At 29.3% G+C, this 57,671-nt stretch carries 37 protein-coding genes (2 of these 37 cut by a window edge); 34 read left to right on the top strand and 3 right to left on the bottom strand.

Annotation, left to right across the window (positions count from 1 at the left end; translation table 11 throughout):
- Positions 1 to 671 carry the 5' portion of a cation diffusion facilitator family transporter gene (locus K5V21_RS00265; RefSeq protein ID WP_221858225.1) on the bottom strand. Its footprint begins 514 nt before the window's first position, so the window shows 671 of its 1,185 coding nt (coding positions 1-671); it begins with the start codon at positions 669 to 671; the stop codon falls past the left edge of the window.
- 352 nt (positions 672 to 1,023) lie between these two features.
- Between K5V21_RS00265 and K5V21_RS00270 the strand changes: the two genes are divergently transcribed.
- The 18 genes from K5V21_RS00270 (at position 1,024) to dltC (K5V21_RS00355) (ending at position 31,388) form a co-directional block, all read left to right on the top strand.
- The gene (locus K5V21_RS00270) at positions 1,024 to 2,322 is read left to right on the top strand and encodes a M18 family aminopeptidase (protein WP_221858227.1); all 1,299 of its coding nucleotides are present in this window, start codon (positions 1,024 to 1,026) and stop codon (positions 2,320 to 2,322) included.
- Positions 2,323 to 2,597: 275 nt separating this feature from the next.
- Complete coding sequence (locus K5V21_RS00275; RefSeq protein ID WP_204593125.1) at positions 2,598 to 3,524, top strand: DMT family transporter; 927 nt, start codon at positions 2,598 to 2,600, stop codon at positions 3,522 to 3,524.
- Positions 3,525 to 3,571: 47 nt separating this feature from the next.
- The gene (locus K5V21_RS00280; RefSeq protein ID WP_221858229.1) at positions 3,572 to 4,849 is read left to right on the top strand and encodes an L-cysteine desulfidase family protein; all 1,278 of its coding nucleotides are present in this window, start codon (positions 3,572 to 3,574) and stop codon (positions 4,847 to 4,849) included.
- A 333-nt stretch (positions 4,850 to 5,182) separates the two neighbouring features.
- On the top strand, positions 5,183 to 13,735 hold the full coding sequence (locus K5V21_RS00285; RefSeq protein ID WP_221858231.1) for a GH36-type glycosyl hydrolase domain-containing protein: 8,553 nt from the start codon (positions 5,183 to 5,185) through the stop codon (positions 13,733 to 13,735).
- Positions 13,736 to 14,201: 466 nt separating this feature from the next.
- The gene (locus K5V21_RS00290) at positions 14,202 to 14,759 is read left to right on the top strand and encodes a glycerol-3-phosphate responsive antiterminator (protein WP_204593128.1); all 558 of its coding nucleotides are present in this window, start codon (positions 14,202 to 14,204) and stop codon (positions 14,757 to 14,759) included.
- 150 nt (positions 14,760 to 14,909) lie between these two features.
- Positions 14,910 to 16,406 (top strand): glycerol kinase GlpK, encoded by a 1,497-nt coding sequence (gene glpK / locus K5V21_RS00295; RefSeq protein WP_221858232.1) that lies wholly within the window; start codon positions 14,910 to 14,912, stop codon positions 16,404 to 16,406.
- Between the two features lie 322 nt (positions 16,407 to 16,728).
- Positions 16,729 to 18,159, top strand: coding sequence for an NAD(P)/FAD-dependent oxidoreductase (locus tag K5V21_RS00300; RefSeq protein ID WP_221858233.1), 1,431 nt, complete (start codon positions 16,729 to 16,731; stop codon positions 18,157 to 18,159).
- A gap of 11 nt (positions 18,160 to 18,170) precedes the next feature.
- Positions 18,171 to 19,412, top strand: coding sequence for an NAD(P)/FAD-dependent oxidoreductase (locus tag K5V21_RS00305; RefSeq protein WP_221858234.1), 1,242 nt, complete (start codon positions 18,171 to 18,173; stop codon positions 19,410 to 19,412).
- A gap of 281 nt (positions 19,413 to 19,693) precedes the next feature.
- Positions 19,694 to 20,047 (top strand): DUF1667 domain-containing protein, encoded by a 354-nt coding sequence (locus K5V21_RS00310; RefSeq protein ID WP_221858235.1) that lies wholly within the window; start codon positions 19,694 to 19,696, stop codon positions 20,045 to 20,047.
- Positions 20,048 to 20,485: 438 nt separating this feature from the next.
- Entirely contained in the window at positions 20,486 to 21,694 is a 1,209-nt protein-coding gene (dltD, locus tag K5V21_RS00315) for a D-alanyl-lipoteichoic acid biosynthesis protein DltD (protein ID WP_221858236.1), read from the top strand.
- 476 nt (positions 21,695 to 22,170) lie between these two features.
- The gene (gene dltD / locus K5V21_RS00320) at positions 22,171 to 23,382 is read left to right on the top strand and encodes a D-alanyl-lipoteichoic acid biosynthesis protein DltD (RefSeq protein ID WP_221858237.1); all 1,212 of its coding nucleotides are present in this window, start codon (positions 22,171 to 22,173) and stop codon (positions 23,380 to 23,382) included.
- 108 nt (positions 23,383 to 23,490) lie between these two features.
- Entirely contained in the window at positions 23,491 to 25,011 is a 1,521-nt protein-coding gene (dltA, locus tag K5V21_RS00325) for a D-alanine--poly(phosphoribitol) ligase subunit DltA (protein ID WP_221858238.1), read from the top strand.
- Entirely contained in the window at positions 25,011 to 26,192 is a 1,182-nt protein-coding gene (gene dltB / locus K5V21_RS00330) for a D-alanyl-lipoteichoic acid biosynthesis protein DltB (RefSeq protein WP_221858239.1), read from the top strand. The genes dltA (K5V21_RS00325) and dltB (K5V21_RS00330) overlap by 1 nt, the downstream gene beginning before the upstream one ends.
- Before the next feature lie 108 nt (positions 26,193 to 26,300).
- Positions 26,301 to 26,528 (top strand): D-alanine--poly(phosphoribitol) ligase subunit DltC, encoded by a 228-nt coding sequence (dltC, locus tag K5V21_RS00335; RefSeq protein WP_204593137.1) that lies wholly within the window; start codon positions 26,301 to 26,303, stop codon positions 26,526 to 26,528.
- A 471-nt stretch (positions 26,529 to 26,999) separates the two neighbouring features.
- The gene (dltD, locus tag K5V21_RS00340; protein ID WP_221858241.1) at positions 27,000 to 28,211 is read left to right on the top strand and encodes a D-alanyl-lipoteichoic acid biosynthesis protein DltD; all 1,212 of its coding nucleotides are present in this window, start codon (positions 27,000 to 27,002) and stop codon (positions 28,209 to 28,211) included.
- Positions 28,212 to 28,319: 108 nt separating this feature from the next.
- Positions 28,320 to 29,840, top strand: coding sequence for a D-alanine--poly(phosphoribitol) ligase subunit DltA (dltA, locus tag K5V21_RS00345; protein ID WP_221858242.1), 1,521 nt, complete (start codon positions 28,320 to 28,322; stop codon positions 29,838 to 29,840).
- Positions 29,840 to 31,021 (top strand): D-alanyl-lipoteichoic acid biosynthesis protein DltB, encoded by a 1,182-nt coding sequence (dltB, locus tag K5V21_RS00350; RefSeq protein WP_221858243.1) that lies wholly within the window; start codon positions 29,840 to 29,842, stop codon positions 31,019 to 31,021. The genes dltA (K5V21_RS00345) and dltB (K5V21_RS00350) overlap by 1 nt, the downstream gene beginning before the upstream one ends.
- Before the next feature lie 139 nt (positions 31,022 to 31,160).
- Positions 31,161 to 31,388: a D-alanine--poly(phosphoribitol) ligase subunit DltC gene (dltC, locus tag K5V21_RS00355; protein WP_204593141.1), complete on the top strand. Its 228-nt coding sequence runs from the start codon at positions 31,161 to 31,163 to the stop codon at positions 31,386 to 31,388.
- 268 nt (positions 31,389 to 31,656) lie between these two features.
- Here the strand turns inward: dltC (K5V21_RS00355) and K5V21_RS00360 are convergent, their stop codons facing one another.
- A complete protein-coding gene (locus K5V21_RS00360) occupies positions 31,657 to 31,953 on the bottom strand; it encodes a hypothetical protein (RefSeq protein ID WP_245000591.1) in 297 nt (98 codons plus the stop codon).
- A gap of 151 nt (positions 31,954 to 32,104) precedes the next feature.
- Here K5V21_RS00360 and K5V21_RS00365 point away from each other — a divergent pair, with 151 nt between their 5' ends.
- The 7 genes from K5V21_RS00365 to K5V21_RS00395 all read left to right on the top strand — a co-directional run bounded on the left by K5V21_RS00365 (position 32,105) and on the right by K5V21_RS00395 (position 41,495).
- A complete protein-coding gene (locus K5V21_RS00365; RefSeq protein ID WP_221858244.1) occupies positions 32,105 to 32,824 on the top strand; it encodes a MurR/RpiR family transcriptional regulator in 720 nt (239 codons plus the stop codon).
- 138 nt (positions 32,825 to 32,962) lie between these two features.
- Positions 32,963 to 34,402 (top strand): glycoside hydrolase family 1 protein, encoded by a 1,440-nt coding sequence (locus tag K5V21_RS00370; RefSeq protein WP_221858245.1) that lies wholly within the window; start codon positions 32,963 to 32,965, stop codon positions 34,400 to 34,402.
- A 169-nt stretch (positions 34,403 to 34,571) separates the two neighbouring features.
- Entirely contained in the window at positions 34,572 to 35,933 is a 1,362-nt protein-coding gene (locus K5V21_RS00375) for a 6-phospho-beta-glucosidase (RefSeq protein ID WP_221858246.1), read from the top strand.
- Positions 35,934 to 36,389: 456 nt separating this feature from the next.
- Entirely contained in the window at positions 36,390 to 37,295 is a 906-nt protein-coding gene (locus tag K5V21_RS00380) for a TetR/AcrR family transcriptional regulator (protein WP_221858247.1), read from the top strand.
- Positions 37,296 to 37,301: 6 nt separating this feature from the next.
- Positions 37,302 to 38,723: an MDR family MFS transporter gene (locus K5V21_RS00385; RefSeq protein WP_221858248.1), complete on the top strand. Its 1,422-nt coding sequence runs from the start codon at positions 37,302 to 37,304 to the stop codon at positions 38,721 to 38,723.
- Between the two features lie 362 nt (positions 38,724 to 39,085).
- Positions 39,086 to 39,673 (top strand): AAA family ATPase, encoded by a 588-nt coding sequence (locus K5V21_RS00390; RefSeq protein WP_221858249.1) that lies wholly within the window; start codon positions 39,086 to 39,088, stop codon positions 39,671 to 39,673.
- A gap of 433 nt (positions 39,674 to 40,106) precedes the next feature.
- Positions 40,107 to 41,495 (top strand): aspartate ammonia-lyase, encoded by a 1,389-nt coding sequence (locus K5V21_RS00395; RefSeq protein WP_221858250.1) that lies wholly within the window; start codon positions 40,107 to 40,109, stop codon positions 41,493 to 41,495.
- Positions 41,496 to 41,731: 236 nt separating this feature from the next.
- Here the strand turns inward: K5V21_RS00395 and K5V21_RS00400 are convergent, their stop codons facing one another.
- A complete protein-coding gene (locus K5V21_RS00400) occupies positions 41,732 to 43,342 on the bottom strand; it encodes a sigma 54-interacting transcriptional regulator (protein WP_221858251.1) in 1,611 nt (536 codons plus the stop codon).
- Positions 43,343 to 43,704: 362 nt separating this feature from the next.
- Here K5V21_RS00400 and K5V21_RS00405 point away from each other — a divergent pair, with 362 nt between their 5' ends.
- The 9 genes from K5V21_RS00405 to K5V21_RS00445 form a co-directional block, all read left to right on the top strand.
- Positions 43,705 to 44,028, top strand: a complete 324-nt coding sequence (locus K5V21_RS00405) for a PTS sugar transporter subunit IIB (RefSeq protein WP_204593150.1) — start codon at positions 43,705 to 43,707, stop codon at positions 44,026 to 44,028.
- Between the two features lie 115 nt (positions 44,029 to 44,143).
- Positions 44,144 to 45,496: a PTS cellobiose transporter subunit IIC gene (gene celB / locus K5V21_RS00410; protein WP_407927681.1), complete on the top strand. Its 1,353-nt coding sequence runs from the start codon at positions 44,144 to 44,146 to the stop codon at positions 45,494 to 45,496.
- Positions 45,497 to 45,561: 65 nt separating this feature from the next.
- Positions 45,562 to 46,083 (top strand): GrdB-related putative oxidoreductase, encoded by a 522-nt coding sequence (locus K5V21_RS00415; protein ID WP_221858252.1) that lies wholly within the window; start codon positions 45,562 to 45,564, stop codon positions 46,081 to 46,083.
- 53 nt (positions 46,084 to 46,136) lie between these two features.
- Positions 46,137 to 47,099 carry a N(4)-(beta-N-acetylglucosaminyl)-L-asparaginase gene (locus K5V21_RS00420; protein WP_221858253.1) on the top strand — a complete coding sequence of 321 codons (963 nt, stop codon included), beginning with the start codon at positions 46,137 to 46,139 and terminating at the stop codon, positions 47,097 to 47,099.
- Positions 47,100 to 47,207: 108 nt separating this feature from the next.
- A complete protein-coding gene (gene pepV / locus K5V21_RS00425) occupies positions 47,208 to 48,581 on the top strand; it encodes a dipeptidase PepV (RefSeq protein WP_221858254.1) in 1,374 nt (457 codons plus the stop codon).
- A 368-nt stretch (positions 48,582 to 48,949) separates the two neighbouring features.
- Positions 48,950 to 50,113, top strand: a complete 1,164-nt coding sequence (locus K5V21_RS00430; RefSeq protein ID WP_221858255.1) for an NAD(P)-dependent malic enzyme — start codon at positions 48,950 to 48,952, stop codon at positions 50,111 to 50,113.
- 250 nt (positions 50,114 to 50,363) lie between these two features.
- Positions 50,364 to 56,201, top strand: a complete 5,838-nt coding sequence (locus tag K5V21_RS00435; RefSeq protein WP_221858256.1) for an alpha-N-acetylglucosaminidase TIM-barrel domain-containing protein — start codon at positions 50,364 to 50,366, stop codon at positions 56,199 to 56,201.
- 225 nt (positions 56,202 to 56,426) lie between these two features.
- Complete coding sequence (locus K5V21_RS00440; RefSeq protein WP_221858257.1) at positions 56,427 to 56,615, top strand: hypothetical protein; 189 nt, start codon at positions 56,427 to 56,429, stop codon at positions 56,613 to 56,615.
- Between the two features lie 238 nt (positions 56,616 to 56,853).
- Positions 56,854 to 57,671: the 5' portion of a peptide chain release factor 3 gene (locus tag K5V21_RS00445; RefSeq protein ID WP_221858258.1), read on the top strand. It continues 781 nt past the right edge of the window; 818 of the gene's 1,599 nt are visible here — the first part of the coding sequence; its start codon is at positions 56,854 to 56,856; its stop codon lies off the right edge, out of view.

Raw genomic sequence — 57,671 nt, forward strand, 5'->3', positions numbered from 1 at the left:
AGAAGTGGATTTATAGTTTCACGAACTAAAGAGAATCCAGAATAAACTATAAATAAAGCTACAACAATACCTATATACCCATCTATAGGGAATGTAGTGAATTTAGCTGCAAGTAAAGATATAGCAACGCATGTTGATGTAAATACATCTCCTAAAGCATCAACAGAAGCTGCTTTTAGTGCAGATGAATCTATTCTATTTCCAATAAATTTATTAAATCTTGAAAGCCAAAACTTAAGAAAAATTGAAATAATAAGTAATATAAATGGAATCCATTCAAACTTTATTAATTCAGGATTTAATATCCTTTCAAAGGATGATCTTACAAATTGAAATCCAACTAGCATAACCATAAATGCTACTACAAGAGCTGATAAATATTCCATTCTTCCATGACCAAATGGATGTTTTTCATCTGCTGGCATATTAGCCATTTTAAAGCCAGCTATAGTTATTACAGACGATCCCGCATCAGATAGGTTATTAAATGCATCGGCCGTTACTGCAATACTAGATACTAACATACCAACAGTAAATTTAATCATAAATAAGATAAGATTAACTATTATCCCGATTATTCCGCCTAAGAAGCCATAATTGTTACGGACATCTTTATCCTTTGTATTTTCATTATTTTTAATGAAGGTTTTTACTAAAAGATTTGAAAGCATTGAAATTTCCCCTCCAGTTTAAATTATATAATTTATTCTAACTTACTAATAAATATTAATCAAATTTATTTGGGTAAAATTACTATTTTACATAATGAGGAATATGATGTGATATAATTACTTTATGTAGAATGTAATAATTTTATATAGTTATTGATAACATAAATTACATAAATTACATAAAATATTCATATAGAAATTTGTAAATAGTAGAATTACAAAGGTAGGCCTTTATTGTAAATTAGTAGAGTTTGAATAAAGTATTAAATGAACTATCATTACATCATATATATAATTAAATATGATAGAATGTATTTAATATAAATAGTGGAAAGTGTTAGGAGGAATTAACATGGAAAAGAAATTAGCACAAGAATTAATAGATTTTTTATATGAAAGTCCAACAGCTTATCATGCTGCATATTCAGTAAAGGATATATTAGATAAAGAAGGTTTTGAAGAAATATTTGAAAAAGATTCATGGAGCCTTAAAAAGGGTGGAAAATACTATTTAGTAAAAAATAACTCAGCAGTAATAGCTTTTAAAGTTGGTAATGGAGAAATCGAAAAAGACGGATTCAGACTTATAGGAGCGCATACAGATGCACCGGGATTTAAGATAAAACCAAACGCAGAAATGAAGACAGAAGACCATTATGTAAGATTAAATACAGAAGTATATGGTGGACCAATACTTTATACTTGGTTTGATAGACCACTTGGAGTAGCTGGAAGAGTAATATTAAAAGGAAAATCACCTTTAAAGCCAGAAGTTAAGTTAGTAAACATAAATAAGCCAGTATTAATAATACCAAGTATAGCTATTCACATGAATAGAACAGTTAATGAAGGATATAACTTCAATAGACAAAAGGATACTTTACCATTAGTAGGATTTGTAAATGAAGAGTTAGAAAAGAAAGGTTACTTAATGAGCCTTTTAACTAAAGAACTTGGAGTTTCAGAAGAGGAGATATTAGATTTTGATTTATTCTTATATGAATATGAAAAAGGATGCGTAATGGGAATAAATGAAGAGTTCATATCTGCTGGAAAATTAGATGATCAATGGATGGTATTTGCAGGAATAAAAGGATTAATAAATAGTACAGATATAGATTCAACAAAAGTAATGATTTGTATTGATAATGAAGAGATAGGAAGTTTAACTGCACAAGGTGCTCAATCAAACCTTATAAGAAGAACACTTGAAAGAATTACAATTGCTTTAGGTAAAAGTACTGAAGAATTCTTTAGAGCAGTTTCAAACTCATTAATGATATCAGCTGATTTAGCTCATGCTGTACATCCAAACTTACCAGACAAACATGATCCAACAAATAGACCATTATTAGGCGAAGGACCAGTTCTTAAGATAGCAGCTTCAGGAAGCTACTCAACAGAAGGTGTTGCAGCTGGAATATTTGAATCAGTATGCGAAGAAGCAAAAGTACCAGTACAAAAATTTGTTAATAGATCAGATGTAAAGGGTGGAACAACAATAGGACCAATGTCAGCAGCTGACCTTTCTATACCAGTTGTAGATATGGGAGCACCACTTATAGGAATGCACTCAGTTAGAGAGCTTGCATCTGTTAAAGATAATTTCTATACAATAGAAGCATTTACAAAGTTCTTTAGCTTAAATTAGAAAGTTCTAATTTAATGTAAAGAGTATTTTAAATTCTCCTTGATATTATTAAGACATAAACTTAATGATTTCAAGGAGAATTTTTTTTGTAAAGACCAAAAGAAAAGTGATGCTTAATATATATAGTAAGTAATTTATTACTCCCTAAATAAAAAATATAATAAAAGTTTAAATAAGTAATTGACAATGAAAATATAGATAATTAGAATGAATACTTGAGTGAGAAACTTAGGATAAAATTTAAATGATTAACAATATTATTAGGGGGTAAATTTATGAAAAATTACAAAGGAATATTATTTGCAATTTTAGCATCAGTAGCATTTGGATTAATGCCTATATTTGCTAAGTTTGCTTATATAAATGGATCAAATCCAAATACAGTACTATTTTTTAGATTTGCAATAGCATCATTAGTATTATTAGTATATTTATTATGTAAAAATGTATCTATTAAAGTGACTAAAAATCAATTTTTATTACTTTTTATTACTGGGCTTATAGGATATACAATAACAACTCAAACATTATTTATGTCATATAATTATTTAGGAGTAGGACTAGCCACTACATTACATTTTATTTATCCAGCATTTGTATGTATATTAGAATATATTTTCTTTAAAAAGAAGATGAGTAGAAACAAATTACTTTCATTAATATTTGCAGGAATAGGAGTTTATGCATTAATAGCATTTGAAAATAATACATTAAGTGCATTAGGATTATTCTTAGCACTATTCTCAGGGATAGCTTATGGAATTAATATAATAATGTTAGCTATGAAGCAAATCAAAGATATTGATAATAGAGTAATAACAATGTATATAACATTTGGTGCAGCTGTTGGAATGTTTATATATAGTCTTATAGATGGTTCATTAATTACAAAGGTTACAATGAATCTAGGAGTAGCATATATTTTAATAGCTGTTGTATCTACAATCCTATCAATGATATTACTATTAAAAGGAATAGAGATGATTGGGGCTTCATCAACATCGATTCTTGGGACTTTTGAGCCAATTGTTAGTATAATAATGGGAATCCTACTATTTAGAGAAGAGCTTACATTTGCCCTTATTATAGGAACAATATTAATACTTATATCAACAATTATTTTAGCTAGAGATAAATCTGGTGATGAAACTATTGAAGAAATAATAGAAGAAAAGAATCATAATATAGGTCTTGAAATATAAAAGTGATATAATTATCTTAAAAACACAGGGGAAGAAGGGAACATATTATGAGAAGAGAATTTTTAGATATATTAAGTAAAGAAATAGTTCCAGCAGAAGGGTGCACTGAGCCTATAGCAGTAGCATATGCAGCTTCAATTGCTGTAGAAAATTTAGGCGAAGAATTAATTAATATGGAATTATTACTTAGTGCTAACATTATAAAAAATGCTTTAGGAGTTGGAATTCCTGGAACAGGAAAAGTAGGTATAGAAATAGCAGCTGCCTTAGGTGCTGTTATAAAAAAATCAGATAAGAAGCTTGAAATATTATCAGATTTTTCTAAAGAACAATTAGAAGAAGCAAATAAGATTGTGGAAGATAAAATAATTAAAGTATTTCAAAAAGATACTTCCGAGAAACTTTATATAGAAGTAATTGCAAAGGGAGAACATGGTATTTCCAAGGTTGTAATTGCAAAAGATCATACTAATGTTGTATTGATACAAAAAAATGAAGATGTTATCTTAGATAATCAAGAAGACTCATTGAAAAAAGGAAGTAAAGATTCAAGTTGTGCAAGTGATCTATCTATTGAAGAAATATATAATTTTGCAACTAATATGCCTTTTGAAGATATAAAGTTTATATTAGAAGGTGCTAATATGAATAGAAGAGTATCAGATGAAGGATTAAAAGGTGGATATGGTTTAGAAGTTGGAAGTAAAATAATAGAAGATAAAGGCTTTAATCTATTTACAAATAATTTGGCAAATAGAGTAATTGCAGCAACAGCAGCAGCTTCAGATGCTAGAATGGATGGATGCTCAATGCCTATAATGACAACTGCTGGATCAGGAAATCAAGGTATTGCTTGTTCAATGCCAGTAGCTGAAACAGGGAAGGTATTAGAAAAGTCAGATGAAGATATTGCAAGGGCATTAATTATAAGTAACTTAATGACTATCCATATAAAAGAATATATAGGAAGACTTTCACCTCTTTGTGGTGCAGGTATTGCAGGGGCAACAGGTGCTTGTTGTGGTATAACATATCTTTTAGGTGGAAATCTTACTAATCTAAAGCATGCAGTAAACAATATGATATCAGATGTTATAGGCATGATATGCGATGGTGCTAAAAGTACATGTGCTTTAAAAATTGCAACAGCAACAAATGCAGCAATTCAATGTGCAACTCTTGCAATGAACAATATATCTCCATCATCAAAGGACGGAATAATTTTTGAAGATGCAGAAGATACAATAAAAAATATTGAAGTACTAGTTAAAGACGGATTAAACAATGCAGATAACACAATACTAAATATAATGCTTAGAAAATAATATGATTTAAAAGTTATTCACTATATAAAGACTCAGAGTATAAAACAATTTTATGTTTTATGCACTGAGTCTTATTTTTTATCCACAGATATGTCAATTATTATTCCTTTAAATGTTAATTTATTTAGATAAATAAGAGTGTATATCAGCGATTTATAACGTAGTTTTATATTTTCAATATTAATTTATGCAGATAAATAAGTTAAGTATAGAGAACTTATTTATAAATAAGAATAAAACTATTTTCATAATTAAATATTTATAGGTAATTATTTTTTTGTTTTTGGTAAAAACTATTGCTACAAGTAAAACTTTGCAAAGGAGAAGATTATAGTGGATAAAAACAATTCATTAAATTGCAGAAAGAACGTCATTAATGAGCTAAAGCTTAGTTTTATGAAAATAAAGGATACTTATAAGTATATTAAAGTTTTATCAAATGAGGGTGAAGAAATAATTGGTTCTGGAGAATGGCTTTTAGATAACATCTATCTTATTGAAAAGGAATATAAGGCTATAAGGACTAATATGCCAAGAGCGTATTTTGAAAATCTTGCTATAGAGGAAGAATCAAGTGGAAGGGTTCCTAGAATATTTATATTAGCTAGAGAAATGATAAGAGAAAATAAAGGAAGGGTTACAGAGGAAGAAGCAATATCTTTTATTCTAGAAAAAAATAAAAGACTTAATATGGGAGAATTATGGGCGTTTCCATTAATGCTTAGGGCAAGTCTTATAATAAATATTTCAAAGGTTACAGATGAATTAAAGAGTATATATAAGGATAGAAAAGAGGGAAGGGAACTAGCTTATAAAGTAATTTCAGTAAAGAATAATGAAAATAGATTGAATATCTTAGAAAAAATTAATGATAGGTCAAAAGTATTTACAGAAGAATTTTATAAAGTTTTAAAAGATAACTCTATTGAAGATGAAGAAGTATATAATATTGCCATTTCTAAATTGGATAAAGATAAGCAAGATAAAAACTTAATAAGAAGTTCTTTTATAGAAGGTTCATTAGAGGATACTATAGGGTCATCTATAACATCACTTAGAGAAATAGACGGGATAAATTGGAGAAGATTTTTTAGTGAGACATCAATAGTAGAAAAAACACTTATGAAGGATCCAGATAGAACTTATGGAAAAATGGATTTTAAGTCTAAGGATTATTATCGTCATAAGATAGAAAAGATATCTAGAAAATATAAAATCAAAGAAGAGCTAGTTGCAGAAAGATTAGTATTTCTTGCAGAAAGAGCAAGGGAGTCAGGAAAGATTGGATGTAAAAGTCATATTGGATATTATCTAATTGATGACGGTATAAGACAATTAAATAAAGAATTAGGTTCAAGAGTAAACATAAAGAACAAATTTAGTCAAAATATGTTTTGGCTTATAAATGCGCTTGGAACACTACTTATAATTTTTATTGTCTTATCTCTAGGATATTTATCAGGTATTGAATATGAAAGACATCAGTATATTTTAGCTGGAATAATACTAATTATTCCGGCAAGTGAAATAGTTGTTAATATAATAAATTGGATTACATGCAAGATGGTCCCTATGAGGCACGTTCCCAAAATAGATTTGAGAAATGGAATAGGAGAGGCTCAAAAGAGTGTAGTTATAATTCCAACCATTATAAATTCTATAAATAGTGCAAAAGAAATGGTAAAAAAGTTAGAGGTAATATATCTTGCAAATAAAGAAGAAAATTTATATTTTGCAATTCTCGCAGATTTTCCAGATAGTGATAAAGAAATCAAAGAGAATGATAAGATAATTAACGAAATTACAATAAGAGAAATTAATAGATTAAATAGAAAGTATTGCATAGATGCAGGGGATAAGTTTTTCTTCCTTAATAGACAAAGAATATATAATTCTCATGAGGGAGTATTTATGGGAAGGGAGAGAAAAAGGGGAAAGATAATGGAGTTTATTGCACTATTAAAGGGAGAAGAAAATGAACATACCTTTAATGTTGTTAGTAGCTCTATAGAAGAACTTAGAAATGCGAAATACATAATAACACTAGATTCCGATACCTTTATGCCAAGAGGAGTTGTTAAAAAGCTTATAGGTGCGATGATGCATCCTCTAAATAGAGCAGTATATAAAGATAATGTTGTAAAAAGAGGATATACAATAATGCAACCTAAAGTTTCTATATCTTTAGAGAGTAAAAATAAAAGTGAATTCTCAAAGATTTTTGGTGGAGAAGGCGGTGTTGATGGATATTCAACAGCTTATTCAGATACGTATCAAGACTTATTTGGTGAAGGATCATTTACAGGTAAGGGAATAATTGATATAGATGTATTCTATAGAGTATTAAAGGATGAAATTCGTGAAAATAAAGTATTAAGTCATGATTTGTTAGAGGGTTGTTATACAAGAAGTGCTTTAGTTACAGATTGTGAGTTAATTGATAACTATCCATCCTCATATCTTGCAAGTGCAAAGAGATTACATAGATGGGTCAGAGGGGATTGGCAACTATTGCCATGGATATTCTCATCCAAATTGTCTATGCTGTCGAAGTGGAAAATATTCGATAATTTAAGGAGAAGTCTACTGGCACCATCACTTATGGTAGGAGTTGGAATTGCACTTCTTTTATTAAATAGAGGAATAGAAGTAACTATTCTTTTATTCTTGGCTTTAATAATGCCATTATTATTTACTATTACAGACTTTGTAGTTACTCCTAAAAATAAATTAATTGGAACTATAAAAACATTAAGGCAGATAGTCTTTATTATAAGTTTTATACCTTATCAGACTTATATTATGATAGGAGCTATTTTAAAAGCGTTATTTAGATTATTTATTTCTAAAAATCATTTATTAGAGTGGCAGACAGCCGAAGATGCCGAAAGGACAGTTAAAAATACAATTGGATATTACTATGAAAAAATGTGGTTTTCAGTAATAGCTGGAGCATTGTTTATAGTTATTAGTTTTAGGTCATCATTAATCCTTGGAGTGATTATAAGCATATTATCTATTGTATGGATTTTATCACCGTTATTAGCGTATAAGATTAGTAAAATTCATAAAGAGGAAAAAGTTAAGCTAAGTGATAAGGAAAGAGATTACTTAAGATGTATAAGTAGAAGAACATGGGCATATTATGAGGATTTTGTAAATAGTGAAAATAATTATTTAGCACCAGATAATTATCAAGAGAAACCTTATAAAGGGGTTGCAAATAGAACATCACCAACTAATATGGGGATGGGACTTATATCGAATATAGTTGCATATGACTTAGGATATATATCTTTTGGAGAAGTTGTAGACAGAATAGAAAATATATTAAGTGGAATGAATAAACTTGAAAAATATGAAGGGCATTATTTAAATTGGTATGATACAAAAACAGCAATGCCTTTGTGGCCTAGATATGTCTCAACAGTAGATAGTGGTAATTTGTTAGGTTATTTATGGGTTTTAAAAGAAACTCTGAAAGAATATAAGAAAAAACCATTAATAAGAAAAGAAGAACTTACTGGGCTAACAGATATTTATAGAATTTTAAAGATAGATAGTGATGCTACACTGGAGAGGCTAGATAGAGAAGACGGAAAAGAATATATTCTAGTACTTGAAGATGAACTTAAAAGAGTTAAAAAAATAAAAGAAGAAAATAAAGATAGAGATGAAGAGTTTAAGTATTGGATAGATAAATTAGAAAATGAAATCAAAACCAAAATAGATTATGCAGATTACTTCTTTGATGGAGTAAACAAAATTCTATCAGAATATTTTAAGAAAAAAAGTCCATCTCTCTTAGAACTTAAAGAAGAGATAAAAGGAATGGCAGAATACTCAGGAGAAGACTTTAAAAATATACTAAATGAAAAGATAATAGACTTAGAAAGTTTTGAGGATAGGGTAGATAATTTAATCTTAAATATAGAAAGTATAATGGATGAAATGAATTTTTCTATATTATATCAAAAGGATAGAGAACTATTCTCTATAGGATATAACTTAGAAGAAGATTCTTTAGGTAATTCTTATTATGATTTATTAGCATCAGAAGCAAGAATTACATCATTCTTAGCAATAGCTAGAAATGAAGTTGATACTAGTCATTGGTTTAAGCTAGGAAGAGCAATGACTAATGCATTTAGAGGGAGAAGTTTAGTTTCATGGAGTGGAACTATGTTTGAATACTTTATGCCAAATCTTTTAATGAAAAGTTATAAGGGAACACTTTTAGACTTAACTTATAGATCAGTTATAAAGGCTCAAATTTCATTTGCTAGGAAGAAAAAGGTACCTTGGGGAATATCTGAATCAGCATATTATCAATTTGATATAGGAGAAAATTATCAATATAAGGCTTTTGGAGTGCCGGGAATAGGTTTAAAGAGAGGTCTTGAAGATGAGATAGTAGTATCACCATATTCAACTTTAATGGTATTACCTTGGGCAAAAGATAGATGTATAGAAAATTTAAAGTTATTAGAGAGCCAGGGGGCATTAGGAAGATATGGCTTTATAGAAGCTATTGATTTTACTCCAAATAGAATAAATAAAATATTAAGTGAAGAAGTAATATTAGATGATCAAACTGATGAAATAGTAGAAGAATTAGAGGATGAGAAAATAAATAAGCAAGTAAAAGTAGTAGATGATTATAAAGACTATGAAGAGAATGATACAGAAGGAAAGAGGCGTAGGATAAGGTCAGGCGGTAAAAAGGTTAAATGCTATATGGTTCATCATTTAGGTATGTCATTATTAAGTTTAGATAATATATTAAATGATAATATACTTCAAAAGAGATTTCATGATATACCAGAAATAAAGGCAACGGAGATATTACTCAAGGAAAAGGTTCCAGAATATATAACGTTTGAAAGAGATATAGAAGTTCAACATGAAAGAAAAAGACTTGAAACAGAGGACTTTGTAAAAAGAGTATATAAAGGTGCACTAAGAGATAATCCAGAAGTTTTATTATTATCAAATGGAACATTTTCAAGTATGATCACTTTAACAGGAAGTGGTTATTCTAAAAGAGGAGAAGATCTTCTTTATAGATGGAAAGGAGATACTACATCAGATAGTAGTGGATTATTTTTCTATATAAAGAATCTAAATTCTAATGATTATTGGAGTGCTACTTATGAGCCTTGTAAGAGCGAAGGAGAAGATTACACTGTAGAATTCTCTATAGACAAAGGTGAATTTAGTAAGAAGGAAGGCTCTATAGAAAGTAAAATGGAGATAGTTGTATCACCCGAAGATAATCTAGATATTAGAAAGATAACATTAAGAAATACTGGTGATAAAGGAAGAAGTATAGAAATAACAAGTTATATGGAGATAACCTTAGCTAGCTTTGAAGGAGATTCTGCTCATCCAAGTTTTTCAAATCTTTTTATAGAAACTGAATATGATGACGAAAGCTCTACATTACTTGGAAAGAGAAGGGCTAGAATACCAAGTGGAAAGGTGCCATACATATTCCATAAGGCAATAACAACAAGTGATTTAAAGGGTTCATTAAGTTATGAAACATCAAGAATTAATTTTATAGGTAGAAATAGAACTTTAAAATCACCGGTAGCACTAGATAATGATAATTCATTAAAAAATACTGTAGGAATAGTTTTAGATCCTATCATGAGTATAAGGAATGGAATTAGATTAGATGCAAATGAAGAGAAGGTAATATACTTTATAACAGGTGTAGCTGATGATAGAGAAGAAGCTATAAGAATAGCTAGTGATTATAGCAATGTTAATAGATTAGAATCAGCAATTAGAATGTATAATAAATCAATGCAGGTACAGCTTAGAAATCTTGGCATTAAGTCATCACAAGCTAATATATATCAAAGCTTAGCTTCCTATATACTCTTCTTAAATGATGGAAGAGCAGATAGAGAAGAATATATAAGAAATATAAATAAGCACCAAAAGGATTTATGGGCTTATGGAATTTCAGGAGATATAAAAATTGCTATGCTTGTTGTTAAAGATGATGATGATATAGATATTATTAGATCAATGATAAAAATGCATAATTACTTTATAAGCAAAGGTCTTAAAGTGGATTTAATAATATATAACCAAGAAGAATTAAGTTATGAACAGCCACTTCAAAAGAGTATATTGCAATTAATAAATACCTTAAGTGATGGTGAAATTTTAAATAAACCAGGTGGAATCTTCATACATAATAAAGCCAGTATGAATGAAGAGATAAGGGATTTTATAATTGGAATTTCATCTATTTATATAAATAGTGAAAAAGGAACAATATTAACTCAAATGAAAGGGTTAGAAGAAGAGAGAGAAACTACAAGAAGACATAAGGAATTATCAGAAAGCAATATAACAAAAGTGGATATAGATGATAATTCCATAGGAGGTACAGGTGATTATAATTATGATTTTGATAATAAAGTATCTGGTAATGATTATGAAGTAAATAATTACAATGAAGAAATAGAAGAGATAAAGAAAAATTTAGATTTCTTTAATGGTTATGGTGGATTTGATAAGAAGGATGGAAGTTATGTAATAATACTTGAAGATTATAATAATACACCAGCTCCGTGGATAAATGTAATTTCTAATGAGAATTTTGGTTTCCATATATCAGAGGTAGGTTCATCTCATACTTGGTGTGGAAATAGTAGAGAGAACAAGATAACACCTTGGAATAATGATTGGGTTCAAGATACTTTAGGTGAAGCTATATATGTTAGAGACAATAATGATGGTAGATATTTCTCAATAACGCCTAAGCCAGTTAGAGATGAAGGCGCATATATAATCCATCATAGTTTTGGATATTCAAGTTTTAAGCATACTTCATGTGGAATTAAAAGTACTATGACAACATTTTGTCCAAAGGAAGAAAAAGTTAAAATTCAAAGGGTTATATTAGAAAATACATCAGATGAAGAAAGAGATATATCAGTATTTTACTATGCACAGTTAGTTCTAGGAGTTTTAAGCTATCAAACAGCTAGATATATAAGTACATATAAGAAGAAAGATTATATATATGGTAAAAATCCTTACTCTGAGTATTTTGGTAAGCTTAAGGCCTATTCAACTATATTAGGAGGAGAAAAGTTAAGTTTCACTTGTGATAGAAGAGAGTTTATTGGAATTTCTGGAAGTTTAGAAGAACCATTAGGATTAAAATATGAAAACTTACAAGAGAGTTTCGGAAGTGTTCTAGATCCATGTTTAGTTACACAATGTAATATAAAGCTAAAGCAGGGTGAGACTAAGGAATTAATTATACTTTTAGGTGAAGAGGAAGATGAAGAGAATATAGAAAAAATAATAGAAAAGTATAATAATATATCTAATGTTGATGAAGAGTTAGATAGAGTTAAGAAATATTGGGGCGATTTCCTAGGAAATATAAGTGTAAAAACTCAAGATAAGTCGATGGATTACTTATTAAATGGTTGGCTACTTTATCAAAATTATAGTTGTAGATATTTAGCTAGAACTGCATTTTATCAATCAGGAGGAGCCTATGGATTTAGAGATCAACTTCAAGATTCAATGTCTATAGGGCTAATAAATCCTAAGATAACTAAAGATCAAATTATAAGAAGTGCATCAAGACAATATCTTGAAGGTGATGTACAACATTGGTGGCATCCTATAATAAATAGTGGAATAAGAACAAGATTCTCAGATGATTTATTATGGTTACCTTTTGTTACAGCTGAATATATAGACTTTACTGGAGACTACAGTATATTAAATGAGAAAGCACCTTATCTAGAGGATGAACCTTTAAGAGAAGGTGAAGATGAAAGATATACTATAGTAAATCAATCAAGTGCGGAAGGAACTATATATGAGCATTGTATAAAAGCCATTGAAAGAGGATTAAGATTTGGTGATCATGGAATTCCATTAATGGGTAGTGGAGACTGGAATGATGGTATGAGTACAGTTGGAAATGAAGGAAAAGGAGAGAGCGTATGGCTTGGGTGGTTCCTTTATAAGATACTAACAAGTTTTGAAGAAATCTGTGATCATATGAATGATAGTGAAAAGAAAGATAGATATATAAAAATGAAAGAATATATTAGAGAAAATCTTGAAAAGAATGCTTGGGATGGTGGCTGGTACAGAAGAGCATATTTTGATAATGGAATGCCACTAGGATCAAGAGAAAATGGAGAATGTAAAATAGATTCACTAGCTCAAAGTTGGTCAATAATATCAGAAGGTGGAAATTTAGATAGAGCAAAGGAAGCTATGGAAGCTGTAGATAGAAATCTAGTTGATGAAAATCTGGCATTAATAAAACTTTTAGCACCGCCTTTTGAAAAGTCAAAAGAAGAGCCAGGGTATATAAAGGGATATGTTGCAGGTGTCAGAGAAAATGGTGGTCAATATACTCATGCAGCAACTTGGGTTATATTAGCACTTACAAAACTTGGTATGGGAGATAAAGCTCTTAGATACTTTGATATGATAAATCCAATAAATCATACAAATACAGAATTAGAGTGTAGAAGATATAAGTTAGAGCCGTATGTTATGGCAGCGGATGTCTACATAAGAGAGCCTCATGGCGGTAGAGGCGGTTGGAGCTGGTATACTGGAACAGCTGGTTGGATGTATAAAGTTGGTCTTGAGAATATACTTGGATTTAAAGTTTATAAAGGGGAAGGCTATAAAATAACTCCTTGCGTTCCTAAGTCATGGAAGGAATTTGAGATAAATATAAATAGAGAAAATGAAGAATATAATATAAGAGTTATAAAATCAGATAAAGATAAAATTATTATAAATGGAGAAGAGATAGATGGAAATATAATACCGAAGAATTTAGGAAAAGTGAATATAGAGTTATATTATAAAGAAAAATAAAGTTTAGCAGCCTCTTTATATAAAATAGAGGCTGCTTTTTGCAGTTAAAAAGTTAAAATTTTATAAACAAATAAGAAAGTATTAAATAAATATAAAAAATGAACAAAAATATAACATTAAAATAATGGTATAAAAGTAAAAATTGTTAAATAAATATCAATACTTATGTAAAGCGATAATGGACTAAAAAGATAAAAGGCATAAATTATATTAAAGTATAAGTTTTTAATTATATACATAAAATCAACTTAGTATCGACTTATAAAGAATATAATTTTTTAATTAGTTTATTAATTACTAAAAAGTATGAAAATAAATATAATTATAAATATTTAATAAAATAATATAAAATAAAGGAAAATGTTAAAAAATTATCTAAATTGACAGGTAATTTTTAAAGTGCAATAATAAAAATAAATAAATAGTAAACATTTACAACAAAATATATTACATAGGGGACGTATTTATGAATTTTAGTGAAGTATTATCAGACAATCCAATTATAGCAGCAGTAAAAAATTTCGAAGAACTAAATATAGCAATAAACTCAAATATTGAGGTTATATTTGTTCTTTTTGGGGATATTTTAAATGTTAAGGAAATTAGTGAAATAATAGATGATAAAAATAAGATTGGAATTGTACATGTTGATTTAATTGATGGATTAAATCAGAAAGAAGCAGCAATTAAGTATTTAAGAAAAGAAACAAAGTTTAAAGGTATAATTAGTACAAAATCTCAAGCAATAAAACTAGCAAAAGAAAATGGATTTATTGCGATACAAAGGAGCTTTGTATTTGATACTATTTCACTTAAAAATGTAAAGAATCATGTAATATCAGATATAGATGCAATTGAAATTTTACCAGGATTAATTCCTAAAGTAATTGATAAAGTATCAAAAAGTACAAATAAGCCTATTATATGTGGAGGCCTTATAGAAACAAAGGACGAAGTAATGATGGCTTTAAGTTCAGGTGCCACATCCGTTTCTACAACAAAAAGAGAAATTTGGGATATGTAGTTTAACGCATTAATTAATCGATAGCGACTTCAGTATAATTAATAGCAAGTAATAACTAAATAAACTAATAAGAAACAAAGATATTAATTTTAATAAGGGAAAATTAATAGGAGATTGTTAAGATAAGTATTAAGTAGAGGTGTGTGTAGAATGGAAAAGTATATTATAGCCTTAGATCAAGGGACAACAAGTTCAAGAGCTATTATTTTTGATAATGAACAAAATATATTAGGAGTTAGCCAAAAAGAAATAACACAAATTTATCCTAAAGAAGGATGGGTTGAACATAACCCAATGGAAATATGGGCAACTCAATATGGGGTTCTTCAAGAAGTTATGGCAAAAACAAATATAACTCAAGAAGAAATAGCCGCAATAGGAATTACAAATCAAAGAGAGACTACAATTGTATGGGATAAGAAAACAGGGGAACCTGTATACAATGCAATTGTTTGGCAATGTAGAAGAACAGCTTCAATCTGTGATAAGCTTGAAAAGGATGGATTGAAAGATTATATAAAAGAGTCGACAGGCCTTGTTTTAGATGCATATTTTTCAGGAACTAAAATAAAATGGATTTTAGATAACGTGGAAGGTGCAAGAGAAAAAGCTGAAAAGGGAGAACTTTTATTTGGAACTGTTGATACATGGCTTGTTTGGAAGCTTACTGGTGGTAAAGTTCATATAACAGATTATACTAACGCTTCAAGAACAATGCTTTACAATATAAACACATTAGAATGGGATGATAAGATGTTACAAGTCTTAGATATACCTAAATCAATGTTACCGGAAGTAAAAAATTCTTCAGAGGTTTATGGATATACAAATCTTGGAGGAAAAGGTGGTTTTAGAGTGCCAATAGCTGGTATTGCTGGAGACCAACAAGCAGCTTTATTTGGACAGGCTTGTTTTACAAAAGGATCAGCTAAAAATACTTATGGTACAGGATGCTTCTTACTTATGAATACTGGTGAAGAAAAGGTTGAAAGTAAAAATGGACTTTTAACTACAATAGCAATTGGTATTGATGGCAAGGTGCAATATGCATTAGAAGGTTCTGTTTTCGTAGGTGGTGCCGTTATCCAATGGATTAGAGATGAGCTTATGCTTGTAAATGATGCACAAGATACTGAATATTTTGCAAAGAAGGTTAAAGACAATGGAGGAGTTTATGTAGTTCCTGCATTTGTTGGACTTGGTGCACCTCATTGGGATATGTATGCTAGAGGAGCTATATTTGGATTAACTAGGGGATCAAATAGAAATCATATAATTAGAGCAGCACTTGAATCTATAGCATATCAATCAAAAGATGTTTTATATGCTATGGAAGAAGATGCAGGATATAAGATAGAAAGTATAAAGGTTGATGGAGGAGCAAGTAAGAATGAATTCTTAATGCAATTCCAATCAGATATAACAGATAAAGAAGTTACAAGACCAATAATAACAGAAACAACTGCTCTTGGAGCAGCTTACTTAGCAGGACTTGCAGTTGGATACTGGAAAAGTAAAGATGAGATTGCTAAGTCATGGTATGTAAGTGAGACATACAAGCCAAATTTCTGTGATGAAGAAAGAAGTAAATTATATTCAGGATGGAAAAAGGCAATTGAAAGAGTTAAAGGTTGGGAAGATCAATAAAATAGATGCAAATTTGTGAAAACGATTGACAAGCCTTAAAAAATGTGATAATATATAAATATAATCAAATACAAGTGTTGAGAGAGATAGAGTCAAGCACATAAATTAAGGATGAATAGTCCTTAGTTTCTGCTTGGCTTTTTTTGTTCTGTATACTTAAAGATTCAAGTTATCTTATAGCCCTTTAAAATTTTAGGGATAAAGAAATGAAGAAGAGAGAGCTACAAGATAATTACTTAGAGAAGTCGCTATCGCTAAGTTAATGAATGAAATATAAAATAACTTAATTATAAGAATTTAAATAATTCTAGGAGGTTTTAGTATGTATGATGTTGCAATTATAGGAGCAGGTGTTATAGGAGCTTCAATTTGTAGAGAACTTACAAAATATGATTTGAAGGTAGTAGTATTAGAAAAAGAAAATGATGTATCAATGGGAACATCAAAAGCGAACTCAGCTATTGTCCATGCAGGATATGATCCAAAGATTGGAACTTTAATGGCAAAGTACAATGTAAAAGGAAATGAAATGTTTGAGGAACTTTGTAAAGAACTAAGTGTACCATTTAAGAGAAATGGATCACTAGTATTAGCTTTCTCAGAAGAAGAAATGGATCATATAAAAGAATTATATGAAAATGGAACTAAAATTGGAGTTAAGGGATTAGAAATTCTAAATAAAGAACAAATATTAGAAATGGAGCCAAACATAAATGACGATGTAGTTGGAGCATTACATGCACCAACAGGAGGAATCGTTGGACCATATGAATATACAATAGCATTAATGGAAAACGCTGTAGCAAACGGTGGTAAGCTTGAATTAAAAACTGAAGTTGAAAAGATAGAAAAAGTAAATGATATTTTCAAGATAACTTCTAAAGATGGAAAAGTAATTGAAGCAAAGTATGTAATTAATGCAGCTGGTGTTCATGCGGATGAAATACATAATTTAATAGCTAAAGAAAGCTTCAAGATTATCCCAAGAAAAGGTGAATACTTTGTAATGGATAAAACTCAAGGAGAACTAGTAAATCATACATTATTCCAAGCTCCAACAAAACTTGGTAAAGGTATATTAGTAACTCCAACAGTTCATGGAAACCTATTAGTTGGACCAGATGCAGAAGACATAGAAGATAAAGATGATACTAAAACTAAAGGTGATAGATTAGACTATATTAGAAATACATCAACTAAAACAACTAATAAAGTTAACTTTAGAGAATCAATCAGAAACTTTGCAGGCCTTAGAGCTACTCCAGATAGAGGGGACTTTATAGTTGAAGAAGCTGCAGATGTTAAAAACTTTATAGATGTAGCTGGAATTAAGTCACCAGGACTTTCATCAGCACCAGCAATTGCAGAGGGTGTAATTGAAATATTAGAAAACTGTGGTTTAGATTTAAAAGAAAATAAAGATTTCAATGGTAAAAGAGAAGAAATAATATTTATGGAACTTTCACCAGAAGAAAAGGCTGAAATTATTAAAAAGGATCCAAGATACGGAAAAATAATCTGTAGATGTGAAAGCATAACAGAAGGAGAAATAGTTGCAGCTATAGAAAGATGTTTTGGAAATATAACATTAGATGGTGTTAAGAGAAGATGTAGACCAGGAATGGGAAGATGCCAAGGCGGATTCTGTGGACCAAAAGTACAAGAAATAATAGCAAGAGAATTAGGAATAAAGATGGAAGATATTCATCAAGATAAAGACGGTTCATATATATTAGTAGGAAAAACAAAGTAGGAGGGATAGCTATGTACGATTTAATAGTAGTTGGAGGAGGTCCAGCAGGACTTGCAGCAGCTTATGAAGCTTATAGTGATGGAGTAAAGAAAATTTTAATTATAGAAAGAGATAACGAACTAGGTGGTATATTAAATCAATGTATCCATAATGGATTTGGATTACATACATTTAAAGAAGAGCTAACTGGTCCTGAATATGCACAAAGATTTATCAATATGTTACAAGATACAAATGTAGAAGTTAAGCTTGGAACAATGGTACTTGATATAGATAAAGATAAAAATGTTCATGCTATAAATCCAGAAGAAGGATATGTTGTTTTAAAAGGAAAAGCAATTATTCTTTCAATGGGATGTAGAGAAAGAACAAGAGGAGCAATAAATATTCCAGGGGACAGACCTTCAGGTGTATTTACAGCAGGAGCTGCTCAAAGATACATAAATATGGAAGGTTTTATGCCAGGTAAAAAAGTACTTATACTTGGATCTGGAGATATAGGACTTATAATGGCAAGAAGAATGACACTTGAAGGAGCAAAAGTTGAAGGTGTTGTAGAACTTATGCCATACTCAAATGGATTAAACAGAAATATAGTTCAATGTCTTGAAGACTATGATATACCATTATTCTTATCACATACTGTAATTGATATAGTAGGAAAAGAAAGATTAGAAAAGGTTATTATAGCTCAAGTTGATGAAAATAGAAGACCTATTAAAGGAACTGAAAAGGAATTTGATGTAGATACATTACTTCTTTCAGTTGGATTAATTCCAGAAAATGAGTTATCAGGAAAAGCTGGAATAGAAAAAGATATGAGAACAAATGGATTAATAGTATCAGAAAGCATGGAAACATCAATAGATGGTATATTTGCTTGTGGTAATGTAGTACATGTTCATGATCTAGTTGATTTTGTTACTCAAGAATCAAAGCATGCTGGAAAGTCAGCAGCTAAATATATCAAAGATGAACTTAAAAAAGGAGATAGCATCAAAATAATTAATGGGCAAAATGTAAACTACACTGTACCTCAAAGAGTCACTGTAGATGCAATAGATGGAAGCATGACTGTATTTATGAGAGTAAATAACATTTATCATGATAAAGCTCTAGTAGTTAGAGAAGGAGATAAGGAAATAGCTTCATTTAAGAGAAAGCATCTTGCACCATCAGAAATGGAAAAGATAATTTTACCTAAAAAGCTTTTAGAAGGAGTTAAGGGAGACTTAACAATTTCTTTAGAATAGGTTTAATAATATAGCCAATTTAGTGGTCATTTCTTAGTGGTTACTCTTTAATTAATTTAATGATGACTGAGAAAAAACAAAAATTCCCTAAACAAATAATGATATATAATAAACAATCATCCATGATAACAGTGTGCAACAACCATTTAAAATAGGATATTTTAAACTACAATTTTTTATATAAGACGGACTTATTAAGGAATGACCAATAAATATATAATTTTAGAATATGTAAATAAGGATTTAATATAAATACTATATTATAGGACGGTGAATTTGATATGATCAAAGAATTAATTTGTATAAGTTGTCCAATGGGATGTCATCTAAAAGTAGATGTAGACAATAAGACAGTAGAAGGAAACACTTGTAAAAGAGGAGAAATATATGGATTAAATGAAGTTACAAATCCAGTTAGAGTTGTTACTTCAACAGTAAAGGTAAATGGAGGAGAACTTCCAGTAATACCTGTAAAAACAAATGGTGCAATACCTAAGCATTTAAATTTTGAATGCATGGATATAATAGGTGAAACTGTAATAGAAGCTCCAGTTAAAATGGGAGATGTTATTATAGAGAATGTGTTAGGAACTGGTGTTGATGTAGTTGCTAGCAGAAATATAGAATGTGCATAATAAATTTTAATTAATAAATACACACTAACATAAAGCGTACCTCATAAGAGCAGTTTAAACTTGCCTATTAAAACAAGTTTAAGCTGCTTTTATTTTATTATTTTCTCATTAATAATTGTAATGATTTTGACTTCTTTTTGTAATTGTATGTAAGATACAATTTATTTATAATAAATATGGATATTGTATAATATCCATAAAATAGTATAAAAATGGTTTTGTCAACAGAAAAATGACTGTAATAGTAGAATATTATCGTAAATATTTATATACAGAATAAATATCAATAAATACTATTAAGTAGTGGAGAATAAATAGCATTTATTGATATTTAGAATTAGTTATACAAGCAGTAACTTCATTATTTGTTGAAAATCATAAAGTTAATATATTAAATGATAATGTTATTTTATTTAAATTACTTAAAGGGGGGCTGACATGAAAAAAATATTATACTTTATAATACCAGTATTTATAGGTGTAGTTTTTGCATTTGGGTTAAATGAATTTTTAAATAAAGAAATAAATGATTTATTTAAAAGTAAAAATTTAATACCTTTGAAAAATGAGTATGCATCTAATATAAAAGATAAAGGTGTACTATTAAATAATGAACTTTTAACACAGGATGATATAATGATGTTAGGTTCATCAGAACTTGCTCATACTATAAAAGATCAACATCCTACAAATTATTTTAATACAAATAGAAGTAAAAATAATTTATTTACTGTAGGGAGACCATATGATCTTGATTTGCAGCAGACACTTACGTTAGGAAGCACAGATTATAATATAAAGAATAAAAAAGTAGTAATGTTAATTTCTATGCAACCATTTCTTCGAAAGGATGGAATAAAACCTAAGAACTTTCAAACATTATTCTCACCTAGCCAATTTTATAAGTTCTTAGATAATCCTATGATATCAGAAGAAAATAAAAATATAATGGTTAAAAGAGTTTATAATCTTTTAAGGAAAAATGAAGATTACTTAAGTGAGAGGATATATGCAAAATTATATAACAATGATAGTTACTTAGGAACAATAGGTAACATAGCCTTATATCCATATTTTGAAATAAGAAAAAGTATGGTTAAGTTAAAAGAAAAAGGAGAGTTATACTTAAAACTGAGGACGCTCCCAGATAAAGATGAGGATGTTAGAATAGGAAAATCTATAGACTGGAAAATGGAAGAGAATCAGGCAATTGAGGAGGCCAAAAAAAGAACTAAAGGAAATAAGTATAAAGTTGATTATTCTTATTATGAATTTATGCTAAAAGAATTACCTAAAATGAAAAATGCATATTCAAGTATTGATCTTTTAAAATCTACTGAACTTGATGATTATAAACAATTTTTAAATATATGCTCAGATCTTAAGATAAAACCAACTATAGTTATGTTGACAAATGCTAAGTGGTATTATGATTATACGGGGTTAACAGAAGAAAAGCGATTTAAGTTGTATAACACTGTTGAGAAATTAGCTGAAGAAAAGGGCTTTAAAGTTATAAATTTAAAAGATAAAGAAACTACAGATTATTATTTAAGAGATATTATGCATCTTGGAACGAAAGGTTGGGTAGATGTTAGTGAAAAAATTTATAAAGAATATAATCAAGAGCAAATATTTAATAAGTAGTATAGTTATAATAATAGTTATCTTGAATTATTAATAGAAGTTATTTCTTATTAAGATGGATTAGGGTTAATTTTAATTTTCAATAGTTATTTTTATATAAAATATGTTAGGAAGTTATGTTGAGGTAGTTGATGGCAGAAATATAGAATGTACATAATAGAATATAATTATTATAAATACACACTAATATTAGTGTACCTCGTAAGGCAGCTTAAACTTGTTTTAATAGAGAAGTTTAAGCTGTTCTTATTTTGAAAATCTCTTTTTTATTAACAATTGTAACAAATTTGACTTTTTTTTGTAATTGTATGTAAAGTATAATTCATTTATAATATATATTGTTATTATATGATGTGTATAAAATAACATAAAATTACAAAAAAAGTAATTAAAATAGTGAATATTATATTAAAAATGTTTGTACACAAATAAGTTATAAATTATTTTCGATAAAGTTATTAAGATGGGGGTATGGAATGAAAAAATTATTATATTTTATAATACCAATATTTATAGGGGGAATTTTTGCTTTTGGATTAAATAAATTTTTAGATAAAGAAATAAGTAGTTTATATCAAAGTAAAAATTTAGTTCCGCTTATGGGGGAGTATGCTTCAGATGCTAAAGATACAGGAGTTGGATTAAACAATCACTTTTTAGAGCAAGGAGATATAATGATGATTGGTGCATCTGACTTTATACATGAAACTAGACAGCATCCAGCATATTTCTTCAATACAAATAGAACAAAAAATAGAGCATTTACAGTAGGAAGATCTTTTACGCAAGAAGCACAAGATGCAATTACAATTGGGAGTATGGATCCTAATATAAAAAATAAAAAGGTTGTTTTATTAGTAGCTCTATCATGGTTTGTGTATCCAAACGGAATTAATCCGGAGCATTTCCAAATGAGATTTTCACCTGGACAATTCTATGCTTTCTTAAATAATTCAGAAATATCTGAGGAGAATAAAAAGAAGTTAACTGATAGGGTTACAGACCTTTTAAAAGGAAGTGATGAATATAAAGCAGAAAGATTATATGCTATGCTTTATGATTCAGATACATTTATATCCAAAGTTGAAAAGGTTGCTTTATATCCATATTTTAAACTAAGAGAGGGTATGATTTCTTTAAAAGAAAAAGGAGTACTATATAAAAGACTTAAAAAGCTAAAAGATAAGACTCCAGAAGATGAAAAACAAGGTGAGCCTATAGATTGGAAGAAGGAATATGATTTAGCTATATCTGATGCTAAGAAAAGAGTTGGTAATAATCCATTTGGTGTAGACCAAAAGTATTATGATAAAACTTTAAAACCTAAACTTAAGCAATTAAAAAATCAATATGCAAAAGTTGATGTAGAGAATGTAAAAGAGATCGATGATTATAAATTTTTCTTAGATATATGCGAGGATTTAGGAATAGAGCCAACTATAGTTATAATACCTGGGTTACCTAAATATTATGATTATACTGGAGTAACAGCTGAGAAGAGAGAGGGATTATATAATAAAATATCTAGGCTAGCAGAAGATAAAGGCTTTAACGTAATAAATACTAGTGATAGGGCTGGAGAACTTTATTATATGAGAGATGTTATGCACATTGGAACGAAAGGATGGTTGGATGTTAGTGAAAAACTATATAAGCAATTTAATCAAGGACAAGTACCTAGTAAGTAGTATTGTTATAACAATAATTATAATAGCTGCAATATTAATAGTGACATTTGCACCATTTAAACAAATACCATTTATTTATAACGAATTTTAATCTAAGGGGATGTTAACATGGAAATAATTAGAGGGATTAAAAAATATGCTAAAACGGATAGAATAGCTTTAAAATGTGATGGTGAAAAACTATCATATAAAGATTTAGATAGTTTTTCAGAAAGTATAGGAGCATATTTAAAAGAAAATCATAATGATAATACACCTATAGTTATATACGGAAATAAAGATAACTTAATAATGGCTTGTATGATAGGAGCTTTAAAGTCAGGAAGAGCGTATGTGCCACTAGACATAAGTTTCCCAGTAGATAGAGTATTAAATGTAACAGAAGAAGTTAAGCCTAAGGTAGTATTTAATTTCAGTGATTTATCATCAGAGTCTTTTGGGCAAGGTGCTAAAGTAATAAATCAAGAAGAACTTGAAAGAATAATTGAAGACTATAGAAATGAAGTAATAATGGAAGAGGCATGGGTAAAGGAAGATGAAAATGCATATATCTTATTTACTTCAGGAAGTACAGGAAAGCCAAAAGGAGTACAAATAAGTAGCAACAATATAGATAATTTCGTTGAATGGATAAGTGAATATTTAAACATTGATGGAAGTGAAAAAGTTATAATGAACCAAGCTGCGTATTCATTTGATCTTTCAGTAACAACTATATATCCAGGATTAACTCATGGTGCTACATTATTCTCATTATCAAAGAAGACTTTAGCAGACTACAAAGAGTTATTTAAGCAATTAGACGAATCAAAGATGAATATATGGGTCTCAACACCATCATTTGCTGGAGTTTGTGTAACAGAAGCAAGCTTTAACAGTGAAATGCTAGAGAACCTAGAATCAATGATATTTATAGGGGAAGTTCTTCCGAAGAATCTTTCAAAAGAGCTTATGGAAAGATTTCCAAGTACCAGGGTAGTAAATGGATATGGACCAACAGAAGCAACAGTTGGAATAAGTGCTAATGATATAACTGTAGAAATGCTTGAGGATGAAAAGAGTCTTCCAGTTGGAACAGTTATGGAGACAACAAGAATTAGAATTGTTGACGAAAACGGAAAAGACGTTAAAGATGACGAAAAAGGAGAAATCGTAATAATAGGTAAATCAGTTTCAAAGGGTTACTTCAATAATGAAGAAAAGACTAATGAAGTGTTTTATTATGATGACTTTAACGGAGAGAAGTTTAGAGCATATAAAACAGGGGATATGGCTTATATATTAGATGAGAAAATATACTACTGTGGAAGAAAAGACTTCCAAATAAAGCTTAATGGCTTCAGAATCGAAATTGAAGATATAGAAAACAACTTAAGAAAGGTTGATAATGTAAGAAATGCAATAGTTCTTCCAATATACAAGGATGAAAAGATAGCTTATCTTCAAGGCGTAGTAGAGCTTAAAGAAAAGAATGAATTAAGTAATCTAAAGAATGGTATGATGATCAAAAAGGGATTAGAAAAATTCATTCCAGGATATATGATACCAAGAAGCATTAAGATAATAGAGAAATTTCCAACAAATATAAATGGAAAAATAGATAGAAAGAAACTTATGGAGGAAATGTAATGACTTTTTCACAATATGGAGATTATTTTTATCTATATATACTCCTATTAACAGCAATTCCTGCTATAATTCTAGGATTATGTGGTAAAAAGATAAAAATATATGGAATGATTGCAACTGCATTCATGATATTCCTTATAGTAGGAATAAATGTACAGTTTAAATTCCTATGTATATTCATTATATGGGAAACACTTATAGTATATGGGTATCTATTTGTTAGAAAGAAAACAGATAGTAAATTAATTTATAGAGTATTCCTATTTGCATCAATGCTTCCGGTAATAATAAATAAAATTTCACCATACTTTAAGGTGTTATTACCTCAAGCTAAGATTGGAATAATAGGATTTATAGGGATATCTTATTTAAATTTTAGAGTAATTCAGATAATTATTGAAATATTTGATGGAGCGATAACAGAAGTAAAGCCTTCAACATTCTTTTATTTTGTATTATTCTTCCCAACACTAAGTTCAGGACCTATTGATAGATCAAGAAGATTTGAAAAGGACTTAGATAAGGTAATACCAAAGGATGAATATATAAATTCATATTTAATTCCAGGGATTAAGAAGATTTTTATGGGGATTGGATATAAATTTGTTATAGCATTTATTATAAATACATTAGTATTAACAAAAATAAAGATGGATCATGTTACATTTTTAAGAGCAATAAGTTATATGTATGCGTATAGCCTTTATTTATTCTTTGACTTTGGAGGATATAGCCTTTTTGCTGTTGGTACAAGCTATATATTTGGAATAAAGGCACCAGACAACTTTGATAAGCCATTTATAAGTAAAGATATGAAAGAATTCTGGACAAGATGGCATATATCACTTTCAAGATGGTTTGGAGATTATATATTCTCAAGATTTGTAATCAGTTCAATGAGAAAGAAAAGATTTAAAAAGAGAGCTACAGCAGCACATGTTGCACAGATTATCACAATGCTTGTAATGGGATTTTGGCATGGGCTTACTTGGTACTATATAGTTTATGGTATTTATCAAGGTGTGGTTTTAGTATTAACTGATATCTATCAAAAGAAATCAAAGTTCTATAAATCTCATAAGAAAGAAAAATGGTTCCAAGTTGTACAGATAGTAATAACATTTAACATAGCATGTTTTGGTCTGTTAATATTCTCTGGATACTTCCATATGGTAAAGTAGAATCATTATATTTTATAGATTATCATAATGAAATTAATGTAATTTTTAAGCGTAATTATAAAATTAATAGATATAAAAATATATTTTAAGATAAGGAGATAGAAGAAAATGCAAGAACAAGTAATAAATATTTTTGAAGAAGTAACTGGATGTGATGAAATAAGAGAGGATTTAGAGATGGATTTATTTGAAGCTGGACTTTTAGATTCACTTGCAATAATAGAAGTATTATTACAAATAGAAGAAAGACTAGGAATAAAACTTCAACCGACAGATCTTGAAAGAACAGATATGGCAACAGTTAATAATTTAGTAACATTTTTAGAAAGTAGATAATTAATTAAATAAGAAATTATAATAGAAACCGATCTAATTAATAGATCGGTTTTTTGTAATTAGTAAAATTATATAAATAAATATAGTAACTATTTATACATATAAGATTAAGTTCTGTCAAATAGTATATTACTGAGAATAAACTAGCTACTAAAAATTAGATTATTATAGTTAGTTTATACAGAAATTATATAATAAACCTTAACAATGAAAATTGGAAATTAAATATATAATTTGTAAAAATAATTCAAAAAAAATAGTTAATAATATGTTAAATAATTAAATGAAAAAAAATAATCTGTACACTGAAAATTGGCTGTATTACGTATTTGTATAAGTTAAAAAAATAAATTTTAGTATTTTTCAAGATATTATTCATTATTTGTTAAAAAGGGTTAAATTTATGTAATTGATTATCTTAGATAATAGTAATAATATTTTTATTGAATTTTATTTAGAGAGGAGCTAGGTATGAAGAAATTATTATATTTTATAATACCATTACTTATAGGGGGAATTTTTACTTTTGGATTAAATAAATTTTTAGATAAAGAAATAAATAGTTTATATAAAAGTAAAAATTTAGTGCCTCTTATGGGGGAATATGGAGCGGATGTTAAAGATGCAGGTGTAACTTTAAATAATCATTTTTTATCACAAGGAGATATAATGATGATTGGTGCATCAGATCTTATACATGCAACTAGACAAAGTCCTGCATATTTTTTTAATACAAATAGAACAAAAAATAAGGTTTTTACAGTAGGTAAAACTCTTAGTCAAGAATTACAGGATTCAATGACATTAGGGAGTGTAAATTCTAAAATAAAAGATAAAAAAGTTGTGTTATTAGTAGCTTTATCATGGTTTGTATATCCAAATGGAATTGGGCCTAAGCAGTTCCAAGTAAGATTCTCTCCTGTGCAATTTTATGGTTTCTTTAATAATCCAGATATATCAAAAGAAAATAAAGCTAAATTAGCAGAAAGAACTGCTACACTTTTAAAAGGAAGTGGTGAGTATAGACCAGAATTAGTGTATGCTAAGCTTTATAATTCAAATACATTTATAGCTAAGGCTGAAAAGATAGTCTTATATCCTTACTATAAGTTAAGAGAAAAAATGGTTTCTTTAAAGGAAAAAGGAATGCTATATCTAAAATTAAAAAAACTTAAGAATAGAACAGAAAAGGATAATAAACCTAGAAAGACAATAGATTGGAAGCAAGAAGAAAAAATAGCTATATCAGATGCTAAAAAAAGAGTTGGAGATAATCCATACAAAGTTGATCAGAAGTATTATGATAAAACTTTAAAACCAAAGCTTAAAAGCTTAAAAGATACATATGTTAATGTAGACCTTGTAAGATCTAAGGAAATCAATGATTATGAATTTTTCTTAGATGTATGTAAAAATTTAGGTATAAAACCAACTATAGTTATAGTACCAGGTTTACCTAAGTATTATGATTACACTGGAATTACAGCAGAAAATAGAGAACAATTATACAATAAGATTTCTAACCTTGCAGAAGATAGAGGATTTAATGTTATAAATACAAGCGATAGAGCTGGAGAACTTTATTATATGAGAGATGTTATGCATCTAGGAACGAAAGGATGGTTAGACGTTAGTGAAAAACTTTATAAAGAATATAATCAGGGAGAAATATTTAATAACTAGTGTCGTTGTAACAATAGTTATAATAGCCGCAATATTAATATTTACATTTGCACCATTTAAACAAATACCATTTATCTATAATGAATTTTAACTTAGGAGGATATTAATATGGAAATAATCAGAGGAATTAAAAAGTATGCTAAGACTAATAGAATAGCTTTAAAATGTGATGGAGAAGAATTAACATATACAGATTTAGATCGATTTTCAGAAAGTATAGGAGCATATTTAAAAGAAAATCATAATGATAATACTCCTATAGTTATATACGGAAATAAAGATAATTTAATAATGGCTTGTATGATAGGAGCATTAAAATCAGGAAGAGCCTATGTACCGCTAGACATAAGTTTCCCATTAGATAGAGTACTAAACGTAACAGAAGAAGTTAAACCTAAGGTAGTATTTAATTTTAGTAATTTAGAAAAAGAAGTCTTCGGAGAAGATGTTAAAGTAATTAATCAAGAAGAACTTGAAAGAATAATTGAAGACTATAAAGATGAAGTAATAATGGAAGAGGCATGGGTAAAGGATAACGAGAATGCATATATATTATTTACTTCAGGAAGTACAGGAAAGCCAAAAGGAGTACAAATAAGTAGCAACAATATAGATAATTTCGTTGAATGGATAAGTGAATACTTAAACATTGATGGAAGCGAAAAAGTTATAATGAACCAAGCGGCATATTCATTTGACCTTTCAGTAACAACTATATATCCAGGATTAACTCATGGTGCTACATTATTCTCATTATCAAAGAAGACTTTAGCAGACTACAAAGAGTTATTTAAGCAATTAGACGAGTCAAAGATGAATATTTGGGTATCAACACCATCATTTGCTGGAGTTTGTGTAACAGAAGTAAGCTTTAACAGTGAAATGCTAGAGAATCTAGAAGCAATGATATTTATAGGGGAAGTTCTTCCAAAGAACCTTTCAAAAGAGCTTATGGAAAGATTCCCGAGTACTAGAATAGTAAATGGATACGGACCAACAGAAGCAACAGTTGGAATAAGTGCTAATGATATAACTGTAGAAATGCTTGAAGATGAAAAGAGTCTTCCAGTTGGAACAGTTATGGAGACAACAAGAATTAGAATTGTTGACGAAAACGGACAAGACGTTAAAGATGGCGAAAAAGGAGAAGTTGTAATAATAGGTAAATCAGTTTCAAAGGGTTACTTTAATAATGAAGAAAAGACTAATGAAGTGTTTTATTATGATGACTTTAACGGAGAGAAGTTTAGAGCATATAAAACAGGGGATATGGCTTATATATTAGATGAGAAAATATATTACTGTGGAAGAAAAGATTTCCAAATAAAGCTTAATGGATTCAGAATAGAAATTGAAGATATAGAAAACAACTTAAGAAAAGTTGATAATATAAGAAATGCAGTAGTTCTTCCTATATACAAGGATGAAAAAATTGCTTATCTTCAAGGAATAGTAGAACTTAAGGAAAAGAATGATTTAAGCAATTTGAAAAATGGTATGATGATCAAAAAGGGATTAGAAAAATTCATACCAGGATACATGATACCAAGAAGCATTAAGATAATAGATAAGTTCCCAACAAACGTAAACGGAAAAATAGATAGAAAGAAACTTATGGAGGAAATGTAATGACTTTTTCACAATATGGAGATTATTTTTATCTATATATACTCCTATTAACTGCAATTCCTGCGATAGTTTTAGGTTTATGTGGAAAAAAGATAAAAATATATGGAATGATTGCAACTGCATTTATGATATTCCTTATAGTTGGAATAAATGTGCATTTTAAATTCCTATGTATATTTATTATATGGGAAACACTTATAGTTTATGGTTACTTGTTTGTTAGAAGGAGAACAGAGAGCAAACTTGTATATAGATTATTCCTGTTTGCATCAATGCTTCCAGTAATAATAAATAAACTATCACCACATTTTAATGTATTATTCCCTCACGCAAAAATTGGGATAATAGGATTTATAGGAATATCTTATTTAAACTTTAGAGCTATTCAAATGGTTATAGAAATATATGATGGAGCAATAACAGAAGTAAAACCTAGTACATTCTTTTACTTTATATTATTCTTCCCAACATTAAGTTCAGGACCTATTGATAGATCAAGAAGATTTGAAAAAGATTTAGAAAAGAAAATACCAAAAGATGAATATATAAATGATTATTTAATGCCAGGTATTAAGAAAATAATTATGGGTGTTGGATATAAGTTTGTTATAGCATTTATCATAAATACTTTATGGCTTACTAAAATTCATACAGACCATATGACATTTTTAAGAGCTTTAAGTTATATGTATGCTTATAGTTTATACTTATTCTTTGACTTTGGAGGATACAGCCTTTTTGCTGTTGGTACAAGTTATATATTTGGAATAAAGGCACCAGATAACTTTGATAAACCATTCATAAGTAAAGATATGAAAGAGTTTTGGACAAGATGGCATATATCACTTTCAAGATGGTTTGGAGATTACATATTTTCAAGGTTTGTAATCAGCTCAATGAGAAAGAAGAGATTTAAAAATAGAGCTACAGCAGCTCATGTTGCACAAATTATCACAATGCTTACAATGGGATTTTGGCATGGATTAACTTGGTATTACATAGTTTATGGTATTTACCAAGGTATAGCTTTAGTATTAACTGATATCTATCAAAAGAAATCAAAATTCTATAAAGCTCATAAGAAAGAAAAATGGTTCCAAGTTATACAGATAATAATAACATTCCACATAGCATGTTTTGGTTTATTAATATTCTCAGGATACTTCCACATAGTTAAGTAAAATTTAAAGCTTAATAATTGCTTAAAATAAATTTATGTAAATTTTATATAAACTTTATAGAAAAAAAAGATTTTATAGATAAAATAGAAGATAGATAGTTTTAAAGAATTAGATTTAAATATAAGGGAGATAGAGGAAAATGCAAGAACAAGTAATAGAAATTTTTGAAGAAGTAACTGGATGCGACGAAATAAGAGATGACTTAGAATTAAATTTATTTGAAGCTGGACTTTTAGATTCACTTGCAATAATAGAAGTATTATTACAAATAGAAGAAAGACTAGGAATAAAACTTCAACCAACAGATCTAGAAAGATCAGATATGGCAACTGTTAATAACCTAGTAGCATTCTTAGAAACTAGATAATTAATTTAAAAAGTAATTATAAATTTAAGACCCAATCTATTAAAGACTGGGTCTTGTTTTATAGTATGTGATATGTAAAGTAATATTAATTTATTTTTAGTTATAAATTCTCTATGTTTTGTTTTATATTATATGGGAAGTAAATTAGCTAAATTCTAAATTATTAATGGTTTAATACAGAAAGAGAGTTCAATATTCTTATTTTAAATATTGAACTCTCTTTTTTTGACGCTTAATTTAGTTATTTTAGTTTATACAGGACACTCAATTATTTATTATCTTGCATATCTCTATTTATTCCTGTTGCATCCTCAAAGTCATTCATTTCATCAAACATACTTTGAGTATAGTCAAATTCTGGCCATGAGATATTATTACATACTATAGGATCAGTAGCAGGATTAGGAATAGGTGTAATATCACCATTTGGAGCTTTACTTACTAGATCCTCATCATTAGGATGGTAGCCTGTTCTTTCATCAGGAAGATATACGTTTGAGTACTCTTCATGAACTCTTGTAGCACTAGATATATCACCGATTTTATGCTTCTTATTCTTATTCAATTTATATCGCCTCCTACAAAAATAGTTTTTGTAATTTAAATATATTAATACATGAATTATAAAAATTTAATTATTTTACTATAAGGATATTTGTATTAGAATAGGAATAAATATGGTAGTTTTTAAGAAAAGAATAAAAGGAGAGTTATTTATGTTTGATGTTAATGAAATAAAAAGTCTTAATGATTTAGAGTTTGGTGTTTATGATTACATAATGAAAAATAAAAATACTGTAATTTATATGAGAATAAGGGAACTTGCAGATGAAGCTCATGTATCAACGACTACGATACTTAGATTTTGTAAAAAATTTGGTTGTGAAGGGTTTTCTGAATTTAAAATTAAATTAAAAATGTTTTTAGAAGAAAATGAAAATATAAATATAAAGGATGATAAAAGTATAATAATAGAATTTTTAAATAGAGCTAATAATGATAATTTTAAAAATGATTTAGAAGAAGCTGCAGTTGCACTTAAGGAGGCTAAGTACGTATTTTGTGTTGGCGTTGGAAGTTCAGGGGCTATGGCAAGCTATGCATCTAGATATTTTGCAGGTCTTGGGAAATTCTCTCTTTCAATAACAGATCCATATTATCCTACCGAAGGGATATATGCAGAAGGAAGTGTAACATTTGTATTCTCAGTATCAGGAGAGAACCCAAGTGCTATAGCGCATATAAATAGAATGAAAAGTGCAGGAGGAAAAATAATATCTATTACAAATAGTAAAAACTGTACTATAGCAAATTTTTCAGACATAAAGCTTGCATACTATGTTCCACAACAGAAGAGAGGAACCCATGAAGCAACAACTCAAATTCCTGTTTTATATATGATTGAAGATATAGGAAAAAGAATGGTTAACCTGTAACAGGGTGTTTTATGTATAAAACATATTATTTAATGATGGTACATGTTTTTTAAGAGTATAATAGCATTTACTTAGTAAACCTTTAAAAATATAATTAGGGTATAAAAGCGGATGAGAAGATAGCTGGAGGTAATAAGTATGCTTTATGAAAAGTTAGATGGGTTTAAAGAAGATTTTTTATGGGGATCAGCATCAGCAGCATATCAAGTTGAAGGTGCACATGATGTAGATGGAAAAGGACCTTCCATATGGGATGAATATGTTAAAGTACCAGGGAATACTTTTAAGAATACAAATGGTAATGTAGCAGTAGACCATTATAATAGATATAAGGAAGATGTTAAGCTTATGGCTGATATGGGACTTAAAGCTTATAGATTTTCTATTTCTTGGACTAGAATATTCCCAAGGGGTAGAGGAGAAGTTAACGAAGAAGGTTTAAAATTCTATGATAATTTAATAAATGAATTAATAAGACATAATATTGAACCAATAATTACAATATATCATTGGGATTTACCACAAGCCCTTCAAGATCTTTATAAGGGATGGGAGTCTAGAGAAATAATAGGTGATTTTAATAATTACTGTATAACTTTATATAAGAGATTTGGAGATAGAGTTAAGTACTGGGTTACATTAAATGAACAAAATATATTTATAGGCCTTGGATATAGATTAGCACTTCATCCACCAAAGGTAAGAAATTTCAAAAGGATGATACAAGCAAACCATATTGCAAGTTTAGCTAATGCAAAAGCAATAAAATCATTTAGAGAATATGTTAAAGATGGTAAGATAGGACCAAGTTTTGCTCTATCACCTAATTATGCATATTCATGTAAACCAAAAGATGTACTTGCAATGGAAAATGCAGAAGAAATTAATGTTAATTGGTGGCTTGATGTTTACTGCAGAGGAGAATATCCAAAGGCAGCATTTAGATACATGGAAAGAATAGGGCTTGAACCAATTATAGAAGAAGGAGATATGGAACTTCTTAAAGAAGGGGCTCCTGATTTTATGGGAGTTAACTATTATCAAACAACAACAGTTGAAATGAATCCATTAGAAGGTGGAGTTGATGATAGTGGTACATTTAATACTACAGGTAAAAAAGGAACCTCTAGAGACACTGGAATTCCAGGAGTATTTAAAACAATAAAAAATCCAAATCTTGAAGCTACAAATTGGGATTGGGAAATTGATCCTGAAGGCTTAAGAATAGGTATGAGAAGAATAACAAGTAGGTATAACCTTCCAATACTTATAACTGAAAATGGATTAGGAGAATACGACAAATTAGAAAATGGAGAAATCCATGATGAATATAGAATTGAGTACTTAAAGAAACATATAGAAGCATGTAAGGAAGCTATAAATGATGGTGTTGATTTAATTGGATACTGTACATGGTCATTTACTGATCTTTTAAGTTGGCTTAATGGATATCAAAAGAGATATGGATTTGTTTATATTGATAGAGATGAAAATGATGAAAAAGAGATGAAGAGATATAAGAAAGATAGTTTCTATTGGTACAAGAAAGTTATAGAAACTAATGGAGAGGAACTTTAGATTAATAATTTTAAAAATAAGCATTATCAAGATGTATCCGTTATTATTATACAGATAAAATCTAATTTAATAATTTGAGAAAACTTTTATAGGTTTCTCTTATATATAAAGCTTAGAAAACGTTTAAAATATTATGCTATATGCAAATTTAATAAAGTGGGTGGAATATATGAGTAAAAAAGGTCTTAAAATTGTAACTATTGGTGGGGGGTCAAGCTATACTCCAGAATTAGTAGAAGGAATATTAAAAAGATATGATGAAATGCCAGTATCAGAGTATTGGTTAGTTGATATTGAAGATGGAAAAGAGAAACTTGAAATAGTAGGAGCGCTTGCAAAGAGAATGGTAGAAAAAGCTGGAGTTCCTATGGAAATTCATTTAACTCTTGATAGAAGAGAAGCGTTAAAAGATGCTGACTTTGTAACAACTCAATTGAGAGTAGGTCTTTTAAAAGCAAGAGCTAAAGATGAGAGAATCCCTTTAAGCTATGGATTCTTAGGACAAGAAACTAATGGACCAGGTGGATTATTTAAAGCATTAAGAACAGTTCCTGTAATTTTAGATATAGCTAAGGATATAAAAGAACTATGTCCAAATGCATGGCTTATAAACTTCACAAATCCAGCAGGAATTGTGACAGAAGCATTACTTAGATATGGAGTTCACAAGAAAGTTGTTGGTGTTTGTAATGTACCAATAGGAATGGAATTTGCAATTGCAGAAACCTTAGGAGTAGAGAAAGATAGAATACAAGTAGATTTCGCAGGACTTAATCATATGGTTTATGCAGAAAGAGCTTATTTAGATGGAAAAGATGTAAGTAATGAAGTAATTGAAAAGATGATATTCTCAGAAGACGAGCATAGTATGGCAAATATAAAAGCTTTAGGATGGGATGCTGCATTTATAAGAGCATTTGGAGTAATGCCATGTGCATATCATAGATACTATTACAAAAAGAGAGACATGCTTTCAGATGAATTAAAAGAATATGAAGAAGGCAAAACAAGAGCAGAAGTTGTAATGAAACTTGAAGATAAATTATTTGAACTTTATAAGAATAAAGATTTAGATGTAAAACCTGAAGAACTTTCAAAAAGAGGAGGAGCACATTACTCAGATGTAGCTTGCAATGTTATAAATGGCATATATAATGACAAGAGAAATGTAGTTGCTGTAAATACAAAGAATAATGGAACCCTTAAGCAATTTGATGATAATTCAGCAATTGAAGTAAGCTGTTATATTACAAAAGATGGTCCAGTACCAGTTGAGACAGTTGGAGAGCTTCCAATAGCAGCTCAAGGATTAACATCTCAAATAAAAGCATTTGAAAGATTAGCAGCAGAGGCAGCTTATACAGGAGATTACAATACAGCACTTTTGGCTATGGTAACTAATCCACTAGTTGGGGATGATATAAGAGGAAGAAAGTTATTAAATGATATGTTAGTTGCACATAAGAAGTATTTACCTCAATTCTCTAAAGTGATAGACGTGATTGAGAAGGTTAACTTAGCAGAGTTCTAATAGTCTTAATATAAATATTAGATTTAAACCTAATATTTTTAAATTAGTAAAGTATAAAATTAATTGACTACTATAAAATCATCTATGGGTTAAATAGAGAATTTTAAAAGTAAGATAGTGTAAAAGGAGGAGTTATTCCTCCTTTTTTTGTTTTGAAGTATATAAAAGTTAGAACTTTTGGAAGCTTTATAAGAAAGAGTAATACATTTTTAAAATAAATTAGTAGTTTTATATGAAATAATTGTTGAATATAGAAAATGACCTAAATGTAAATTAAAAACAATTAATTTATATTATAGAAATTTAGATGAAAATGATGTGAATTAAGTGTTAATTAGGCGGCTAACTAATTGACTCTAAATGTTTAAAGTAATATAATCTCATAATGAAAACTATATAGTTCTTTAAAAAACCGTATAGTTTTTATAAATAAATTATAAATATGGAGATAATAGGTTGGATTTAATTAATGAGAAAAAAGAGGAAATAATCAATACAGCAACATATTTATTTTCTAAAAGAGGGTATATGTCAACATCTGTTCAAGATATTGCTAAAGCATGCAATATTTCAAAAGCTACAATTTATAAATGCTTTAACTCTAAAGAAGATATACTAATTGAGATAATAAAATCTTTTAATAACCAAATGATGAGACTTATTGGAGGAGTAGATCTTAACAAAGATCTATCGCCTATGGAGAAGTATGAAGAAAAAATATATGTATTATTCAAACATTTTTCAGTCGATAGGGAATTTTCTTTGATGATGGCCCAGAATGAATCAATAAAAAAAGAAGAGAGTGTGAGAAATATAATTTTGTCTAACAAGATTTATATGACAAATCAATTGAAAGATATATTAATTGAAGCCTATGGAGAAAGTATAAAATCAATAGTTTGGGATATAACATTATGTTTAAAAGGTATGATTAAAGAATTTGTAGTTATATTTGCAATTAGAGAGATTGCAACAGGGAACTACAGAGATATAGCAAAATTTATAGTAAGCTCAACTACAGCTCTTATAAATAAACACAAAGAAGATAAACCACTTATACCATTAGATATTACAGAAGCTTTTACTAAGAATGATAAATTTAATTTGGATTTAGAATATCTAAGAAAAGAGTGGAGATTTAAAATAGCAAAAATAAAATCAATAGTGGTAACATCATCATCAGTAATGGACAGAGAAAAGGTATTAGAAGCAATAACCTTATTAGAGCTAGAAGGTTTAAAGGAGAATAGCAATAAAGTAATTATTGAAGCATTAATAATGTATATAAGCAATAATGAAGAATTGAAAGAGCATGCTAATTATTTGAAGCATATATGGAATGGAATAAAAACGAAAGGATAAAATTTTATGAGTGAAGAAAACATAAGAGAAAAGAAAAAATTTAACCCGATACTTATATCAGCGGTATTTTTAATTGGAGGTTTTGTATCATTTTTAAATGGTACACTTATTACAACAGCACTTCCAACAATAATGAAAGATTTAAATATATCACCAACAACAGGACAGTGGCTTACAACAGCATTTATGCTAGTTACTGGAATAATGATTCCATGTACAGCCTATCTAATTGATAGATTTTCAACTAGAAAATTATTTTTTGCATCAATGGGATTATTCACGCTAGGTACAATACTTGGAGGATTTTCTAATAGTTTTAATATGTTACTTGTAGCTAGAATTATACAAGCAGCAGGGGCTGGTATAATAATGCCACTTATGCAAACAGTATTTTTAGTTATATACCCAAAGGAAAAAAGAGGATTTGCTATGGGGGTTGTAGGGATAATAATTGCCTTTGCACCAGCTATAGGACCAACACTTGCAGGAGTTATAGTAGATAGTCATCCTTGGAGAGATTTATTCCACTTAATAACACCTATATGTATTATTGATTTAGTATTTGCCTTCTTTGCACTTAAGAATATAAAAGAATCAAACAAAATAAAATTAGATATTATATCAGTGATTACATCAACTTTAGGTTTTGGAGGATTATTACTTGGATTTAGTAATGCAGGTACTGATGGATGGGATAATGCAAAAGTATTAATTCCATTAATACTAGGTATAGTTTCACTTGTTATATTTACATGGAAACAACTTTCAAGCAAGAAGCCAATGTTAAACTTAAGAGTATTTAAGAGTATGACATTCACATATACAACAATAATAATAATGATAGCATATGCTGGACTTGTTTCAGCAGAGTTAATCTTACCAATGTATATTCAAATGGCAAGAGGATATTCTGCACTTGATTCAGGACTTATGCTTATGCCAGGTGCAATAATAATGGGAATAATGAACCCTATAACTGGTAAGTTATTTGATAAATTTGGAGCAAGACTTCTTTCAATAATTGGATTAACTCTTCTAACAGCTGGTACATTTGGATTATCATTCTTAGGTGCTGATACAAAGATTGAACTTATAACATTTGCATATTCAGTTCGTCTTTTAGGTATGTCAATGTTTATGATGCCTTTAACTACAGCTGGTTTAAACACATTAAGAAAAGAAGATTTATCACACGGAACTGCTGTAAATAATACAATGAGACAAGTTGCAGGTTCAATTGGTACTGCAATATTAGTTACATTAATGACTAAAGCAGCTTTAAAATCAGGAATATTAAATCCACAACTTGCACAAATACACGGAATGAATATTGCTTTTGCTGCATCAGGAGTTCTTACATTAATTTCATTAATTATAGCAGTATTTGTTGTTAAGAAAAAACCAAAAGAAAATGCTCAAGCTAACTAATTAATATTATAAGAAGATAAACTCAAAATAGTCTATTGAAGAATAACTATAAAAGGTGAATTTGTCTAATAGAAAAAGAATCTAAATATAAGATATAAACGTCAGAGATAAATATTTAGATGTGGAAAAAGACAAAATTAATTAACATAAATAGTTAGATATAGAAAATATATATAAAATTACTTAAATCATAATTAGAGGGAGTAGCAACTGTCATATCTTGCTACTCCCTCTAAGTGCGAATTTTATTGAAAATTGTCGGTCAAACTGATATAATGATTTTGTTTTCAAAATTTAGAGAATATAAAAAACAATAATATTACCTTATGGTGGTAATATAATTAGTTTGAAGGAGAGATTATATGCCGATAAGAATAGCCATCTTAGGTGGTCCAAGATGTGGAAAGACTACATTAATACAACAACTTTATGTTGATTTAAAAATAAGAGATTTAAATGTTGGAGTAGCAACGGAGTATAGCACTGATTACTTAAGAGATAAAGGTATGATAGAAACTATCGCAGAACAATATGGTATATATTTAGGACAAGCACAACTAGAAGAAAGCTTAAATGAATTTGATTATGCAATAACAGACTATGCAACTTTTGTGCCTTACATATATGGTAGATTCATGTTAGGTGATAAAAAGAGAACAGTAAAAGAAATAGAAATACTTAAAGATTTATATATACTAGCCTTAAGAGATTTACCAAAGTATGATTATATATTCTTTGTACCAAGAGAATTTGGATATGCGAAGGATGGAGTAAGATGGCAAGATGAAGAAATGGCGCAATCAATAGATAAAGCAATCTTAAGCTTCTTAGAGGCTGAAAATGTTAAGTTTGAAACTATAACTGGATCAACTAAGGAAAGATCAGAAAAGATTCTTAAGATTATTGGAGTAGAAGATATAGAAGTAAAGGCTGCAATGCCACAAAAATAATTTGGAATGACATGTCTATTAAAATATTAATGTTTAATAGACATGTTTTTTTATTTTAGATTACATATGTATAATACTTGTGGTTTGATATAAAAGTGATTTTATGATTATTAAGATCAGTGGTTTAAGATTGTTAATATTATAAAATAAGAAAAATATAACAATTAAGTTTATAAGAAAAAGTAGTGTTCATTAAGGTAGTGAATACTACTTTTTTATATTAATACTAGAAGGTTTAATGATATTGTGTGATTATATAGTCTGAATAAGTGTGAAGATATTTATATAAAATTAGATCTACTGTATTTATATTTTAAGAAATTCCCTTAAAAGCTTTAAAAACAGAATTCACACAGAATATGGCATGAGAGTTGCTACTAATATAAATATAGATAAGAGAAATTTATCATAAGTGATATTGGAGGTTTTTAAGATGGAATTTAGAGTAGAGAAGGATTCTATTGGAAGCAAAAAGGTACCAAAGGATGTTTATTATGGAGTTCAAAGTTTAAGAGGACATGAAAACTTTAGAATAAGTGGTATGAGTTTAGAAGAATCATTTATAAGAAGTTTAGCTTTAGTTAAGAAGGCTTGTGCTATTACAAATTGTGAAGTAGGAGAGCTTGAAGATAAACTTAAAGATGGTATAGTAAAAGCTTGCGATGAAATTATAAATGGAAATTATATAGATCAATTTATATTAGATCCAATACAAGGGGGCGCTGGAACATCAACTAATATGAATATGAACGAAGTTTTAGCTAATCTTGCAAATGAAATCTTAGGTTATGAAAAAGGACTTCAATATCCAGTTCATCCAAATGATCACGTTAATATGGGGCAGTCAACAAATGATGTAATTCCAACAGCTGGACTTATTAATTGTCATGGCTTATTAGAATATTGTTTAGAGGAATTAAGAGATTTTGAAAATGCTCTTTTAAATAAAGGGAAAGAGTTTGAAGATGTAATTAAAATGGGAAGAACAGAAATGCAAGATGCAGTTCCGATAAGCCTAGGTTCAGAGTTTATTGCATATGGTAGAGCTATAAGAAGAGATATAAATAGATTAGAATCAAGACAAAAAGAGCTACTAAAAGTTAATCTTGGAGGAACAGCAGTAGGTACAGGAATAAATGCAAATCCAGATTATATAAAAAAAGTTGTAGTTAACTTAAGAGTGTTAAGTGAACTTAATATAACTCAAGCTGAAGATTTGATAGACGCAACTCAAAATGCGGATACTATTGCAGCACTTTCTTCAGATTTAAAGGTATGTGCAGTTAATTTAAGCAAGATAGCAGGAGATTTAATTCTTATGTCATCAGGACCAAGAACAGGATTTTCAGAAATTAATCTTCCTGCAAAACAAAATGGTTCTTCGATAATGCCTGGAAAAGTTAATCCTGTAATGCCAGAGCTATTAAAGCAAATAGCTTTTCAAATAATAGGTAATGATACAACAGTAACACTTGCTGCAAGTTCAGGACAATTAGAGCTTAATGCTTTTTATCCAATAATACTCTTAAATGTATTCCAATCAATTAGAATTTTAACTAATGGGGTTCATACTTTAACTGAAAATTGTATAAATGGAATAGAGGCGAATGAAGAAAGATGTAAAGAACTTGTAGAGAAGAGTATAGGAATAGTTACTGCTTTTGCACCAAGTCTTGGTTATGAAAAAGCTGCATTTATTGCAAAGAGAGCACTTAAACTTAATAGAAATATTAAAGATGTTATAAAAGAAGAATTAAGTCTTAGTGATGAAGAGATAACTAAGACACTTAATATAGACAAGATGGTTAAAATAAGTGGATAATATAAATAGAAAACTAGTTAAAGATTTTCTATAAAACATTTAGGATATTATATGAAATTATTAGATTACTATATATAATTATTTAAGTAATGATGTGAAATTATTACATTATATTGTTTAAGGTAGTAGTAAAATTAATTATAGACAATTAAATAAAGTTAATATATAAAAGTTAGTAAATAAAGTGGAAGCTAATCTAATTAAATAGGGAAGCCTCCATTTTATTTTTTATGATACTAATCTTCAGTTTTAGTAGCTTGTCTATTACTTACATAAATTGATATAAGCATAATTAATATAAATTCAGATGCAGGGAAATAGAGATTTAAATTATCCTCAATTATATTGGTATATGATATTGCAAGTTTATATTCTTTAGGGAATTGTGCCTTCAATCTATTATGAAGAGTGACTGTATCTAACGTTATAAGGCTAAGTCTATCATAGATTAAGTCTATATGAATATTAAATAATGTTTCATATAATTTAACCTTAAAGAAATTTTTTATATTATTATCAAATTCATATAGCTTATCATTTGTCTCATCAAAGGTTGCATATGAAAAGTTATATCTGTAATTATCAGAATGCTTTTCTATACAATCTAAATATTCTTCTAATATAGTATTATAATCAGAAGCAATTGAGTTTTTACTTGAAGCTAGTATTTCACTTTTATTAATTAAATTTTTATAAGCTGTAAATATTGCATGCTTTTGATTTTGGAATGAATGACTAGTTATTTTAGTATTATCATCATAAATAAAGTATCTATTTATAGAATCCAATGTATCTAAAACAGTTCTTTCTTCAATCAAAGGATTAGATAGTTTATGTTTTATCTCTTTTGGAAGATCAGGACTATTTATTTTAATGTGTTTTTTGTTATTTATAAAATAATCAGTGTATGCATTTGCAACTGCAAGCTTTATATCATTTTTAAGTTGTCCTACATTGTATGCACAATCATAAGATAGGAAGCAAAGTAATGCATTATAAGATATATACACTGGGCTGTTTAAGTTGTGGCTTTCTTCCTTTAGGAAGGTTTCAATTAAAGTAAGTCTTTCTTCAAGACTTCTCTCATGAAGGTTTGGCATTTTAATCTTTATAGAGATTCTTCTTAAAAATGTGCTAAGTAATGTTTGGCTTATATCTTCATTTGTAGCACATATTATCCTAACTGATGATTTTATCTTTTTAGAAACTTCACCAAACCTTCTAAAATATCCTGTATCCATAAATAAGAATAACATTTCTTGTCCTTCACCAGGTAAGTTATGTATTTCATCTAAAAATAATATTCCGCCATTCGCTTTTTCAATAAGGCCTGCTCTATCTTCAGTAGCTCCAGTAAATGTGCCTTTCTTTACACCAAATAAATGTGAGCTTAATAGCTGAACATTATTTGAGTAGTCAGAGCAATTAAAATGTATAAAAGGAATATCCTTATCTTTAAAAAATGAAACTGCATAGTCGTGCATAAGTTTTGCAAGCATGGATTTACCAGATCCAGTTTCACCAATGATTAGAGAATTCATGCCATTTGGAGGATATAAAATAGCAGTTTTAGCAAGTTTTGTTGCTTCAGTTAGTGATGGATACAGATAGGAAAGTTTATCAAGAGATGATCTTAAATTAAAATCTATGTTATTTGGATTTTTGAGATAGTACTTTACTGGTCTTGTAGAATTTTTAAAAAGTCGTTCCTCCTTTACTAATCTGTTTAAATTTTTACTTATGTTTGATCGCTCTATATTTAAAGCATCGCAAATATCCTGTGTTGTTACCCCATTACCTTTGTCTAGTTTCTCAATAGTCTTATAAACTAAATCGACTCTTTTCAAATTGTTCACCCCTAATACCTTTTAATATGTTTATTTTATAAGTAAATTCTTTATAATTACTTTTTTAAATATTTAGTGTAATATCACTTAATGTATTTATTTTATTTCCCTATTGTTTAAAATAAATACATTAATCTTATTTAGTGTGTTTAAAATAAGGAATATTTACATTATTATGTATTATTCTAATGCACACTCTATAGAAAATCAATAATTGCTGAAAAGGATATCATTGATATTGGCTAAAATAGGTCATTTATAGATGGTAAAAAAGGTTGGCATGTTAATTGCTATTATATAGGAATAAGTAAATAAAATATTAAAATCTCAAAAAATTATTAAAATCTAAGGGGGAATTATAAATGAAAAAAATATTTTTATTCTGTGACGCAGGTATGTCAACTAGTCTTTTAGTTTCAAAAATGCAAGAGGTTGTAAAAAAACATAACTTAGACATACATATTGAAGCAAATCCGTGTGTTAAAGCTCATGCATTAATTCAAGAGCAAAGACCTGATTGTGTATTACTTGGACCACAAGTAAGATTTATGCTTAAAAAAATGCAAGAAGAGTGTGAGCCATTAGGAATACCAGTTGATGCAATAAATGCAGCTGATTATGGAGTTATGGACGGAGAAAAAGTATTAAAGCATGCAATTAAATTAATTAAGAAAGCATCAAAGTAATTTACTAAAGAACAAGATAAAAGAAACATTAATAGATAAAGCAATATTTGAAGTAAAAAGGGTTAAAGTTTACTGGATATAATAGCAAAATTTAATATTGAGGGGGAAATACAAAATGAACTTTTTTATGAAAAAGCTTGAGAAAATATTAATGCCTATGGCAGAAGTTATAGGTAGAAATAAATATTTAATAGCTATAAGAGATGGTTTCTTGGTTTCGACACCACTTTTAATTATAGGATCACTTTTCTTACTTATAGCGAACTTCCCAATTCCAGGATGGAATGACTGGGTAGCACAATTTTTAGGAGAAGGATGGGCCGCTAAGCTTACAACACCAGTTGCAGCAACATTTGATATTATGACAATATTAGCTGTAATGGGTATAGCTTATAGTTTAGCAAGACAATTAGATATTGATGCAATTCAAGCATCAGCAACAGCTATAGTTGCATTCTTTATTGTAACTCCTTATAAGATTGATTTTGCTCCAAAGGGAGAAGATGTAAGTTATATAGTTAAAGGTATTCCACTAGATTGGGTTGGTTCTAAAGGATTATTCCTTGGAATGATAGTTGCTCTTGTTTCAGTTACTATATTTGCAAAGATTCTTAAAAAGGGTTGGGTAATTAAATTACCTGCTGGTGTTCCACCAACAGTTGCAAGATCATTTGAAGCATTAATACCAGCTGGAATAGTTATTATAATATTCTTCTTAGTAAATTATATATTTGCAGCAACAGCTTACGAGACAATACACAACTTTGTATTTAAGATGCTACAAGTACCACTATTAAAATTAGGTAATACATTGCCAGCAATGATTATTGCATATCTATTCCTACATGGATTCTGGTTCTTTGGAATTAATGGATCAAGTGTTGTTGGGGCAGTATTTAACCCAGTATTAAAGGCATTATCAGTAGAAAATTTAGATGCATTCCAAGCTGGACAAGATATTCCAAACATTATAACAGGACAGTTCCAAGATATGTTTGCAACTTTTGGGGGAGCAGGAAGTACATTATCATTACTTATTGCAATTCTTTTAGTATGTAAAAGTCAAAGAGTTACTAAGATTGGTAAACTTTCATTCTTACCAGGGGTATTTGGTATAAATGAACCAATTATATTTGGTCTACCAATCATGCTTAATCCAATAATGCTTGCACCATTTGTTTTAATACCAACAATCAATATAATTATTTCATATTTTGCAATGTTAAGTGGTCTTGTACCTTATACTAATGGAGTTCAAATTCCATGGACGACACCACCAGTTATTTCAGGTTTCTTAGTTTCAGGATGGCAAGGTTCAGTTCTTCAGATCTTATTAATAATTTTAGGTATAGTAATATACATTCCATTTATAAAAGCTATTGATAACCAGTACTTAAAAGAAGAACATGGAGCATTAAACGCTGAAGAAGATGATGATGATATAAATTTTGATGATTTAGAGTTATAGAATTTAGGAATTTTAAATTAGAATATTTAGATAAGATATAAATGTTTAGGAGGAGAGATAGAGCAATGGTTAAAGTATTACTAGTATTAAATCATGTACAAGCTGGAATGGGAAGTGATGAAAACGCAGATTTACCACCAGCTGGAAAAAAATCAATAATAGGACCAGGAAAGATGATGGAGCCTTACTTTAAAGAAATGGATGGGGAGATAGTTGCTACATTATATTGTGGAGATTTATATTATCAAAACAATGAAGAAGAAGTAAAGAAGAAGTTTGTAGCGATGGCGAAGAAGTTAAGTCCAGATGTAGTAGTATGTGGACCAGCTCTTCACTATCCTAACTTTGGAGAAATGGCAGGAGGACTTGCTGAAGAAATAAATAATAAATCAGATATACCAGCGTTTGCAGCTATGTCTTTAGAAAATCCAGCAACAGAAAAATATAAAGATAAAGTTATAGTTGTAAAAACGCCTAAAAAGGGTGGAGTTGGATTAAATCAATCAATAGAGAATATCTGTAAAATGGCAGTTAAACTTGCTAAAAAAGAAAATGTAGAAGATTTAAAAAGAGAAGTATGTTTTTAGAATAAAAGAAGTAAACGGATAGTAGAAAAGCAGTAGAAGTGGAGGAATTTATTATGAAATGGGCTATGATAGCAACATGGAGAATGGCAGTTGAGGGAATAACAGAAGCAGCAGAAGATCTTAAAAAGGGTGGGTTTGCAGGAGATGCAATAGAAAAGGCAATAAAAGTTGTTGAGGATTTCCCTTACTATAAATCAGTAGGATTTGGTGGACTTCCAAATGAAAATTGTGAAGTAGAACTAGATGCTGCATATATGGATGGAGACACTCTTTCAATAGGTGCAGTTGGAGGAATTAAAGATTTTAAGAATCCAATAAGTATCGCAAGAAAGCTTAGTGAAGAAAGATTTAATTGTTTCTTAGTTGGGGATGGTGCAGAAGAATATGCACATAAAGAAGGCTTTAAAAGAGAGAATATGCTTACAGATAGAGCGAAGAGATATTACACAAAGAGAAGAAAAGAAACAATTGAAAAAGGATTAAGTCCATATGATGGTCATGATACCGTTGGTATGATAGCTGTAGATAAGGAAGGAAAGATGGTAGCTGGTACATCAACTAGTGGACTTTTCATGAAGAGAAGAGGAAGAGTTGGGGATTCACCGGTATCAGGTTCAGGTTTTTACTGTGATAGTGAAGTTGGTGGAGCATCAGCAACTGGTCTTGGAGAAGATTTAATGAAAGGTTGTATTTCATATGAAATAGTTAGACTTATGAAAGAGGGAATGCATCCTCAAGAAGCTTGCGATAAGGCGGTTCAAGAATTAAATGATAAGCTTGTAAAGAGAAGAGGAAAGTCAGGAGATCTTTCACTAGTAGCTCTTAATAACAAAGGTGAATGGGGAGTTGCAACTAATATAGTAGGTTTCTCATTCTCAGTTGTATCAGAAGATGAAGAGCCAACAGTATATGTTTGTAATGAAATGAAAGATGGGAAAACAACTTACGAAAAAGCTTCAGAAGAGTGGCTTGATGCTTATATTAAGAGAATAAAATCACCAATAACTTTTGACTAATAGCTAATTAATCATTAAATTGTATAAGTTTAGAGGTTTAAACTAAAAAAGATTAGAGTATATATAATCTAGGTTTAAATAATTGTGAAAGAAGATGAGAAATTAGATATGAAAAGCATAAATAAAGATGTTATAGAAGAAGCGATTTATGAGAAGGTTTTGGAATATAGAAGTGAGCTTTTATGCAGTATACGAAGATTAGTTCAAATAAACAGTGTTGAAGGTAAAAAATCCTTAAATGCACCCTTTGGAGAAAATCCTAAAAGGGCATTAGAGGAAGCTTTAAGGATATCAAGAAAATTGGGGTTTAGAACGAAGAACATAGGAAATGCAATTGGGTATGCAGAGTACGGTGAAGGGGAAGAATATATAGCAATTATTGGACATGTAGATGTAGTTCCGGCAGGAAAAGGGTGGACTTATCCTCCTTTTGATCTATCAGTTAAAGAGGGGAAAATATTTGGTAGAGGTGTTCTAGATAATAAGGGACCTATAATGGCAGCACTTTATGGAATGAAGATAATAAAGGATTTAAATCTTAAAATTTCAAAAAAGATAAGAGTAATCTTTGGTACAAATGAAGAGACTGGATTTAAAGATATTCCATATTATCTAAATGAAGAGAAGTCACCAATTATGGGATTTACTCCAGATTGTAAGTATCCAGCAGTATATGGAGAAAGAGGAATACTTGATGTAACTATATGGAGTAATCCTATTAAAGATTGCATTATAAAAAGTATAAAAGGTAATTTTAGAAATAATATGGTGCCAGATTTCGCGGAGATAGAAATATTTAGAAGAGAATCATTGGATGGAGAGAATATAAATTGGCAAACTGAAGTTTCAGAAAAGATAAGTGTTAAAGGATCGCAAGCACCTGGTAATGCACCAGAAGCTGGAGAGAATGCTATTACAACATTGTGTAAAACTCTACATGGAATAGGAAATAGTAGTTTTACAGGTGAACTAAAAGAGTTCATAGAATTTGTATATAAAAACTTCCATGAGAATTATTCATTAGAAAAGAGCGGTATAGAGTGCAAAGATGATATATCAGGAAGTTTAGTAGTAAATCCATATAAGTTATCTATTAATGGAGATCGAATAGGATTATCTGTTGTATTTAGATATCCAATTACTTATACTCACAAAAATATGATAAGTATAATAGAGAGTATCATAAATGAAGGATATAAGATAACTGAAAACAGAAGAATGGATTCAGTCTGCTTTGATAAAGACCATGAACTTCTTAAAAAGCTACAAGAATCTTATGAAACTGTAACTGGATTTGATGGAACACCAGTAACTACAACAGGGGGAACTTATGCTAAGGTATTCCCAAACATAGTAGCCTTTGGACCATCATTTCCAGGACAAAAAGGAATAGGTCATAATAAAGATGAGTACATGAATATTAGCGATTTACTTCTTAATACAGAAATTTTTACAAATGCAATTTACAATTTAGCAAAATAACTTAAATTTGCCTTGAGGAGAGTAAAATATACTCTTATTCAAGGCAATTTATATATAATTTAGAATTTCTATTTAAGAAAAACGCTTTTGAATGTATATATAAATCAATAACAGAAATTGCAGAAGAGGTATCTTTAGGAGAAGCAACTATAACTAGACGATTATGTTAGTAAATTTAAGTTTTATGTATAGAAATATATTTGCGTTAATGAATTCAAACTTTAAAAGTAATAATAGATGTAAGAGTCTCTTTTATGGATATAGGGTTCTTTATAATATTATGAAATGTTGTATTCTAAAGGATTGTAATGTAATATAAAAATAAATGTAATATATTAGAAAAGATTATGGTAAAGGGAGAGGTTAAAATGAATATATATGAAGAAGCATTAGAATTTCATAAAGAACTTAGAGGAAAGCTTGAAATCAAATCAAGAGTTAAAGTAAACGATGAGAAGGATTTAAGTTTAGCCTATACACCTGGAGTTGCAGAACCTTGCAGAAAAATTCACGAAAATAAAGAATTAGTAAATACATATACAAGAAAGTGGAATACAGTAGCTGTTGTTTCAGATGGTACAGCGGTACTTGGACTTGGTGATATTGGACCAGAGGCGGCACTACCTGTAATGGAAGGAAAGAGTGTACTATTTAAAGAGTTTGGAGATGTTGATGCAATTCCAATAGTTTTAGATACAAAGGATGTAGATGAAATTGTTGATACTGTAGTTAGAATGGCGCCTACTTTTGGTGGAATAAACTTAGAAGATATTTCAGGACCACGTTGTTTTGAAATAGAAAAGAAGCTTCAAGAAAGATTAGATATTCCAGTATTCCATGATGATCAACATGGAACAGCTATAGTTGTTTTATCAGCTTTAATTAATGCTTTAAAAGTTGTAGATAAGAATAAAGAAGATATAAAAATTGTTATAAATGGTGCGGGAGCAGCGGGATGTGCAATAGCGAAGCTTCTTTTATCATGGGGGGCTAAAAATATTGTTATGTGCAACATAAATGGGGTACTTCATAGAGATATGGAACAAGAAAGTGATATTCATAGAGAGCTTGTTAAAGTTACAAACTTAAATAATGAAAAAGGTGGACTTTCTGATGTAATAAAGAATGCTGATGTATTTATAGGAGTTTCAGCTGGTAATGTTCTTTCAAAGGAAATGGTAGAAACTATGAATAAGGATGCTATAGTTTTTGCTATGGCAAATCCAGTACCAGAGATATTCCCAGAAGATGCAAAGGAAGCTGGCGCTAGAGTAGTTGGAACAGGACGTTCAGATTTTAAAAATCAAATTAATAATGTATTAGCTTTCCCAGGTATGTTTAGAGGGGCACTTGATGGTGGTGCTAAGAGAATAACAGAAGAAATGAAGCTTGCAGCAGCATTTGCTATTGCCGATTCAGTTAAATCTAATGAGCTTTCAGAAGATTATATTATGCCAAAGCCATTTGATAGAGATGTTCAAATAAAAGTAGCAGAAGAGGTTAGAAAGGCAGTTAAATATATTAATAAATAAAATAAAGTAAATGTAAATATAAGGTTGATATTGTTAATTTAAAACGAGAAAAATGTAAATAAATGGTTGAGTGTGGTAAAAATATGAAATATAATTAGAATATAGAAAATGAATAATAATTGCAAACGAAAGCGTGCTACCATAAAAAATGGGCATAAGCTAAAAAAGATATATTACTATCTTTTTTAGCTTTTTTTTATGTGCAAATTACATTAATTAATAAAAATATACTCAAAAGGGGAGAATATCAATGAAAAACGTCAAGAAAATTGTTAGTAGGGCAATGGCATTAACAATAGTAACAAGCCTTATAGGGAATGCTCCATTAATAGCAAAAGCAGGTATTAAAAAAGGAAATATTAAAGAGGGAGTTACAGTAACAGCTAAAAGCAATACAAATGGTCATGATGTTAACTTAGCTATGGATGGAGATAAAGCTACTTACTGGGAATCTTCAAATCATTATAGGTGGATTGAAATCGATTTAAATGGAACGTATAGCTTATCAGAAATTAAGATATTTAATAAATTAGAAGGTTATTATAACTATAATATATATGCTTCTTCAGATGGAGAAAATTTCATTAAAGTAGCAGAAAAGAGTGATTCAAGTCTAGCTAAAGCAGAAGGAGATTCTCATAATCTAGGAAATATGTCAGCTTCAAAGATTAGAGTAGATGTAACTTTTAGCTCTGCATCTAATAACTCAAACATTGCAGAAGTTGAAATTTATGGAGAGAAAGTATCTAATAAAAAGCCAGTTGATAAACCAATTTCAGTAACTAATTTTAATGATACAAAATGGTCTGAAGAATATAATAATTTTACAAATGATAAAGCTTATGCTAATGAAAAAACTATAAAAGAAATGTCAAACATGGTTGGAAGAGTTATAGGAGATGAGTATAAAGATAAGTTTAAATTTGAGGTAAGAAAAGCTACGTCAACAGGAAATGATGTTTTTGAAATTGAAGATTCTAAGGATGGAAAGATAGTAATAAGAGGGAATGATGGGGTCTCACTAGCGTCAGGTTTTAATTATTATTTAAAGAATTATTGTAATGTAATGTACAACCCTATGATGGGATCAAATTTAAATATGCCAGAGAAATTGCCTAAAGTTTTAAAGAAAATAGTTATTGATACACCATATGAACATAGATATGCATTGAATTTTTGTACGTATTCATACACAATGGCATTCTGGGATTGGGATGAGTATGAGGCATTTCTAGATTGGGCTGCAATGAGCGGTTATAACTTAGTTTTAGATATAGTAGGGCAAGAAGAAGTTTTAAGGAGAACTTTAAATGAATTTGGATATTCTGATGAAGAAGTAAAAGAGTTTATATCAGGACCTGCTTATTTTGCTTGGTTTTATATGCAGAATATGACTAGTTTTGGAGGACCACTTCCAGACAATTGGTTTGAAGATAGAGCTGAACTTGGAAGAAAGATGCACGATAGAATGCAAACTTATGGAATAAACCCAGTGCTTCAAGGATATTCAGGTATGGTTCCATTAGATTTTAAAGAAAAGAATAAGGATGCTGAAATATTACCACAAGGTGAGTGGTGTGGATTTGATAGACCTAATATGCTTAAGACTTTTGTAGAGGATGGTAAAAGAGATTATTTTGCAGAAGTTGCAGATGTATTCTATGAAAAGCAAAAAGAGGTATTTGGAGATGTAACAGATTATTATGCAGTTGATCCATTCCATGAAGGTGGAAATACTGGAGGGATTGATGAGGGAAGAATTTACGGAACAATTCAAGAAAAGATGATTGAACATGATAAAGATTCAGTTTGGGTTATACAACATTGGCAAGGAAATCCATCTAATAATAAAGTAAATGGATTAAAAAATAAGGATCAAGCTCTAATTCTAGATTTGAATTCTGAATTAAATCCAGGATATAAAAGATTTGATGACTTAGGAGTACCATGGGTATGGAACATGCTTCATAACTTTGGAGGAAGAATGGGTCTTGACGGACAACCAGAGAGAATAGCAAACAATATACAAGATGCATATGCAGATTCAAAAAATATGAAGGGGATAGGAATTACACCAGAAGCAATAAATAATAGTCCAATAGTTTATGAATTACTTAGTGATATGATATGGACTAGGGATAAAGTTGATTTTAGAGATTGGACTTATAAATATATTGAAAGAAGATATGGAAAAGAGAATGAGAATATAAAAGAAGCTTGGGATATACTTCTAGAAACAGCTTATAACAAAAGAAATGATTACTATCAAGGGGCAGCAGAGTCAATTATAAACTCAAGACCAGACTTTACAATAAACAGTGCATCGACTTGGGGAAATAATAAGATTCCATATGACAAGAAGGAATTTGAAAAGTCATTAGAATTATTTATAAAGGCTTATGATGAATTAAAGGATAGTGAGGCATTTATATATGATTTCCTAGATGTTGCAAAGCAAGTGCTTGCAAATTCATCTCAAGAATATCACAAAGAAATGGTAAATGCTTATAAGAAGAAGGATTTAGCTAAATTTGAGAAGATATCTACTCAATTCTTAGAACTTATAAGATTACAAGAGAGAATATTATCTACAAGTCCTGAATTCTTAGTTGGAAATTGGATAGAAGATTCAAGAACAATGCTTGAGGGTTCTGATGATTGGACAAAGGATTTATTTGAATTTAATGCAAGAGCTCTTATAACAACTTGGGGGGATTACAAAAATGGTAGTTTAAAGGATTATTCAAATAGACAGTGGGCTGGTCTAACAGGAGATTTATATCTTAAGAGATGGGAAACTTGGGTTAATGGTTTAACTGAAGAATTGAAAACTGGAAAGAAAGCTCCATCAATAAATTGGCATAAGATGGAGTATGAGTGGGCAGTTCAAAAGTCAAGTGAAGAAAAGTCTTATCCAACTGAAGGATCAGGAGAAAATTTAAGTGAGCTTGCAACTATAGCTATGGAGAAATTCTCTGTAACAAACATGGAAAAATTCTTAGGAGAGAGTGGAAGTGTAGCAGAAAAAGTTAATATAGCTTTAGGAAAAACAGTTGAAAGTAGTGTACCTACTAATAGTGAATATCCAACTAAAAATCTTACTGATGGAAATACAGGTACATCATGGATTGCAAATGGAGTTACATGGCCAGCAAGTTTAACTTTAAATCTTGAAAAATCATATAATGTAGATGGAATTCAAATTGCATTTAATCAAGCCGCTGGAGGCTTCCCTATAACTTATAATGTTGAAGTATTTATCGGAGGTAAATGGACTAAGATTGCAGAAAAGACAGAAGGAATGGTTACAGGAACTATAAATATAGATTATAAAGGTAGTGCTGAGAAAGTTAGAGTTAACTTGAATAGTACTGATAAAAATTTAGTTCCAGAATTAACAGAGATAATGGTATACGAAAGTGCGGATGAAAAGGTAAATTACGAAAATGTTGCATTAGGTAAGCCAGTAACTGGAAGTAATGCACAAGGTGGAAGTGCATTATCAAATATTACAGATGGAAAAGAAGATACATTGTGGATAGCAGATGGAGGTAAGATACCATCAGAAGCAACTATAGATCTAACTGATTCTGAATATATTGAAAAAGTTGAATTAGTATTTGAAAAGTCGGGGTTACCATTTAAATTTAAGGTAGAATCTATAGATAAGGATGGAAATAAGAAAGTAATATTAGATAAAACTAATAATGAATCAGTTCTAGAAGGAACGTACGAGATACCTGTAAATGATAATATTAAAAATATAAAGGTATCATTCACTGGAAAAGCAAATGTTGGTGAATGGCCAGGAGCTTGGCCTGCAATTGCAGAGGTTAAAGCATTAAGACCAGTAAAAGAAGAAATTGAATCTGTAAATGTTGCTTTAAATAAGAAAGTAACAGGAAGTAATGCAGAAGGTGGAAAACCATTATCAAACATAACAGATGGGGATGAAAATACTATATGGGTTGCAAGTGGTGGAGCAATGCCAGCAGAAGCAAATGTAGATTTGGGCAAAGAATACTTTGTTGAAAATTTAGAATTAGTATTTGAAAAGTCGGGATTACCATTTAAATTCAAGGTAGAGGTTATAGATGGAAATGGAAATAGAAGTACTGTTTTAGATAAGACAAACAATAATGAAGTATTGGAGAAATCATATGTTATTCCAGTAAATAAGAATATAACAAACACAATAGTAACAATAACAGGTAAAGCACAAGTTGGAAATGCTCAAGGGGCTTGGCCTGCAATTGCTGAAATAAAGGCGTATTCAAAGCCAGAAAATGTAGCTATAAACTCATCTATTACTCCAAATGTTGATGGTAAGATGAATCCTTTAGTAGATGGTGATGCTAAAACTTCAATTTCATTAATAAAGGGAGATACAAAAGAATATGTAATTAAGTTAGATAAAAAATCTGATATTTCTGCAATAGAGACAATAAAAAGTTCAAATGAGGCTCTAAGGTATAAGATAGAATATACAAGTGATAATGAAAACTGGAAGACTATAGTTGATAAATTATCAAATGATAAAAATGTAGAAAGCAATCTTGATATGTTACCTCAATCAGTACTTGCAAGTGCAATAAGAGTTACTTATGGAAATGAGAATATTACTTTAAATGAGCTAAAGATATATAAAGCAGATGTAACTGGATCATTAGTAAACTATATAGAAAAGGTTCAAAAGGTATATGATAGTGCAAAGGTTGGAGAATTATCTGGAGAATATAGTAAAGAGTCGAAAGATATTCTAGGAAATGCTATAAATTCTGCTAAAGAAGCTTCAAAGAGAGGTATAAATTCAGAGGAAGTAGGACAAGAGATAGATAAGCTTAAAGAAGCATTAAAAGAGTTCTATAAAGGTAAAGTTACAATTAATAGAATAAACTTAGCATCATTAATAAGTAATGTTGAATATGTATTAGATAATATAGATACTGAGAAGTTAAATAAGTTAACAGAAGAAGAGAGAAGTATACTAGATGAGAAAATAAATGCATTAAAGACAGAAAAGGATAATGCAGTAAAAGTATATGAAAAAGTTAAGGTTACTCAAAAAGAAATTGATGATTCCTATGATGAATTAAACAAAGCGTTAGATAGCTATATTGAAATAGCTGATGCAGAAAATGGATACAATTCTATATTAGGTATAGCTAAAGAAAAACTTAAAAATGCAGTAGTTGGTGAAGGTAATGGTCAGTATTCTAAAGAATCAGTAGATGATCTAAAAGCAGCAATAGAAAAATCAGAAAAAGGGTTTAAAGTGGCAGAAAGCTCTGAGCAAATTAAAGAAATAACAAAGACTCTAAAAGCTGCATTAGATAAGTTTGAAGAAGGAGTACGTGTTGTAAATAAAGATGCATTAAAGAATATTATAGATGAAGGTAAAAAGGAACTTGAAGGAGCCTCCGGAATATATACTCCGTCTGCAATAAAAAAATATAAGGAAGCTATAGATGTTGCAACTAACGTATTAAATGATAAAAATGCTAGTCAAAGTAAAGTTGATGAAGCTATAAAAGAATTATTAGAAGCTCAAGGTGAATTCAATAAGTCCTTAATTGTAAATAAGGATAATTTAAAATTATTAATAATAAGGGCAAAAGAACTTATTAATGATCTTAAAAAATATAATGGTACAGATGATGTAATAAAGAAGATAGAAGATTGTATATTGGAAGCAGAAAAAGTATGTAATAATGATGATATAGGACCAGAGGAAGTTAAAAAGATTACAGATAAATTAAATGATGTTATAAAGTTTGGAGAAAATAAGTTATCAGAGCTTCAACAAAATAATGGCAATAAGCCAGAAGAGGATAATAAGCCGGGAGAGGATAACAAACCAGGTAATGGAAATAATACAGGAGACGGAAATAACAAGCCAGGTGACGTAGACAATAAGCCTGAAAATGGAAATAATAAACCAGGATATGAGAACAATAAACCTGGTAATCAAAGTAATAATTCAAATGATATTCCAAATACAGGAGGACAAGTTCCGACTATGGGTCTTATATTAGGGGGAATAATGACAGCAGCTGGAGCATTCTTAATAAAGAAAAAGAGAGACTAATAATTTACTTTAATTTAGACCTTTATATTAGAGTTTTGTGTAGGTTAATCTTGAACATTTATAACATTTTATAAATAAAGGATTAATTAACTCATATAATCATTTACTGAAAATTATGGAAGTATTATATTGATTATAAGAAAGTATTTTATTAGTAAAAATAATTTATTACTTATAAATAAGGATACTATACATAAAATTAGTGAATGTGAGGGAGCTAGGAATATGAGTAAGGATAGGCATGAGGAGTACAAAGAACACAAAGAACATGAAAAACAAGTATCACATAAGCATGTTAATTCAAGGCCAGAAGAAAGTAAAGAACAAATAGCAATACACAAAATAGTAATAGTAATTGCAGTAATAGTGGTTGTTGTATTTGGATTTATGTCTTTAATTGGAGTTATGCCTTAAAAAGAACAGTTATAAATTAAAGCATCTAAGCTTATTTTTAAAATATAAGTTTAGGTGCTTTTTTATATGGCAAGATTATAGAATAATGATATTAAAATAAATAATGTAAAATGTAAATTATAGGTGTATATTGTCAGACCAAATTATATACAGAAGTCTAAATACTATGTTATAATCGAGAGTGGATTATAATATTTGTAGATAAAACTAGATTAACATAAATTAAGGAGGAAAAATCTTGGCTGATTTAAGAAATGAAATAGAAAAAAGAAGAACCTTTGCAATTATATCTCACCCAGATGCTGGTAAGACAACATTAACAGAAAAATTCCTATTATACGGAGGAGCTATAAGACTTGCAGGTTCAGTTAAGGCAAGAAAAGCATCAAAGCATGCAGTTTCTGACTGGATGGAAATAGAAAAACAAAGAGGAATATCAGTTACTTCATCAGTTATGCAATTTAACTATGAAGGACACTGTATAAATATATTAGATACTCCAGGTCACCAAGACTTCTCAGAGGATACATATAGAACTCTTATGGCAGCAGATTCAGCTGTAATGGTAGTTGACGCAGCTAAAGGGGTCGAAGAACAAACAAAGAAACTTTTCCATGTATGTGCACTTAGAGAAATGCCAATATTTACTTTTGTAAATAAGATGGATAGAGAAGCTCAAGATCCATTCCAATTACTAGAAGATATTGAGAATGAACTTGGAATTAAAACATACCCAATGAACTGGCCTATAGGTTCAGGTAAAGAATTCAAAGGGGTATATGAAAGAGATAATAAGAGAATCATAGCCTTTACAGGTGGAGAACACGGACAAAAAGAAGTTAAGGCAATTGATGGAGACGTAGATGATCCTAAATTCAAAGAAATATTAGGAGAAGCTCTTCATGAAAAGCTAATGGAAGATATAGAGCTTTTAGATATTGCAGGAGACGAGTTTGATGTAGAGAAAGTAAGAGAAGGACAATTAACACCAGTATTCTTTGGATCAGCTCTTACAAACTTTGGTGTTGAGCCATTCTTAGAGCATTTCTTAGAAAT

Origin of the sequence: Clostridium sardiniense, from assembly GCF_019753795.1 — a bacterium.
Classification (GTDB): Bacteria; Bacillota; Clostridia; order Clostridiales; family Clostridiaceae; genus Clostridium; species Clostridium sardiniense.

Bases quoted from the DNA above. Each gene is read 5' to 3' on its own strand.
- celB (WP_407927681.1), top strand. From the start codon at position 44,144: ATGAACTTTTTTATGAAAAAGCTTGAGAAAATATTAATGCCTATGGCA.
- dltC (WP_204593137.1), top strand. From the start codon at position 26,301: ATGCAAGAACAAGTAATAAATATTTTTGAAGAAGTAACTGGATGTGAT.
- K5V21_RS00370 (WP_221858245.1), top strand. From the start codon at position 32,963: ATGCTTTATGAAAAGTTAGATGGGTTTAAAGAAGATTTTTTATGGGGA.
- K5V21_RS00365 (WP_221858244.1), top strand. From the start codon at position 32,105: ATGTTTGATGTTAATGAAATAAAAAGTCTTAATGATTTAGAGTTTGGT.
- K5V21_RS00435 (WP_221858256.1), top strand. From the start codon at position 50,364: ATGAAAAACGTCAAGAAAATTGTTAGTAGGGCAATGGCATTAACAATA.
- glpK (WP_221858232.1), top strand. From the start codon at position 14,910: ATGGAAAAGTATATTATAGCCTTAGATCAAGGGACAACAAGTTCAAGA.
- K5V21_RS00430 (WP_221858255.1), top strand. From the start codon at position 48,950: ATGAATATATATGAAGAAGCATTAGAATTTCATAAAGAACTTAGAGGA.
- K5V21_RS00305 (WP_221858234.1), top strand. From the start codon at position 18,171: ATGTACGATTTAATAGTAGTTGGAGGAGGTCCAGCAGGACTTGCAGCA.
- dltB (WP_221858239.1), top strand. From the start codon at position 25,011: ATGACTTTTTCACAATATGGAGATTATTTTTATCTATATATACTCCTA.
- K5V21_RS00280 (WP_221858229.1), top strand. From the start codon at position 3,572: ATGAGAAGAGAATTTTTAGATATATTAAGTAAAGAAATAGTTCCAGCA.
- dltC (WP_204593141.1), top strand. From the start codon at position 31,161: ATGCAAGAACAAGTAATAGAAATTTTTGAAGAAGTAACTGGATGCGAC.
- pepV (WP_221858254.1), top strand. From the start codon at position 47,208: ATGAAAAGCATAAATAAAGATGTTATAGAAGAAGCGATTTATGAGAAG.
- dltD (WP_221858241.1), top strand. From the start codon at position 27,000: ATGAAGAAATTATTATATTTTATAATACCATTACTTATAGGGGGAATT.
- K5V21_RS00385 (WP_221858248.1), top strand. From the start codon at position 37,302: ATGAGTGAAGAAAACATAAGAGAAAAGAAAAAATTTAACCCGATACTT.
- K5V21_RS00300 (WP_221858233.1), top strand. From the start codon at position 16,729: ATGTATGATGTTGCAATTATAGGAGCAGGTGTTATAGGAGCTTCAATT.
- K5V21_RS00395 (WP_221858250.1), top strand. From the start codon at position 40,107: ATGGAATTTAGAGTAGAGAAGGATTCTATTGGAAGCAAAAAGGTACCA.
- K5V21_RS00420 (WP_221858253.1), top strand. From the start codon at position 46,137: ATGAAATGGGCTATGATAGCAACATGGAGAATGGCAGTTGAGGGAATA.
- K5V21_RS00405 (WP_204593150.1), top strand. From the start codon at position 43,705: ATGAAAAAAATATTTTTATTCTGTGACGCAGGTATGTCAACTAGTCTT.
- dltD (WP_221858236.1), top strand. From the start codon at position 20,486: ATGAAAAAAATATTATACTTTATAATACCAGTATTTATAGGTGTAGTT.
- K5V21_RS00440 (WP_221858257.1), top strand. From the start codon at position 56,427: ATGAGTAAGGATAGGCATGAGGAGTACAAAGAACACAAAGAACATGAA.
- dltA (WP_221858242.1), top strand. From the start codon at position 28,320: ATGGAAATAATCAGAGGAATTAAAAAGTATGCTAAGACTAATAGAATA.
- K5V21_RS00270 (WP_221858227.1), top strand. From the start codon at position 1,024: ATGGAAAAGAAATTAGCACAAGAATTAATAGATTTTTTATATGAAAGT.
- dltB (WP_221858243.1), top strand. From the start codon at position 29,840: ATGACTTTTTCACAATATGGAGATTATTTTTATCTATATATACTCCTA.
- K5V21_RS00390 (WP_221858249.1), top strand. From the start codon at position 39,086: ATGCCGATAAGAATAGCCATCTTAGGTGGTCCAAGATGTGGAAAGACT.
- K5V21_RS00275 (WP_204593125.1), top strand. From the start codon at position 2,598: ATGAAAAATTACAAAGGAATATTATTTGCAATTTTAGCATCAGTAGCA.
- K5V21_RS00290 (WP_204593128.1), top strand. From the start codon at position 14,202: ATGAATTTTAGTGAAGTATTATCAGACAATCCAATTATAGCAGCAGTA.
- K5V21_RS00310 (WP_221858235.1), top strand. From the start codon at position 19,694: ATGATCAAAGAATTAATTTGTATAAGTTGTCCAATGGGATGTCATCTA.
- dltD (WP_221858237.1), top strand. From the start codon at position 22,171: ATGAAAAAATTATTATATTTTATAATACCAATATTTATAGGGGGAATT.
- dltA (WP_221858238.1), top strand. From the start codon at position 23,491: ATGGAAATAATTAGAGGGATTAAAAAATATGCTAAAACGGATAGAATA.
- K5V21_RS00415 (WP_221858252.1), top strand. From the start codon at position 45,562: ATGGTTAAAGTATTACTAGTATTAAATCATGTACAAGCTGGAATGGGA.
- K5V21_RS00375 (WP_221858246.1), top strand. From the start codon at position 34,572: ATGAGTAAAAAAGGTCTTAAAATTGTAACTATTGGTGGGGGGTCAAGC.